This is a genomic window from Pseudomonas pudica, from assembly GCF_015680405.1.
Lineage (GTDB): Bacteria > Pseudomonadota > Gammaproteobacteria > Pseudomonadales > Pseudomonadaceae > Aquipseudomonas > Aquipseudomonas pudica.
The window spans coordinates 1-54,828 of record NZ_JADLJS010000028.1 but is presented as its reverse complement, the minus strand read 5'-3'; the positions used below and the strand labels follow the sequence as shown (position 1 = coordinate 54,828).

The following is a 54,828-nucleotide window of genomic DNA, read 5'->3' as shown; positions in this document are numbered from 1 at the left end:
CACGGCCCAGCAGGCTGGCCACCACGTACAGCGTCATGGTTGTGTCCCTAGCTGTTGCAAGGCCTGGCGGTGTGCGCTGCGCAGGACCACGCCGGGGCGGGCCTTGCGGATCAGCGCCTCGGCCTGGCGAGCATCGGTGCAGCGGCCCGTGAGCACCAGCCAGGCGGCCACGGCGCTGGCACTGCGCGAATAGCCCAGGGCGCAACAGACCAGCACCGGGCCTTGGGAGCGCAGGCGTTCGATGGCGATGGCGGCCTGGTGCAGCAATGGGCTTTCCGGGGCGATCAGGTCCAGGGTAGGAAAACATGCGTAGCCAATGGCGGCCGCGACCTGTGCAGGAGCGGCGCTGTTCTGAACATGACACGGTAGCTCAGCGCACAAATCGACCACCCCAGCGAACTGCGCGCCATGCCCTGGAACGCGCCCAAGGTACACGCCATCACACACTTCATCGGCCTGCGGGTGCCGCCAGGTCCACAACCGCGAGTTGACCCACGCCCCAATCAGGTACGGTGCCAGCAGCCAGCTGGCTGCATTCGACAAGCGCCCATCGGCGCCTTTCTGAAACCCGCCTGCGCCGAGCACGCCATAGTTCAGCGCCACCAAAGCCAGCGACACGGCCGGCCAGGTCAACCACAGCCAGGCGCCGCCCAGCGTAACGGCAGGCACTGCGCACAGCAGCCCACCCACTGTATAGAACAACGCCAACCGCCAGCGCTTGGCATCCCGCGCAAGGTGCACCTGCTGCCAGGGCAGTTGCCCCCGATATGGCCACAACCAGACGCAGACGAACCCCACCAATGCCCCTGTCGGCACATCGATGAAATGGTGCTGCCAGGTGGTCAGCACCGACAACCCGATCAGTGCCATCCAGCCGTGCATCAGCCAACGCCAGGGCTGGCGCTGCACGTGCCGGGCAAACATCGTCCATATGATCACCAGCAGGGCAATATGCAGCGAAGGCGCCTGGTTGAACGGCTTGTCGAAGCCCATCAGCACATCGAACATCCAGCCGAACACCCCGCCCAGTTCCGGCCGCTCGAAGGTGAAGCGCAGCGGCCAGAGCAGGAAGCAGCTGACGCTGATCAGCTGCGCGCAGAGCAGCGCCAGCGCGTGCCGGTCCATTTCCTGGCGCGTGCGCGGCAGCAGGAAGGACAAGCCGTAGAGCAGGTCGATCGACCAGTACGGGATGATCGTCCACGGCCACAGCGGCATGCGGCTTTCCCAGCCGAACACCAGGCTGCCGACATCGCTGCGCCCGGCCGTGTAGTTGTTCGCCAGCCCGTAGCTGAGGAAAAACAGCGGCCCCAGCAGCAGAAGCCAGAATACGCCCCGACGGATCAGCCCGGGTTCGCGTGATGGGCTCATTCAGCGCACCCGTTGTGCCAGGCTGACGCTGAAAATGCCCCATTCATCGATGCGCTGGGCCAGCTTGCGGAACCCCGCCGCTTGTACCAGCTGGTCCATTTCGGCCTGGCTGCGGCGGCGCATCACCCAGGCCTCGCCGCCGCGGTGGCTGGTGAGGGCGCGGGCGATCATTTCCAGTTGCGGGTGCCACGGCTGGCCGGTGTAGACCAGGTAACCGCCATCTTCCAGCGCATCGGCCAGGCCGGCCAGCGAGTTGCCTACCAACTGGTTGCTGGCGAACAGTTCGTACAGGCCGGAGACCACGGCCAGGGTCGGCGGTTGTTCCAAGGTGGCCAGGCTCTTGCGGTCGAAGGCATCGCCCTGGACGAAGCGGGCGATGTCGGCCAGGCCCTTTTCGGCAATCAGTGCGCTGCCTTGCTGCACGTTCAGGTCGCTGTAGTCGCGCAGCAGGATCGAGTCCGGCAGCTGTTCGAGTTCCTGCAGGGCCTCGAGGATGTAGCGGCCATGGCCGGCGGCGATATCGACGATGTGCACCGGCCGCTGCTGTTCGCGCAGGCGGGCGATGGCCAGGCGCAGCAGTTCCTCTACGTGCAGCTTGCGTTGGCGGATGCCGCGCCAGCCGATCGCGCCAAGGTAGTTCTGGTCGACCAGGCGGCCGAGCTTGCCTTTGCCGGTCGGCCGGTTGCGATACACGTAGTCCAGGGTACTGCCCGAATCGAAACCGGTATCGAAACCCAGCTTCACACCTTCGGACAGCCCCTTGCCCAGGCGCAGCCCGGCGCGGGTAGCGCGCCAGTAAAGGTCGCGGGGCGAGTTGCGCGGCAGCGGTGCGGCCAGGCTTTCGGCCTCGGCGCAGCTGGCGCCGGTCCTGTCGGCATCGAGCAGCGACGGCAGGGAGGCGGGGCTGGCGAAGCAATGTTCGACGAACCGCTCGATACGCCGCAAGGCATGGGCTCGATCACGCTCGCCAAGGGTGTCGTGGAAGAAGCCTGGCAGGATGTGCATTTCCTTGCGCGTACTGCCCAGGCGTTCGAAGAAGCGTTCCTGCGGCTGGCGTTCGACCACGAAGTCGGCACCGGACACCAACAGTTGGGTCGGCAGCTGGATGGCCTGGGCATCCGCCACCACCCGGTCGGCGGCTTCGTACAGGCCGAGCAGCATGGTTACCGAAATCGGCCGGCTGATCAGCGGGTCGGCCACATATGACATGACCCGTTCGGGGTCGTGGGTGAGCAGGCGAGGCTTTACGTAGCTGTTGACGAAGAAGTTGCCGCGCAGGCCCTTCAGCAGTTTCAGGCCGGGGCGGGCGAACGGCACGTACAGTTTGACCTTGAACGCTGGCGAGGCCAGCACCAGGCAGCGCACCTTCGGCGCGTAGTCGTGGGCCCAGGTGGCGACCAGCACGGCCCCGACGCTCTGCGCCAGCACCACCAGGTCCTGTTCGGCAATGCCGTGGTGGGCCTGGATGTGCTCGATGAAGGTCTGCACATCGCGCACGCTGGTGGCGAACCCCGGGCTGTCGCCGCGCGCGCCCGGCGACTGGCCGTGGCCCCGGGCATCCCAGGCGAAGAAATCGTAGCCCGGCATGTCCAGCTCATCGGCCAGGTGGGCCATGCGCCCGCCGTGTTCGTGGCCGCGGTGGAACATCACCACGGCCCGGCGTGGCTGGTATTGGTTACGGGTGGCAGGCCAGTGACGGTAGTGCAGCTCGACGCCGTCATGGGTGGAGAAGTGCAGTGCTTGCGCTTGGCGCATGGTCGACATCCTTTTACGACGGCAGTGGGCTCAGCGGGCTTCGGCCAGCCCCTGACGAACCCGGTTGTAGAGGGTATAGAGCGAGAGTGCGAGGATGACCAGCAACAAGCCGTTGATCCAGGCGCCGTTCAGCAGGCCAAAGGCGACACCGGTACCTAGCACGCCGAAGGCGAAGGCCCGGTCGCTCTTGCCCATTGGGCCGTCGTAACGCCGTGAGGCGCCGGCCAGCGGGCCCATGACACCGGCGTATTCGCTGAAAGTGGCGCTGAGCACCACGAGTACGACCAAGGTTGGCGACACACCGGCCAGCAGGGCGAAGGGCAGGTATAGCGCGGCATCGGCGATCACGTCGCACAGTTCGTTGAGGTACGCGCCGAGGGTAGATTGCTGGCCGAACTCCCGGGCGAGCATGCCGTCAACCGCGTTCAGTGCCATGCGCAGCAGCATCCAGACCGGCACCAGAATGAACAGCCAGGTGAGATGGGGCAGGGCAGCCAGCAGCAGGCCCAGCAGGATTGACAGCAGGGCGGCGGCAATGGTGACCTGGTTGGCGGTGACTCCGCGGTCATAGAGGCGCTGGACAGCAGGACGGAGCATGGCCTGGAAGCGCGGTTTGAGCTGGTAGATCGATGCCACTGGAAAGTCCTTTTCGGTGGTGCGATGGGAGGATTGTGTGCGAGCGGCCGAAAAAATGCACTTACTGTGTGGGAGCGGCGTTGTGCCGCTAATGGGCGGCGCAGCAGCCCCGGCAATTTCTGCTGCAACGCTGAAAATCTGGGGCCGCTTCGCGACCCTTTCGCGACGCAAGGCCGCTCCCACATCGACCGCATGGGCTTCAGATCATACGCAGTGCAGGCAACATACTGATCGTGTCAGTGGGTGAGGGTGGTCACCAACCCTGCGGCATACCCCGGCAATGCCGCAAAGTCGCGCGCGCATACCAGCAACTGGCGATTGGCCCATGGTTCCGTCAGGGCCACCCAGTGCAACGGCAACACCCCTTGCCAACGCTTCACTGCAGCCAGCGGCACAATCCCCACTCCGGCTCCGCCCGCAACCATGCGGATCACGCCATCGAACCCTTCGGCACGCACTCGAACCCGCATGCGCCGCCCCTCGCGCAGTGCCTGCTCTTCCAGGTACAACGCCAGTGCACTGCCAGCCCCCAGGCCGACATAGCCATGGGCCAGGCTATCGATGAAGCTCGGCGCGACCTCGTTGGCCAGCGGGTGGCGCTGCGGCGTTACCAGCACCAGCGGGTCTTCGCGAAACGGCCGGGTCTGCAGGTGCGCGCTGGGTGCGGCGGTCGAAACGATGCCCAGGTCTGCCATGCCCTGGGTAATCGACTGCACGATGCGCAGGCTCGGCAACTCCTGCACATCCACGCTGACCCCAGGGTTTGCAGCCAGGTAGCCGGCCAGCAGTTCCGGCAGGTACTCCGTGAGCGCCGCCGTGTTGCACAGCAGGCGCACCTGGCCCTGCTGCCCTTGCGCGTACTGGCTCAGGTCGAACTGCAGGCGTTCGACCTGCTGCGTTATCAGCCGGGCATGCTGTAGCAGTGCCTGGCCTGCCGCGGTTGGCTGCACGCCACGGCGGTTGCGTTCCAGCAAAGGGATGCCCAGCGATGCCTCCATGGCGCGGATGCGTGCACTGGCTGCTGCCAGCGACAGATGGCTGCGGCCAGCACCGGCGGTGATGTTGCCGCACTCCAGGGTGTGCTGGAAAAGCCTGAGGTCGATCAGGTCGAAATGCATGTGGCTCTGTCCTGGCAAGAGTCTGGCTGAGTATATGGCAGATTTTCAGCCCGGCCGGCGCACGCCATCATCGGCCCATGGATACCTTGCTCGCTTTTTACCAGAACATTGGCCCAGCGCTGTCGCTGCTGGTGATACTGACCTTCCTGCTGGCCGGTGCGGTGAAGGGGGTGATCGGCCTAGGCCTGCCGACCATCGCCATGGGCCTGCTGGGCCTGGCTATGTCACCGGCGCAGGCTGCGGCATTGCTGATCGTGCCTTCGACCCTCACGAACTTGTGGCAGCTGGCCAGTGGTGCGCACCTGCGGGGCTTGCTGGTGCGCCTGTGGCCAATGCTGGTGTTGATTTTCGTTGGCACCTTGCTGGGCAGCGCCTGGCTGGGGATCGACAGCGGCCCTTGGGCCGTGCATGCACTGGGCGCGGCCTTGGTGCTGTATGCGCTGTACGGGCTGGTCGGCCCGGGCTTGCGCCTGGCGCCGGGGCGGGAGCGTTGGCTGGGGCCGCTTTGCGGGCTGGTTACGGGCGTGATCACGGCTGCGACCGGGGTATTCGTGATACCGGCGGTGCCCTACCTGCAGAGCCTGGGGTTGAGCCGGGAACAGATGATCCAGGCCCTGGGCCTGTCGTTCACGGTTTCGACCCTGGCCTTGGCCGTTGGCCTGGCCGGGCAGGATGCCCTGGGTGGCCAGGCACTGGGTGCCTCGCTGCTGATGCTGGCGCCGGCCTTGCTCGGCATGCTGGCTGGCCAGTGGCTGCGTCAGCGCATCAGCGCGCTGCTGTTCAAGCGCTGCTTCTTCATCGGCCTTGCCGCACTCGGCGGCCATCTGCTGATCAGCGGTTAGCGCTTGATGCACTGAGCATGTCGATCATCTGGATGTCGAAATCGCGTTCCAGGTAGTCCATGCGTTTTTCGAAGAACTCGGTCATGTGCGGCAGGGCCGAATGCACATCCAGCGCGGCCTTGTCGGCCCAGACCTCGAAGAACACGAACAGGCTCGGGTCCTGCTTGTCGCGCAGCATGTGGTACTCGATGCAGCCCGGTTCCTGGCGGCTTGGCTCGACGTAGGCGCGGAACAGGGTTTCGAACGCTTCGGCCATTTCCGGGCGAGTCTTGGCTTTGAGGATGAAGGCGTACTGCTCACTCATGGGTCGCTACTCGTTGATGGGAGGTGACGCGATTCTAAAGCAAAAATGCATTGTTAATTCGTGACTTCAGGGCAATTGTATTTTGCCCATGCATTACTGTATCCCGCGCCCGCGAGCCTCTAATCTGCCGGCCTGAATTTTCCGCGAGGCCCGCATGAAGAAGATCCTTTTGCTCAACGGTGGTAAACAGTTCGCTCACTCTGACGGTCGCCTCAACGCGACCTTGCACGAAGCGGCCATCGCTCACCTGGACCGGGCCGGTTTCGATGTGCGCCAGACTTTCATCGACGGTGGTTACGACGCCCAGGAAGAGGTGGAGAAGTTCCTCTGGGCTGATGTGGTGATCTACCAGATGCCCGGCTGGTGGATGGGCGCGCCATGGACCGTGAAGAAGTACATCGATGAGGTATTCACCGCAGGCCACGGCAGCCTGTATGCCAACGACGGCCGTACCCGTGCGGACCACTCGCAAAAGTATGGCAGCGGTGGCCTGGTGCACGGCAAGCAGTACATGCTTTCGCTGACCTGGAATGCACCGCAGCAGGCATTCGACGACCCGAGCGATTTCTTCGAGGGCAAGGGGGTGGATGCGGTGTACTTCCCGTTCCACAAGGCCAACCAGTTCCTTGGCATGACCGGGCTGCCGACCTTTTTGGCGGTGGATGTGATGAAACGGCCGGATGTGCCGACTGCCTTGGCGGCCTATGAGGCGCACCTGGACAAGGTATTCGGCAAGGCACGGTAAGGTTCTACCTGTGCCGGCCTCTTCGCGGGTAAACCCGCTCCCACAGGTACTCCACAGTCTTTGAGAACCGTGCAGCACTTGTGGGAGCGGGTTCCCCCGCGAAGAGGCCCGTACAGGCACCGCTGGACTTGGCCTCGACAAGCGGCTATCTAATCCCTGCAGAGACCAACCACAGGCGCAGATGTGAAAACCCGATCCGAAGAACTCCAGGTATTCGTTGCCGTCATCGACAGCGGCTCGATTTCCGCCGCTGCCGAGCAGATAGGCCAGACCCCGTCCGCCGTCAGCCGTACCCTGTCGCGCCTTGAAGGCAAGCTGGGCACCACGCTGGTCAACCGCACCACCCGGCGCATGGACCTGACCGAGGAAGGCCGCTTCTTCCTCGAACGCGCGCGCCTGATCCTGGAGCAGATGGACGAGATGGAAGAGCGCCTGTCGATGAATCGCCAGACCCCTACCGGGCGCCTGCGCATCAACGCCGCTGCACCGTTCATGCTGCATGCCATCCTGCCGTGGATCGGCGAGTTTCGCCGCCAATACCCTGGCATCGAACTGGAACTCAATACCGACGACCTGATCATCGACCTGCTGGAGCAGAGCACCGATGTGGCGATCCGCATCGGCGAACTGGCCGACTCCAGCCTGCACGCGCGCAGCCTTGGGTGCAGCCCGGTACAGGTGCTGGCCAGCCCGGCCTACCTCGAGCAGCACGGGACGCCGCAGCGGGTCGAGGACCTGGCCAGCCACTGCCTGCTCGGCTTCAGCCAGCCCGAATCGCTCAACCAATGGCCACTGCGCCATGCCCAGGGTGACCGCTGGAGCATCCGCCCGGCGCTGATCGCCTCCAGTGGCGAGACCCTGCGCCAACTGGCGCTGGCCGGCGAGGGCATCGTCAGCCTGTCGCACTTCATGACCCACGAGGACATCCGCACCGGGCGCCTGCAAGTGCTGCTGAGCGAAGCCAACAACGGCTACCGCCAGCCGATCCATGCGGTGTACTACCGCAACACCCAGCTGGCGCTGCGTATCCAGTGCTTCCTAGATTTCATCCAGCGCAAGTTGGCAATGTACGCCAGCTGAGTTGCCTGAACGCGACAGATCCTGTCCACAGGCGGCGAAACTTCCTGCGGTTGATTGCACAGTCGAAGCGCTTCGGCCTTACTGACTGCTCAACAAAAACAACACCAAGGAAGTGTCATGCGTATTGCTCCGTTCCAGTACCTGGCTCTCGCAGCCGCGATCCTGAGCTGTTCCTCGGTTCATGCCGCCAACCTTGAGGGCGGTGCGGTGGCCGCGCCCGATCAATATGGTGCACAGGTGGCAGCCGACATCCTCAAGAAAGGCGGCAACGCGGTGGATGCTGCAGTGGCCACGGCTTTTACCCTGGCGGTGACTTATCCCGAGGCCGGCAACATCGGTGGTGGCGGGTTCATGACCCTGTTCGTCGACGGCAAGCCCTACTTCCTCGACTACCGCGAAGTCGCGCCCCAGGCCGCCACGCGCAACATGTACCTGGACGAAAAGGGTGAGGTCATCGAGAACCTCAGCCTGGTCGGGGCACGCGCTGCTGGCGTACCGGGCACGGTGATGGGGTTGTGGGAGGCGCACCAGAAGTTCGGCAAGCTGCCCTGGAGCGAGCTGCTGACCCCGGCCATCGGCTATGCGAAAAACGGCTTCAAGGTGGCGGCAAAGCAGTACCAATACCGCAACGATGCCCAAGGCATGTTCAAGACCGCGACCAATTTCAACGACTACTTCGGAAACATGAAGGTCGGCGAGCTGTTCAAGCAACCGGAAATGGCCCAGACCCTGGAACGTATCGCCGACAAGGGCGTGAGCGAGTTCTACCAGGGCAAGACCGCCGACCTGCTGGTGGCGCAGATGCAGGCCGACAAGGGCCTGATCACCAAGCAGGACCTCAAGGACTACAAGGCAGTATGGCGTGAGCCGATGGCCGTGAGCTGGCGTGGCAATGTGGTGTACACCGCGCCACCGCCAAGCTCCGGTGGTGTCGCCCTGGCACAGCTGCTGGGCATCAAGGAAAACCGCGCGGCGGACTTCAAGGGTGTGGCGCACAACTCGGCGCAGTACATACACCTGTTGGCCGAGATCGAGAAGCGCGTGTTCGCCGACCGCGCCGACTACCTTGGTGACCCAGGCTTCACCAAAGTGCCGGTGGATCAGCTGGTGGCCAAGGACTACCTGGCCAAGCGCGCCGCGCAGGTCAACCCGAAGGCCATTTCAGACACCGACAAGGTCAAGCCTGGCCTGGAACCGCACCAGACCACGCACTTCTCGATCGTAGACAAGCAGGGCAATGCGGTCAGCAACACCTACACCCTCAACCTCGACTACGGCAGTGGTGTGGTGGTGAAAGGCGCCGGCTTCCTGCTCAATGACGAGATGGACGATTTCAGCGCCAAGCCGGGGGCGGCGAACGCCTTTGGTGTGGTTGGCGGCGATGCCAATGCCATCGCCCCGGGCAAGCGCATGCTGTCGTCCATGAGCCCCAGCCTGATGACCCGCGATGGCAAGGTCGAGCTGGTCATCGGTACACCGGGTGGCTCGCGGATCTTCACCTCGATCTTCCAGGTGATGAACAACCTGTACGACTACGGCATGCCGCTGGACAAGGCAGTGGCGGCGCAGCGCGTGCACCATCAGTTGCTGCCCAAGGACACCATCTACTTCGACAGCTATGCGCCGCTGACCGGGCCGGTGGCCGATGAACTGAAGAAGATGGGCTATGTGCTGGAGGACCAGGGCTGGGAGATGGGGGATATCCAGGCGATCCGGGTTGATGGGACGAAGCTGGAGACCGCTTCGGATCCGCGTGGGCGTGGGGTAGGGATGATCGTCAAGTAATACCTGCCAGAATGCTGGGAGGGCTTTGCCCTCCTATCGCGACACGAGGCCGCTCCCACAAAGACCTGCGTACGCCGATCAATGTGGGAGCGGCCTTGTGTCGCGATGGGCCGCAAAGCGGCCCCGGATTCCAGGATCAGACGCGGAACTGGCTGACCAACGTCTGCAACTGCCCACCCAACCGCGCCAGCTCCACGCTGGACGCCGCCGTCTCGTCACTGGCCGCCGCCGTCTGCTCCGACACATCGCGCACATTCAGGATGCTGCGGCTGATCTCCTCCGCCACCGCACTCTGCTGCTCCGCTGCTGCGGCGATCTGCTGGTTCATCGACTGGATGCTCGACACCGTGCTGGTGATGCTCTCCAGCGAGGCCCCGGCCTTGCGCGCCAGCTCGACGCTGCTGTCGGTCAGGGTTCGGCTGCCGTGCATGGCCGTAGCCACTTGCTGGGTCCCATGTTGCAGGCTGGCGATCAGCTCTTCGATCTCTTCGGTGGATTTCTGTGTGCGCTGGGCCAGGCCGCGCACTTCATCGGCGACCACGGCAAAACCACGGCCGGCCTCGCCGGCACGCGCCGCCTCGATCGCTGCGTTCAGCGCCAGCAGGTTGGTCTGTTCGGCCACCGACTTGATCACGTCCATCACGCTGCCGATCTTCTGGCTTTCCTGCTGTAGCAGGTTCATGGCTTCGGTGGATCGGTGCATGTCTTCGGCCAGGCGCTCGATCTGGCCAATCGCTTCGCCCACCACGCGGTCGCCGGCACGGGCTTCGTCATCGGCGCCGGTGGCGGCATGCGAGGCCTGTTCGGCATTGCGTGCCACTTCCTGAACGGTAGCGGCCATTTCGTGCATGGCGGTGGCAACCTGGTCGGTCTCGACCTTCTGGCTGTTGGCGCCGGCGCTGGTCTGCTCGGTCACAGCCGACAATTCCTCGGCAGCGCTGGCGATCTGGGTGACGCCGTCGCGGATGCCGCTGATCAGCTCGCGCAAAGTGGTGCCCATGCGGGCGATGCCTTGTTGCAGTACGCCCAGTTCGTCGCGACGGGTGACACGCAGGTGCTGGGTGAGGTCGCCGCTGGCGATCTTCTCCACTGCCACCATGGTGTCGCGCAGCGGGCGGGTGATCTGCCGGGTGATCAGCACTGCCGCCAGCACGCCGACCAGCAGCGCCAGCAGCGTGGCGATGGCCTGCAGGCTGCGGGCCTGGGTGCTCTCGATGTCACGGCGCTGCAGCTGGATCTGGTACAGCGCGTCGCTGCGCTTGACGATGTCGGCACCCTGCACGGTCATTTCGGCGCGCGCAGTGGTGATGTTGGCGACCGCATCGCGGAACTGGCGCACGGCGTCACGGTAGGCCAGCACCGAGCCCTCGAACTGTTGCAGGCGTGTGTCTTCGGCCGGCAGCTGGCGCTTGAGGTTGTCGATTTCGGCCAGGGCGGTGTCCAGCTGGCGCAGGGCGGCCTGCTCGTTGGCGGCGCTGTTTTCGGCAATGTAGCCGCGTACATCGATGCGCACCTGCAGCAGTTGCTGGCGGGCCTTGCTGATCAACTGATACTGGGCCAGGCGCACGCTGTCGGCTTCGGGGCGCGCCATGACTTCCTGGCTGAGAGCGTCCATGGCCTGGTCGGCGCGGCTGGCCGAACCGTCCATGGCCGTGCGCGCGGTGCGGGTGGCGTCGTAGCCCTGGCGCATCTTGTTCAGCGACACCTTGTAGGCGCTGATGGTCTCGCCCAGTTCACCCAGCAGCTTGATGTTTTCCGGGCTCTTGAAGGTGCTGGCCAGGTAGGCCTGCTGTTTGCTGAAGGCGTCCAGCTTGGTCTGGGTGTTGGCGGCGGCGGCATCGTCGCCGTTGGCGATCATGTACTGCAGGCGGGCAATGCGCAGGTCGGTCAGGTCCTTGTTGAGCTGGCCGATATCGCCCATCCAGTTGCTGCGGTCGATCAGGCTGCCCAGGCTGGTCCAGCCGGTCAGGGCCAGCAGGCCGGTGAGGATCAGTACCAGGCCAAAGCCCAGGCCGAGTTTGAGGTTGACGCTGATGTTGGCGAACCAGCTGTTCATGCACGCTCTCCAGAAGTTGTTTTCGCTCGCTTGATCTTCGATCGCCAGGCGTTGTTGTTCTGGATGCCCGCTGATTCGTGCAGGGGTTATCGGCAGTGATGTAGGAAGCTGAAACGCTTTTTCAGCAGATTTGTAACTGGCTTGATTGAGGGCTGCCTTGCAGCCCTTCGCGGGCGACGCGGTGGATGGCACCGGCTTTGCCGGTGTTCGCGGCTAAAGCCGCTCCCACAGGGATCGCGTCGGTTTGCGAAGTTATTCAAAGGTTGCGTGCACTGAAGGTATCGCAGCGGTTCACCTCACCCTCGGCAAACCCTGTCTTGAACCAGCGCACCCGCTGCGCCGAGGTGCCATGGGTGAACGAGTCCGGTACCACGCGTCCGCGGCCCTGCTGCTGCAGGCGGTCATCGCCAATGGCATTGGCCGCGTTCAGCGCCTCTTCGACGTCACCCGGTTCCAGCCAGTTCAGGCGCTTCTGGGCCTGGTAGGCCCATACCCCGGCCAGGCAGTCGGCCTGCAGCTCCTGGCGCACCAGCAGGCCATTGTCACCTTCCATGCGCTGCCCACTGCGGCGCGCGGCATCGACTTTGGCCGACACGCCCAGCAGGGTCTGCACGTGATGGCCGATTTCGTGGGCGATCACGTAGGCCTGGGCAAAATCGCCGGCTGCGGCGAAGCGGGTTTCCATTTCGCGGAAGAAAGACATGTCCAGGTAGACCCGTTGGTCTGCCGGGCAGTAGAACGGCCCCACCGCCGCCGAGGCAAAGCCACAGGCCGAATTGACCTGGCCGCTGAACAGCACCAGCTTGGGGTCGCGGTACTGCTTGCCGCCCTCGGCGAACAGGGCTTTCCAGGTGTCTTCGGTATCGCCCAGGATCGAGGCGACGAACTCGGCCTGCTGGTCGTTGGCCGGCGGGGCTTTGCCGCCCGCGCTGCTGGGCGCCTGCTGTTGTTGCTGCTCCATCTGGCCGGCGAGCTGGCCAAGAATCTGCAGCGGGTCCTGGCCGGTGAGCCAGCCGATGCCGACAATCAGCAGCACCGCACCAAGCCCCAGCCCCTTGCCGCCGCCGAAACGCATGCCGCCGCCACCACCTTCGCCTCGGGCATCGACCACATTGTCGCTGCGTCGGCCTTTTCGCCAATCCATGAATGCTCTCCGGAGCGTGAAACAAGAAGACAAAGATTAGTCCACGACGGCGGCGAGTGTCAGGCCAAGATACTTATGCATAACCAAATGGTTATGTTTGGTGTGGCTGATTTCAATATTCATTGCGCGCGACCTGCCTGAAACTGCATGTGGGAGCGGGCTTGCCCGCGAAAGGGTGTCAAATCACCCCCCGCGCATTTCCATAATTCCAAGAGAGGAAACCGGCATGCCCGCCCAGGACAACAGCCGCTTCGTGATCCGTGATCGCAACTGGCACCCGAAAGCCCTTACGCCTGACTACAAGACTTCTATTGCCCGCTCGCCACGCCAGGCATTGGTCAGCATTCCGCAATCGATCAGCGAAACCACCGGCCCGGACTTTTCCCACCTGGGCTTCGGCGCCCATGACCATGACCTGCTGCTGAACTTCAACAACGGCGGCTTGCCGATCGGCGAGCGAATCATCGTCGCCGGCCGTGTCGTCGACCAGTACGGCAAGCCTGTGCCGAACACCCTGGTAGAAATGTGGCAGGCCAACGCCGGTGGCCGCTACCGTCACAAGAACGACCGCTACCTGGCGCCGCTGGACCCGAACTTCGGTGGCGTCGGCCGTTGCCTGACCGACCGTGATGGCTACTACAGCTTCCGCACCATCAAGCCGGGCCCGTACCCATGGCGCAACGGCCCGAACGATTGGCGTCCGGCGCACATCCACTTCGCCATCAGCGGCCCGTCGATCGCCACCAAGTTGATCACCCAGCTTTACTTCGAGGGTGACCCGCTGATCCCGATGTGCCCGATCGTCAAGTCGATCGCCAACCCGCAAGCCGTGCAGCAGTTGATCGCCAAGCTCGACATGAGCAACGCCAACCCGATGGACTGCCTGGCCTACCGCTTCGACATCGTGCTGCGCGGCCAGCGCAAGACCCACTTCGAAAACTGCTGAGGACCCCGCCATGCCAATCGAACTGCTGCCGGAAACCCCTTCGCAGACCGCCGGCCCCTACGTGCACATCGGCCTGGCCCTGGAAGCGGCCGGCAACCCGACCCGCGGCCAGGAAATCTGGAACCGCCTGGCCAAGCCGGACGCGCCCGGCGAGCATATTCTGCTGATCGGCCATGTGTATGACGGCAATGGCCACCTAGTGCGGGATTCGTTCCTGGAGCTCTGGCAAGCCGACGCCAACGGTGAGTACCAGGATGCCTACAACCTGGAAAACGCCTTCAACAGCTTTGGCCGCACGGCTACCACCTTTGACGCGGGTGAGTGGACGGCGCATACGGTGAAGCCAGGTGTGGTGAAAAACGCCGCCGGTGTGCCAATGGCGCCGCACATCAACATCAGCCTGTTTGCCCGGGGGATCAACATCCACCTGCACACGCGCCTGTATTTCGATGACGAGGCCGAGGCCAATGCCAAGTGCCCGGTGCTCAACCTGATCGAGCAGCCGCAGCGGCGCGAGACCCTGGTGGCCAAGCGTTGCGAGGTGGACGGGAAGACGGCGTATCGCTTCGATATCCGTATTCAGGGGGAAGGGGAGACGGTGTTCTTCGACTTCTGAGTCAAGCCTGGGGCCGCTTTGCGGCCCATCGCCGGCAAGCCAGCTCCCACAGGGACTGCACAGGCCTTGAGGGCAGCGCGGTCGGTGTGGGAGCTGGCTTGCCGGCGATGGGCTGCAAAGCAGCCCCGGCTGTCTGAAGGTCAGCGCCGAACCAGCAGAACCCCACTCTCCATATGGTGGGTATAGGGGAACTGGTCAAACAACGCACATCGTTCGATGCGGTGGGTGTCCTGCAACTGGGCAATGTTCGCCGCCAGTGTCTCCGGGTTGCACGAGATGTACAGGATCCGCTCGAAACGCCGGGTCAGCTCGCAGGTATCCGGGTCCATCCCCGCCCGCGGCGGGTCGACGAACACCGTACCGAACTCGTAGCTCTTCAGGTCGATGCCTTCCAGCCGGCGGAATGGCCGAACCTCATTCAGTGCCTGGGTCAGCTCTTCTGCCGACAGGCGCACCAGCCGCACGTTATCCACAGCGTTCTCGTCGAGGTTGCTCAGCGCGGCATTGACCGACGTCTTGCTGATCTCCGTGGCCAGCACCTGGCGCACGCGGGTGGCCAGCGGCAGGGTGAAGTTACCGTTGCCGCAGTACAGCTCCAGCAGGTCGTCGTCGCGCTCGCCGATGGCCTCGAAGGCCCAGCTCAGCATCTTCTGGTTCACCGCGCCGTTGGGCTGGGTGAACGCGCCTTCCGGCTGGCGGTAGCTGAACACACGACCAGCGACTTCGAGTCTTTCCACCGCGTAGTCACGGCCGATGACCAGGCGCTTGCCCTTGGAGCGGCCGATGATGCTCACGCCCAGCTCTTCGGCCAGCTGCCGTGCGGCCGTTTCCCAGGCCTCGTCCAGCGGGCGGTGGTAGCACAGGGTGACCATGGCATCGCCAGCCAAGGTGGTGAGGAACTCCACCTGGAACAGGCGGTTGCCCAGCTCTTCGCTGGCCTGCCAGGCCGCCTTCAGGCGCGGCATCAGTGCATTGATGCGCTGGCTGGCAATGGGGAAGTCGTCGATCAGGATCGCCTTGTGCTTCTCGCCCGGGGCGAACATGGCGTAGTGGCGCTGGCCATCCTCGCGCCACAGGCGGAATTCGGCGCGCAGGCGGTAATGCTCGCGCGGCGAGTCGAAAACAGCCGGCTCCGGCGCGCCGAACGGCGCCAGCAGCTCGCGCAGCCGGGCCACCTTGGCGTCCAGCTGGGTGGTGTAGGAGGAGGGGTCGAAAGCAGCACTCATGCGTTGAACCAGCCCAGCTTGATGACGAACAGGATGGAAAGGATCACCAAGGCCGGGTTCAGGTCGCGGTGGCGGCCGGAGATCAGCTTGACGGCGGTCCAGGAAATGAAGCCGAAGGCGATGCCGTTGGCGATCGAATAGGTCAGCGGCATGGCCAGGGCGGTCACTACCACCGGTGCGGCTTCGGTGACGTCGTCCCAGTTTATTTCTGCCAGGCCCGAGGCCATCAGCACCGCGACGAACAGCAGCGCCGGGGCGGTGGCGAAGGCCGGCACGCTACCGGCCAGCGGGGCGAAGAACAGCGCCAGCAGGAACAGCATGGCGACCACGATGGCGGTCAGGCCGGTACGGCCACCGGCGCTCACGCCCGCGGCGGATTCGATGTAGCTGGTGGTGGTCGAGGTGCCCAGCAGGGAGCCGGCCATGGCGGCGGTGCTGTCGGCGATCAGGGCGCGGCCCATCTTCGGCATGTGGCCGTCCTTGCCCATCAGCCCGGCGCGCTTGGCCACGCCGATCAGGGTGCCGGAGTTGTCGAACAGGTCGACGAACAGGAAGGCGAAGATCACGCTGACCAGGCCCACGTCCAGTGCGCCGGCGATGTCCAGTTGCAGGAAGGTCGGGGCCAGCGATGGCGGCATCGAGACCACGCCACCGAAAGGCGTCACGCCCATCAGGATCGAGGCGATGGTCACGGCGAGAATGCCGATCAGCACCGCGCCGCGCACTTTCAGCGACTCGAGGCCGACGATCAGGAAGAAGCCCAGGGTGGCGAGGATCGGTGCTGGCTGCTTGAGGTCGCCCAGGCCTACCAGGGTGGCTGGGTTGTCGACGACGATGCCTGCGTTATGCAGGGCGATCAGCGCCAGGAACAGGCCAATACCCGCGGCAATGGCCGAACGCAGCGGCAGCGGGATGCTGTTCACGATCCATTCGCGGATGCGGAAGATCGACAGCAGGAAGAACATCACCGCCGACAGGAACACCGCACCCAGTGCCACCTGCCAGGTGTGGCCCATGTGCAGGACCACGGTGTAGGTGAAGAACGCGTTCAGGCCCATACCCGGCGCCAGTGCGATCGGGTAGTTGGCGATCAGGCCCATGGTCACGGAGCCGATGGCCGCAGCCAGGCAGGTCGCGACGAAGATCGCGCCCTTGTCCATGCCGGTCTCGCCGAGGATGCTCGGGTTGACGAACAGGATGTAGGCCATGGCCAGGAAGGTGGTGACGCCCGCGAGAATCTCGGTGCGCACGTTGGTGTTGTGTGCTTTTAGTTGAAACAGCCTTTCCAGCATGCCCGCTCCCCGAGGCGCCCCCGGCGCCATGAATGTATCGACCCCATCAGCAAAGCACAGACCGTACCGGTTGCCGTGGTTTTGTGTGGGGCGGAAAAAAGCCGCGCATCATACCAGCATGCTTGGCGGGGGCCTATCGCCGTTGGGGAATGGTTTCTCTATAGCCTGTACCGGCCCTTTCGCGGGCTTGCCCGCTCCCACAGGGACACCGCAGGGCCTGAGGGCGGTGCGGTCCTTGTGGGAGCGGGCAAGCCCGCGAAAGGGCCGGCACAGGCGAGCGATCAACCGTTATGCAACCGGTCCCGCTTGGCCAGTGTGGGGAACAGTCTTATCCACACCCCCGTCACCACCAGAGTGCCCACTCCACCCAGCACCACCGCCGGCACCGTCCCAAACCAGTGCGCCGTCACCCCCGATTCGAACTCGCCGAGCTGGTTCGAAGCACCAATGAACAAGCCGTTAACCGCGCTCACCCGCCCGCGCATTTCATCCGGCGTCTCCAGCTGCACGAAGGCGCCGCGGATGACCATGCTGATCATGTCCGCTGCGCCCAGCACCACCAGCACCGCCAGCGAGAACCAGAACGAGGTCGACAGGCCAAAGGCGATGGTCGCCACGCCGAATACACCGACTGCCGTGAACATGGTCCGCCCCACGTTGCGCTCGAACGGGAAGCGCGCCAGCCACAGCGACATCAGCAACGCCCCCACCGCTGGCGCCGAGCGCAGCAGGCCGAGGCCCAGCGGGCCGGTCAGCAGGATGTCCTTGGCGAACACCGGCAGCAGCGCGGTGGCCCCGCCCAGCAGCACGGCGAACAGGTCCAGTGAGATGGCGCCGAGGATGTCGGGCCGGCTGCGAATGAAGCGGATGCCGGCCAGCAGCGATTCAATGCTGGCGCGCCCGCGCTGGGCCACCTGGCCGCGTGCCTGCAGGCTCAGGGTCAGCACGCAGGCGATGGCGTAAAGGGCCACGGTGGGGCCGTATACCCAGATGCTGCCGAAGGCATACAGGAAGCCGCCCACCGCCGGTGCCACGATGGTTGCCGACTGGGTGGCCGAGGCGGAAGCCGCCACCGCGCGTGGGAACAGCCCGGCCGGTACCACGTTGGGCAGCAGCGCCTGGGTTGCCGGCATTTCGAACGAACGTGTGGCACCGAGCAGGAAGGCGAGGGCGAAGATCAGCTCGCGGGTGACGTTGTCGGTGGCGCTGCCCAGCGCCAATGCCAGGGCAATCAGCCCCTGCAGGCTCTGGCACAGCGCAGCGACCTTGCGCCGGTCATAGCGGTCGGCGACATGCCCGGTGTGCAGCATGAACAGCACCCGTGGGGCGAACTCGACCAGGCCGACCAGGCCCAGGTCCAGCACGTTGCCGGTCAACTGGTAGAGGTGCCAGCCAATGGCCACGGTGAGCATCTGGAAGCCGCTGGCGGTGAACACACGGGCTAGCCAGAAGGCCAGGAAAGGGCGGTGGTGACGCAACAACTGCGGTGCGGAATCGGACATCGGAAACCAGGGGCCTCGGCGCAGTAGAGGGGGGCGCAGCGTATCATCTGTTTGTAACAAACAGTTACTGTTTGCCGGGGTCGGCACTTTTTCACGCGTCATGAAAGGGGGTGGGGCAACCGGTCACGCGGCAATCAACCACACGGCCCGGCGGGCCATTCAGGACTATGCTTCCTATCAATCGTTGATCTGGGTCAATCGTTCCAGATGTAACGATCGGGCCCTCGGGCCGAAATCCCTGCGATCGAACAGAACAATTCCAACGCGCCGCACTCGACTACCGTGGGGGCAGTGGGCGATTGGGCCAGCGGCCCGGACGCCGGATTATCTGAAGAGGAAGCACCATGTTCGGAATAGAGGCCCTAGAGCTCGCCCGAATGCAGTTTGCCTTTACCGTGTCGTTCCATATCCTGTTCCCGGCCATCACCATTGGCCTGGCGAGCTACCTGGCAGTCCTCGAAGGCCTCTGGCTGCGGACCAACAACCAGGTCTACCGTGACCTTTATCACTTCTGGTCGAAAATCTTCGCCGTCAACTTCGGCATGGGCGTGGTCTCCGGCCTGGTCATGGCCTACCAGTTCGGTACCAACTGGAGCCGCTTCTCCGACTTCGCCGGCGCCATTACCGGCCCGCTGCTCACCTACGAGGTGCTGACCGCGTTCTTCCTCGAGGCTGGCTTCCTGGGGGTCATGCTGTTTGGCTGGAACCGCGTCGGCCGTGGCCTGCACTTCTTCTCCACGGTGATGGTTGCGCTCGGCACCCTGGTCTCGACCTTCTGGATCCTCGCCTCCAACAGTTGGATGCAGACCCCGCAAGGTCACGAGATCATAGATGGCCGTGTGGTGCCGGTGGACTGGCTGGCGGTGGTATTCAACCCCTCGTTCCCCTACCGCCTGATGCACATGGCCACTGCCGCGTTCGTCGCCACCGCGTTCTTCGTCGGTGCCTCGGCGGCCTGGCACCTGCTGCGCGGGCGTGACAACCCGGCGGTGCGCAAGATGCTGTCGATGGCCATGTGGATGGCGCTGATCGTCGCCCCGATCCAGGCGGTGATCGGTGACTTCCATGGCCTCAATACCCTCAAGCACCAGCCGGTGAAAATCGCCGCGATCGAAGGCCACTGGGAGAATGTGCCCGGCGAGCCAACCCCGCTGATTCTGTTCGGTATCCCCGACATGCAGGCCGAAACCACTCGCTTCAAGCTCGAGATCCCGGCGCTCGGCAGCCTGATCCTGACCCACAGCCTGGACAAGCAGGTGCCAGCGATGAAGGAGTTCCCGCCCGAAGACCGGCCCAACTCGACCATCGTCTTCTGGTCGTTCCGGATCATGGTCGGGCTGGGCTTCCTGATGATCTTCGTCGGCCTGTGGAGCCTCTGGCTGCGCAAGCGCGGCACGCTCTACACCTCGCGGCCGTTCCTGCACCTGGCCTTGTGGATGGGGCCTTCCGGGCTGATCGCGCTGCTGGCCGGCTGGTTCACCACCGAAATCGGCCGTCAGCCCTGGGTGGTGTATGGCCTGATGCGCACCGCAGACGGTGTGTCCAACCACAGTTACGCCCAGCTCGGCTTCACCTTGGTGGCATTCGTGGTGGTGTACTTCGCACTGTTCGGCACCGGCCTTGGCTACATGATGCGCCTGGTGCGCAAAGGTCCGCAGACCGGTGAGGGTGACGAGCACAACCCTGGTGGCCCTGGCACCAAACGCACCCCGGCGCGGCCGCTGTCCGCCGCCGATGATGGCCACGAGGCCAACTCTGCCAGCCTGAGCAAGGGGAACTGAGCCATGGGTATCGACCTTCCGCTGATCTGGGCCGTGATCATCATCTTCGGCGTCATGATGTACGTGGTGATGGATGGTTTCGACCTGGGGATCGGCATGCTTTTCCCGTTCGTGAAGGGCGAGCATGACCGCGATGTGATGATGAACACCGTCGCCCCCGTATGGGACGGTAACGAAACCTGGCTTGTGCTGGGTGGTGCCGGGCTGTTCGGAGCGTTCCCGATGGCTTACTCGGTGGTGCTGGAGGCACTGTACCTGCCATTGATCCTCATGCTGATCGGCCTGATCTTCCGCGGCGTGGCTTTCGAGTTCCGCTTCAAGGCCAAGGCCGACAAGCGCCACATCTGGGACAAGGCGTTCATCTGGGGCTCTCTGGTCGCCACCTTCTTCCAGGGCGTGGCGCTGGGTGCCTTCCTCGAAGGCTTCAAGGTGGTCGACCGGCATTTTGCCGGTGGCACCCTTGACTGGCTGACCCCGTTCAGCCTGTTCTGCGGCCTGGGGCTGATCGTTGCCTACACCCTTTTGGGCTGCACCTGGCTGATCATGAAGACCGAAGGGTCGCTGCAGCAGAAGATGCACGACATCGCCCGGCCGCTGGCGCTGGTGCTGCTGGTGGTGATCGGCATCGTCAGCCTGTGGACACCGATTGCCTACCCGCAGATCGCCGAGCGCTGGTTCAGCATGCCTAACCTGGTCTGGTTCATGCCGGTGCCGATCCTGGTGCTGGTAACCTTCTACGGGTTGCTCAAGGCGGTGGCGCGCAATGCGCACTACACGCCGTTCCTGCTGACGTTGGTGCTGATCTTCCTCGGCTACAGCGGCCTGGGCATAAGCCTGTGGCCGAACATAATCCCGCCGTCGATCTCGATCTGGGATGCCGCGGCGCCACCGCAGAGCCAGGGCTTCATGCTGGTCGGCACACTGTTCATCCTGCCGTTCATCCTCATGTACACCTTCTGGAGCTACTACGTGTTCCGCGGCAAGGTGACCCATGAAGACGGCTATCACTAGGAGGGCCGCATGATGACCGGCAAGCATGGCTTGGACGAGAAGAAACCCCTGTGGCAGCGCCTGGGCTGGCTGCTGTTGATCTGGGCAATGAGCGTGGCGGCCCTCGGCGTGGCGGCCTACGTGATGCGCCTGTTCATGGGGGCAGCGGGGCTGACCACCCATTGAGGCAAGCCTGTTCTGGCCCTATCGCCGGCAAGCCAGCTCCCACAGGTACTGCACTGCCCTTGAATGCAGTGCAGTACCTGTGGGAGCTGGCTTGCCGGCGATAGGGCCGGTACAGGCTTACTTACGGGCTTTAAGGATGACGAACTTGGGCGTAGCCGCGACCTGCTCCACCCCCCGGAACAACCGCGCCAGCTTGCTGTGATAGCCCAGGTGCCGGTTACCCACGATATACAGCGCACCGCCTACCACCAACGCCTCACGCGCCTGCTGGAACATCCGCCAGGCGAGGAAGTCACCCACCACCTGCTGCTGGTGGAACGGCGGGTTGCACAGCACCACGTCCAGCGACTGCTTCTCCAACCCCGCCAACCCATCGGCTGCCTCGAACACTGCCGGGCGTTCGCCCAGCGCGGCCTGCCAGTTCTCGCGCGCCGATTGCACCGCCATGTACGACTCGTCGACCAGAGTGTACTGGGCATCCGGGTTGGCCAGGGCGCTGGCGATCGCCAATACCCCGTTGCCGCAGCCCAGGTCCGCCACCCGCGCGCGGCCCAGTTCGCGGGGCAGGTGCGGCAGGAATGCCCGCGTGCCGATATCCAACCCCTCACGGCAGAACACGTTGGCATGGTTGAGCAGCTCCAGCTCCAGCTCCAGCGCCGGCGCGTCGAGGCGGTAGCGGCTAGGGTAGGGCGAGCGGGCGACCGGCCGCTCGGCTACCGTCGCGGTCAGCAAGCGGGCCTTTTTCTGCGCCAGCGAGGCTTGCACCGGGCCGATGTACTTCTCCATAAGGTCACCGGCCGCCCTTGGCAGGTGCTTGATCATCGCCCCGGCAATCACCTGCGCACCGGGCGCCAGGTGGCCTTGCAGGCGAATCAGTTGTTCTTCGAGCAGGGCCAAGGTCTTGGGCACGCGCACCAGCACCCGGTCGAACGGGCCTTGCCAGTGTTCGCTGGCCGGCACGAACGGCACACTGTCAAATGGCAGGCCGTTGCGTGCCAGGTTCTTTTCCAGGGCCAGGTGCGCCAGGTGCGAATCGCCACTGCTGACTACCTGCAGCTTGCCCGCCAGGCTGGCGGCCAGGGCGCCGAAGCTGTCATTGAGCACCAGCACCCGGCACTCGGCCCGTGGGGCCTGTTCGTGCAGCTGCGCAAGCAGGTACTCGTCGGCGGCATCGAAAGCCTGCAGTGGGTCGTTGGCCTGTTCCGGCTGGCGGATCAGGTCGAGTTCGGCGTATGGGGTGGTCAACAGGGGCATGGCGTCTGGCTCGGGTACGAAACTGCCCGTTGCGGTTCGCCCCGGGCTTTGCCGGGCGATTCTACAGGGCTTTGCCCAAGGTCGCAGGTTTGACGGTCAGATCCAGCCACGCATGATGGCGATGGCGACGGCGCCAGCTTTGTTGGCGGCGTTGGTCTTGGTAATGACACTGCGGATGTGGAAGTTTATCGTGCTTTGCGACACTGACAGGATCTTGGCGCAATCGAGGGCGGTCTTGCCTGCGGCCGACCATCTCAGCACTTCCAGTTCCCGCTCACTCAACTTCGGCTGCGGCGGGCATAGTGCTGTGAGGTGATGTGCGCTGATCACCTCATGCAGGGTATGACAAAGCCACTGCACACTGCCGGCCTTTCTGTAGAGTTCGGCGATACTGATGGACTTTCTGGACCTGGCTACGCTTATCTGGCTTTCGTTGTGCTGCTGGTCGTGCAATGACTGCGTCCAGCCATGGCGCAAGCCGTTCTGACAGGCAGCTTTACGAAACTGCGGAGCCTCGCGGTACAGTTCATCGGTCCACAGCACCGGCATGGTCGAGCCGTGGCTCGCATTGGCGGCCGAATCCTGCTTGTAGAGGTCATCGCGCTGGTAGCGCTCGATCCATTCATGGGGGTAGTTGCTGTACAGGAACAGGTGGGGTGTTTGCGTAGCGATCTGGATGCGAATGTTCAGCCCCAGGTACTCCATGCCCAGATCCTGCGCCATATGCACGGCCATGCCGAACAACTTCTCTGGGCAGCGTTCGCCGGCGAACGCACGAAGATAGTCGGGTTTCCAGTGGCGCATCTGAAACACTCCCTTGAGCCCCAGGTCCAGTCCGTTTGGGTGCCCGGATGATTGTAGGAAAGGACCTACCAATTTGCTGAGATTTTTTTGTTATAGCGGTCAGGAACCGATGCGACTTCGGCAGGATCGCCGTGGATGAGGCCCTACAAAGCAGTGGTTTTTATCCGCGCCACTTTGCGCGACACTGTGCGCACGCCAAACCTGGAGCCCGATATGACCGCTAGCGCCGAAAAGTTCACCCGCCAGACCCTGCTCGATGTTCAGCCACTCACGCCGAACCTCTTCAGCCTGCGGGTTACGCGCGATGCAGGGTTCCGCTTCCGATCCGGCCAGTTTGCCCGCCTGGGCGTGACCAAGGCGGATGGCAGCGTGGTGTGGCGCGCCTATTCCATGGTCAGCGCGCCTCATGACGAGCACCTCGACTTTTTCTCCATCGTGGTGCCAGGCGGGGAGTTCACCAGCGAGCTGAGCCGACTGGGGGCAGGCGATACCCTGCTGATCGACCGCCAGGCCTTCGGCTTCCTCACCCTTGATCGCTTCGTTGGTGGTCGCGACCTTTGGTTGCTGGCGACCGGTACTGGCATCGCGCCGTTCATGTCGATCCTGCAGGACTTCGAGGCCTGGGAGCGTTTCGACAACATCAAGCTGGTGTATTCGGTGCGCGAAGCGAAAGAGCTGGCCTATGTGGATGAGATCGCCGGGCTGGAGCAGCGCGATTACCTGGCCGAATTCGCTGGCAAGTTGCAGTTCATTCCGGTAGTGACCCGGGAGCAACACCCGGGGGCGTTGAACCAGCGTATCACCACGCTGATCGAGAACGGCGAGCTGGAAAAGGCGGCGGGTCTGGAATTGTCGCCGGAGCATTCGCGGGTGATGCTGTGTGGCAATCCGGAGATGATTGACGAAACACGCAAGGTGCTGAAAGCGCGGGACCTGCAGTTAAGCCTGAGCAAGCGGCCTGGGCAGGTGGCGGTGGAAAACTACTGGTAAGGCCATTGTGGCCGATGTGAGAGCGGGCGAACCCGCTCCCGCAGCGTTTCCTGCATGACCTCAAGGCAAGCGGTTCTGGTTCTGCGCCTTGAGCAAGTCGCGGATCTCGGTCAGCAAGGTCTCTTCTGCAGTCGGCACAGGCGGGGCAGTCGGCGCAACGGCCTCTTCACGCTTGAGCCGGTTGATCGCCTTCACCCCCATGAAGATGGCAAAGGCCACGATCAGGAAGTCGATCACGGTCTGAATGAACTTGCCATACGCCAGCACCACCGCCGGAACGTCACCTTCGGCAGCCTTCAGGGTAATTGCCAGATCGCTGAAGTCCACGCCACCGATCAACAGGCCCAGTGGCGGCATGATTACGTCACCGACGAAAGACGAGACGATCTTGCCGAAGGCCGCGCCGATGATGATACCAACCGCCATGTCGACGACATTGCCTTTGACCGCGAAGGCCTTGAACTCACTGATCATGCCCATGTTTAGTTCCTTGTAACAAAAGGTAAGGTCTACGCATTGTAAGCCACTTAAACGCTTCATGCGTTGTGCTCAGGGTTTCTGACTACCGTTAGAACGAATAGTTTGTCGCATCCCGAGGCGCTCAAGGCACGTCCGGCTCGGCTATCATGGCGGTTTTTTCCAGGAGACCTCACCCCATGGCCAAAGCCAAGCGCTTGTATGGCTGCACCGAATGCGGTGCGACCTTTCCCAAATGGGCCGGGCAATGTGGCGAATGCGGGGCCTGGAACACCCTGGTCGAGACCATGATCGAAAGCGGCGGTGCCGCTGCGCCCAGTAGTGGCCGTGCCGGCTGGACCGGGCAGCAGGCGCAGATCAAGACCCTGGCCGAAGTCAGCGTCGAGGAAATCCCGCGTTTCACCACCAGCAGCACCGAACTGGACCGCGTGCTGGGCGGTGGACTGGTGGATGGCTCGGTGGTGTTGATTGGTGGTGACCCCGGTATCGGCAAGTCGACCATCCTGTTGCAGACCTTGTGCAACATTGCCACGGGCATGCCGGCGCTGTATGTCACCGGCGAGGAGTCGCAGCAGCAGGTGGCCATGCGCTCCCGGCGCCTGGGCCTGCCCCAGGACCAGCTCAAGGTGATGACCGAAACCTGCATCGAGACCATCATCGCCACGGCCCGTGTCGAGAAGCCCCGGGTCATGGTGATCGACTCGATCCAGACCATTTTCACCGAGCAACTGCAATCGGCACCCGGCGGCGTGGCCCAGGTGCGCGAAAGCACTGCGTTGTTGGTGCGCTACGCCAAGCAGAGCGGCACGGCGATCTTCCTGGTCGGCCACGTGACCAAGGAAGGCTCGCTGGCCGGCCCGCGGGTACTCGAGCACATGGTCGACACCGTACTGTATTTCGAAGGCGAGTCCGATGGCCGCCTGCGCCTGCTGCGGGCGGTGAAGAACCGCTTTGGCGCGGTCAACGAGCTGGGTGTGTTCGGCATGACCGACCGTGGCCTGAAGGAGGTGTCCAACCCCTCGGCGATCTTCCTCAACCGCACCCAGGAGGAAGTACCGGGCAGCGTGGTGATGGCGACCTGGGAGGGCACCCGGCCGATGCTGGTGGAGGTGCAGGCGCTGGTCGACGACAGCCACCTGGCCAACCCGCGCCGCGTGACCCTGGGCCTGGACCAGAACCGCCTGGCCATGTTGCTTGCAGTGCTGCACCGTCACGGCGGTATTCCCACCCATGACCAGGACGTGTTCCTCAACGTGGTGGGCGGGGTGAAGGTGCTGGAAACCGCCTCGGACCTGGCGCTGCTTGCGGCGGTGATGTCCAGCCTGCGCAACCGGCCCCTTGCCCATGGCCTGCTGGTGTTTGGCGAGATCGGCCTGTCCGGCGAGGTGCGGCCGGTGCCCAGTGGCCAGGAGCGTTTGAAGGAAGCCGCCAAGCATGGTTTCAAGCGGGCCATCGTGCCCAAGGGCAATGCGCCGAAAGAGCCGCCGGCGGGGTTGCAGGTGATTGCCGTTACCCGGCTGGAGCAGGCCCTGGACGCGCTGTTCGAATAATTCGTGGTCTGCACCGGCCTCTTCGCGGGTGAACCCGTTCCCACAGGTACCGCATCAGCTTCAGGATTGCGCAAACCCTGTGGGAGCGGGTTTACCCGCGAAAGGGCCGGCACAGGCAAAACGAAAAAGGGGCCGACGATGCGCATCGGCCCCCCACCTCACCGCTCAGTCAACAGTCAATGCTCGGCAACCGCACTGCGCCTGACCGTTTCATTGCCATGCTCGTCCATTTCCAGCATCGGCACTTCATTACCCTCGGCATCGAACAGCTTGCCATCCTTGAAGTAGTCGCCATCACGCAGCGCTGAAATGTCCGAGTACTGGATGGTGCGCTCGTACGCGGCGGCAAACACCGACTGCTGGTCCGAGTTGCCGGCGGTGAAGTGGTTGAAGATCAGGTTCAGCAGAATGGCCATGATCGCCGCCGAGCTGATGCCCGAGTGGAAGATGGTCTCGAACCAGTTCGGGAAGTGGTGGTAGAAGGTCGGTGCGGCAATCGGGATCATGCCGAAGCCCAGCGAGGCGGCGACGATGATCAGGTTGACGTTGTTCTTGTAGCTGACCTTGGACAGGGTGCGGATACCGCTGGCCGCCACGGTGCCGAACAGCACGATGCCCGCGCCACCCAGTACCGGAGTCGGGACCGCGGCAATCACCCGGCCCATGATCGGCAGCAGGCCGAGCACCACCAGGATCACGCCACCGGTGGCCACCACGTAGCGGCTCTTGACCCCGGTCACGGCTACCAGGCCGACGTTCTGGGCGAACGCGCTCTGGGTGAACGAGCCGAAGACCGGCGCCAGGATGCTCGATGCCATGTCGGCGCGCAGGCCGTTGCCAAGGCGCTTGGAGTCGACCTTGGTGTCGATGATCTCACCCACGGCGAGGATGTCGGCCGAGGTCTCCACCAGGGTCACCATGATCACGATGCACATCGACAGGATCGCGGCGATGTGGAATTCCGGCATGCCGAAATGGAACGGCGTGGGGAAGGCGAACATTGGGCCTTCAGTGACCTTGCTGAAGTCAGCCATGCCCAGCGCCCAGGCGATCAGCGTGCCGACCACCATGGCCAGCAGGATCGACAGGCGCGAGATCGCCGCGCTGCCCAGTTTGCTCAGCAGCAGCACGATGGCGAAGGTCAGGGCCGCCAGGCCGATGTTGGCCACGCTGCCGAATTCCGGCGAGGCGCTGTTGCCACCCATCACCCAGCGAGCGGCCACGGGCATCAGGGTCAGGCCGATGGTGGTGATGACGATGCCGGTGACCAGCGGCGGGAAGAACTTGGTAATGCGCGAGAACACCGGGGTGATCAGAAAGCCGATCAGCGACGCTGCCATGACCGCCCCGAGCACGCCCGGCAGGCCGCCGCCGCCCTCGCTGCTGAGGATCGCACCCATGGTTGCCACGCCGGCGAACGAAACGCCCTGCACCAGCGGCAACTGGCAGCCGAAGAACGGCAGGCCGAGGGTCTGCAGCAGGGTGGCCAGGCCACCGGCAAACAACGAAGCGGCGATCAGCATGCCGATTTCGGCACCGTTCAGGCCCGCGGCCTGCCCCAGGATCAGGGGTACCGCGACGATCCCCCCGTACATGGTCAGCACATGCTGCAGACCATAGGCCAGGTTGGCACCAAGGCCGAGGTTTTCATCCTCGGGGCGCTTGGCGGGAGACGTGCTAGGGGACGTAGTCATGGAGCAGGCTCTCTGTTTATTGTTGTGGTGCTACTGTAGACACTTCCTACAAATGATTGCCACAAGAATTGTATACAATATTTTGATCGGAGCGCGCACAAGAGCGCCCGCAAGGTGTGCGAGAACCCAATGCAGAAGGCGTACCAACTTGTCAGATGCTGTGCTAGAGGGGTGTGTACAAAACGCTGCTACCCAGGCTTAAAGCTGTCTGGGTAGACAGGAAACACAAGGCGGGGAGGCCATTAGCTAGCTAAGAGATTTCATTATTCGATGAGTTCGCGCAGCTCACGCATCATTTCGGTGCTGTCGGCCACGTTCAATTCCACAAGACGGTGCAGATGGGTCATCGACTCGACGTCGATGTACAGGCAGATGAAGCCCAGGCGGTCCGTCTCCTCATGACGCAGTTCAACCTGCATCTGTACCCGTGCATCGGGGGCCAGGTGAATGATGGCATCGAAATCCTGGGTCAGGTCGGCATCCCAATTTGCCGGGCGTTCGATCAGCAAACCTTTGAGTGAAAGGTCCAGCAGCTTGGCAGGCCAGCGTTGCACGCCCTGGCGCAGCTCGGTGGGGGCGTCGAAGTCGATGCGCTGGAAACGGCGGCGTTCGTCGTGATCGCTCATGGGGTAGATCCTCGCGTAGGTCCTCAGGTGTCATCCTGACTATAGTTAGAGTGGTATGTACATCAGGTACCGCAATCTGGCCGCAGAGGCTCTAGACCAAAGCAAGTGTGGCAATGCGCGATGACTCGCCCTAGACTCGATGGGCGGTCTTTTCCAATCCACCAGCTGGAAGCAAACCATGAACAACAATAATAGCCTGCTACGCCACATTCCGTGGCTGGCGCTGGCAGTCATAGGAGCCTGTGCGCTGGGTGTGGTTGCCCTGCGTCGCGGCGAGGCGATCAATGCCTTGTGGATCGTGGTCGCGGCAGTGGCCATCTACCTGGTCGCCTATCGCTACTACAGCCTGTTCATCGCCACCAAGGTGATGCAGCTCGACCCACGCCGTGCCACCCCGGCGGTGCTCAACAACGACGGCCTGGACTACGTCCCGACCAACAAACACATCCTCTTCGGCCACCACTTCGCCGCCATCGCTGGCGCAGGGCCCCTGGTCGGCCCGGTGCTCGCCGCGCAGATGGGCTACCTGCCCGGCACGCTGTGGCTGATCGCCGGCGTGGTGCTGGCTGGCGCGGTGCAGGACTTCATGGTCCTGTTCCTGTCCACCCGCCGCAACGGCCGTTCGCTGGGCGACATGGTACGTGAGGAAATGGGCCGCATTCCGGGCACCATCGCCCTGTTCGGCTGCTTCCTGATCATGATCATCATCCTCGCGGTGCTGGCACTGATCGTGGTCAAGGCCCTGGCCGAAAGCCCGTGGGGCATGTTCACGGTGATGGCGACCATCCCGATCGCGATGTTCATGGGCATCTACATGCGCTACATCCGCCCGGGCCATATCGGTGAGATCTCGGTCATCGGCGTGGTGCTGCTGCTGGCTTCGATCTGGCTGGGGGGCCAGATTGCCGCGGACCCGACCTGGGGCCCGGCGTTCACCTTCACCGGCGTGCAGATCACCTGGATGCTTGTGGGTTATGGCTTCGTCGCCGCGGTACTGCCGGTATGGCTGGTACTTGCGCCACGTGACTATCTTTCGACCTTCCTCAAGATCGGCACCATCGTCGGCCTGGCCATCGGTATCCTGATCATCGCGCCCGAGTTGAAGATGCCGGCGCTGACCCAGTTCACCGACGGCACCGGCCCTGTGTGGAAAGGCACCCTGTTCCCGTTCCTGTTCATCACCATTGCCTGTGGCGCGGTATCCGGCTTCCACGCGCTGATTTCCTCGGGGACCACGCCAAAGCTGCTGGACAACGAAACCAACGCCCGCTACATCGGCTACGGCGGCATGCTGATGGAATCGTTCGTTGCCATCATGGCCATGGTCGCCGCCTCGGTGATCGAGCCAGGCGTGTACTTCGCCATGAACAGCCCGGCCGCGGTGGTCGGTGCCGATGTGGCGTCGGTTGCGCAAACGGTGAGCAGCTGGGGCTTCCTGATCACCCCTGAGCAGCTCGAGGCCACCGCCCGCGACATTGGCGAGCACACCGTGCTGGCCCGTGCTGGTGGTGCGCCGACACTCGCCGTGGGTATCGCGCAGATCCTGCACCAGGTGCTGCCAGGTGAAAATACCATGGCCTTCTGGTACCACTTCGCGATCCTGTTCGAGGCGCTGTTCATCCTCACCGCAGTGGACGCCGGCACCCGTGCCGGGCGCTTCATGCTGCAGGACCTGCTGGGCAGCTTCGTACCGGCGCTCAAGCGCACCGAGTCGTGGACTGCCAACCTGATCGGTACTGCCGGCTGCGTGGCCCTGTGGGGCTACCTGCTGTACCAGGGCGTGATCGACCCGCTGGGTGGCATCAACACCCTGTGGCCGCTGTTCGGCATCTCCAACCAGATGCTGGCCGGTATCGCCCTGATGCTCGGCACCGTGGTGCTGATCAAGATGAAGCGCCAGCGCTACGTCTGGGTCACCCTGCTACCGGCCGTGTGGCTGCTGATCTGCACCACCACCGCAGGCCTGATCAAGCTGTTCGACCCGAACCCGGCAGTCGGCTTCCTGGCCCTGGCCAAGAAGTACAGCACCGCACTGGACGCCGGCCAGGTACTGGCCCCGGCCAAGGACATCGGGCAGATGCAGCACGTGATCTTCAACGCCTACACCAACGCCGGCCTGACTGTGCTGTTCCTGGTGGTGGTGTTCAGCGTGCTGTTCTTCGCTGTAAAGGTCGGCTTCGCCGCCCTCGGCCGCAAGGAGCGCACCGACAAGGAAACCCCGTTCCAGGCCCTGCCTGACGCTTGAGAGGACTGCTGCGATGTTCAACGACCTGGGTCGACTGGGTAAATACCTGGGGCAGGCAGCCCGCCTGATGGTCGGCATGCCCGACTACGACAACTACGTCGAGCACATGCAGACCAAGCACCCGGACAAGCCGGTCATGACGTACGAGGAGTTCTTCCGCGAACGCCAGGAAGCGCGTTATGGCGGCAAGTCCGGGCCCAAGTGCTGTTGAGCCACAAGCGTTAACCTGTCCCGGCCTCATCGCCGGCAAGCCAGCTCCCACAGGTACTCCACAGGCCTCAAGGTCTGTGCGGTATCTGTGGGAGCTGGCTTGCCGGCGATGAGGCCAGTGTTTTTTCCGCACAGGAGATGTTCTGCGTGCAGACGCCTATTCCCGTAACCGTACTCACTGGCTTCCTCGGTGCCGGCAAGACCACCTTGCTCAAGCACATGCTCAAGGCCGAGCACGGCCTGAAGATCGCCGTGATCGAAAACGAATTCAGCGAGGCCGGCATCGACAGCCAGCTGCTGGGCGACGAGCCAGTGCAGGTGATGACTTTGGCCAATGGCTGCGTGTGCTGCAGCATCCATGGCGACCTGACCCGCGCCTTGTACCTGCTGCTCGAACGCCTGGATGCCGGCGAGATCGCCTTCGACCGCCTGGTAATCGAATGCACCGGCCTGGCCGACCCGGCGCCGGTGGCCCAAACCTTCTTCATCGACGAGGAACTGCGTGAGCGCTATATCCTCGACGGCATCATCACCCTGGTCGATACCGCCCACGCCGAACTGCACCTGACCCAGACCATCGCCCAGGCCCAGGTCGGCTTTGCCGATCGCCTGCTGCTGAGCAAGACCGACCTGGTCGAGCCCGCTGCGGTGGAGGCCTTGCGCGAGCGCCTGGCCCGCATCAATGGGCGGGCTGCGATCCGCGTGGTCGAGCATGGTCGCATCGACCTGGCCGAGCTGCTGGATGTACGTGGTTTCAACCTAAACCCCGACCTGGGCGCGAACTTGAAGCCAGCACTACGCCCGCTGCTCAAGCCCGCTACCCCGGATCGGATCTCCACCTTGGTGCTGCGCACGGAAAGCGCGCTGGACATAGACCGGCTCAGCGACTTCATGAACGAACTGCTGGAAACCCACGGCAAGCAACTGCTGCGCTACAAGGGCGTACTGAATATTGCCGGTGAATCGCGCAAGCTGGTGTTCCAGGGCGTGCTCAAACTCTATGGCTTCGACTGGGACGCCGAGTGGGCCGAGGGTGAAACCCGCGAGAGCGTGATGGTGTTCATCGCCGACGAACTGCCCGAGGCTACGATTCGGGCTGGGTTCGAGGCGCTGGCTGCGAGCTGAACTGACGCGGCGTCTGGGCCTGGAACCACTGCGGCCAAGAACTACGGTGGCGTGTCTCGAGCTCGATGCACGGGATCAGGCGCTCGGTCAGCAGCTCCGTCTGCCGCATCGCCTTGGCGGTGCGGTACTTGACGCTGTGGATGCATTCGCGGTCGCCGAACTCGCAGCGGTTGAGCGCGGTGCCGCCGCAGGGGCCGTTGGCCAGGCCCTTGGGGCAGGTTTCCGGGCAGATGTACAGGGTGTCTTCCAGGCGGCAGCGGCCGCAGGTGTCGCAGCCTACCAGCGGGCGTTTCACCGCGTGTTCCACCTTGTGCAGCACCTGCGCGCCAAGCCGGGTAGCCCACATCGGCTGGCGCACCGCCCAGCCAAACGCCTTGCTCAGGCCATTGCGACGGCTGAACAGCAGCGAGTGCATGCCATGCATCAGGTGATAGCGCGCTTTCTCCTTGAACGAGGCATCGACCCGTGACTCGCCCTGGCGCCAGCTAGCCTGCGGCGGATGGAAGCTGACTGCCGGCAGGCCGGGCATCTGCCAGCTGGCCTGCCAGGCCGGCGCCCATTGTTCCAGCGTGTGGATTTGCGCCTGCCAGTGCTCGATGCGTGCCTCCAGGGCCAGCAGTTGCTTGAGTTCGTGAACCCCCGACAGATGCACGCCGGCGTAGCCCATCAGTTTCACGCCGATGATCTGCAAGGCCAGGCGGTCGACGCTGCGCGCCAAGGCAAAGGCCTTGGACTTCGCCGCTTCCGCTTCCAGCATGTCGCGCATGGACGGCGTGACGGTCACGCCGGCCACATGCTCGAGCATCGTCGCACGCCCGTGGGTGAGGCTCATCAGGCAGGCCAGCATCGGCCTGGGCGCGGCCTGGCGGCTCATCCAGTGCATCGCTTCCTGGTGTTTGCCTGCATCGAAACCCAGTTGCAGGGTGAGGAAATCGGCGCCTGCCGCCAGTTTTTTCTCGGCCTTGAAGTATTGGGCGCCGCCTTCTTCCTCGCAGTACTTGAACGGGTTGAGCGCCGCGCCAAGCAGCCAGTGCGGGCAGGCCTGGCGGGCGATCTGCAGGGCTGCGACCGATTCCAGGTAGCGTACCGGGCGCTGGCCGGGCTGGTGGCCCGGCAGGCGGTCGCCGGTGAGCAGCAACAGTTGGTCGAGGCCGGCGGCATCCATGCGTTGCAGTTGGGCGAGCAGGTGGTGGCGTTCGCGGTCCTTGCCAGAGAAGTGCGGCAGGGCGGGTACCGGGTTGCTGAACGAGGCGAGGGCGTCCAGTGGCGACATGTCCAGCGGGCTACCGACGCGGTCGCCGATGGCCACGGTCATCGGCCAGCCGCACAGGTGCGCACGGGCCAGGATCGCCTCCATGGCGGCGAAGCGTTCTGCGGAGGGCTTGGGAACGAACTCCATGACGCAGACGAAGGTGTTTTCGCGCAGCGCGGTTTTCAGCAGGCTCATGGGGCCGGGTACCTGGTTTGGTCAGGGTGGCATTTTGCGGCAGAAGGCGAGGGAGGTCATGTCCGGATGCGCAGGCTGGTGCTCTGAATGAGACATCCGGGTTTGCCTGTGCCGGCCTCTTCGCGGGCTCGCCCGCTCCCACAGGTAATGCATGAACCTTGAAGCATGTGGGAACCCTGTGGGAGCGGGCATGCCCGCGAAGGGGCCAATACAGACAGAACAATTTCACGAACATGAGGAAACCTTGAGTTCATCTCAAATTTAATGAGTTTGTCTCAAGATGCCAGCGCCCGGAAAATCCCCTCATTCATTTATGCATGCTGAGGGACAAGACATGGCACTGGCACATAACTTGGGCTTTCCACGTATCGGCCGCGACCGCGAGCTGAAAAAGGCCCAGGAAGCCTTCTGGAAGGGTGAACTCGACGAAGTCGGCCTGCGCGCCGTCGGTCGCGAGCTGCGTGCCCGCCACTGGCAGGTGCAGAAAGACGCCGGCATCGAACTGCTGCCGGTCGGCGACTTCGCCTGGTACGACCAGGTGCTCACCCACTCGCTGACCTTCGGCGTGATCCCGCAGCGTTTCCGCAGCCACGACGCTGCCAGGCCAACCCTGCAAACCCTGTTCGCCATGGCCCGTGGCGCCGTGGGTGACAGCTGCTGCGGCGGCGCGCACGCCCAGGAAATGACCAAGTGGTTCGATACCAACTACCACTACCTGGTCCCAGAATTCACCGCCGACCAGCAGTTCGCCCTGAGCTGGGAGCAACTGTTCGAAGAAGTGGCAGAAGCCCAGGCCCTGGGCCACGCGGTCAAACCGGTGGTGATCGGCCCGCTGACCTACCTGTGGCTGGGCAAGGCCAAGGGTGGCGATTTCGACAAGCTGGAGCTGCTCGACCGCCTGCTGCCTCTGTATGACCAGATTCTCAACCGCCTGGCTGCCCAGGGCGTGGAATGGGTGCAGATCGATGAGCCGATCCTGGCCCTGGACCTGCCTCAGGACTGGAAGAATGCCTACGAGCGCGTCTACAACATCCTTCAGCGGGCGCCACTGAAGAAGCTGATCGCCACCTACTTCGGCGGCCTGGAAGACAACCTGGGCCTGGCCGCCAACCTGCCGGTCGATGGCCTGCACATCGACCTGATACGTGCGCCCGAGCAGTACCCGACCATCCTCGACCGCCTGCCGGCCTACAAGGTGCTGTCGCTGGGCCTGGTCAATGGCCGCAACGTCTGGCGCTGCGACCTGGAAAAGGCGTTGGAGGTACTGCGCCATGCCCATGAGCGACTGGGGGAGCGGCTGTGGGTGGCGCCATCCTGCTCGCTGCTGCACAGCCCGGTGGACCTGGACCGTGAAGACCAGCTCGATGCCGAACTGCACAGCTGGCTGGCCTTCGCCGTGCAGAAATGCCAGGAAGTGGCGCTGCTGGCCAAGGCCATCAACGCCCCGCAAGCCGACGACGTGGCCGCCGCACTGGCCCAAAGCCAGGCCGTGCAGGCCAGCCGCGCCGCTTCGCCGCGTATTCACAAACCAGCCGTGCAGGCCCGCCTGGCGGCCATCAAGCCCGCTGACAGCCAGCGTCAGTCGGCGTTTGCCCAACGTATCGTCAAGCAACGTGCGGGGCTCGACCTGCCGGCGTTCCCGACCACCACTATCGGTTCGTTCCCGCAGACCTCGGCGATTCGCCTGGCACGCCAGGCTTACAGGCAGGGCAAACTGACCGAGGCCGATTACGTCGACGCCATGCACAGCGAGATCCGCCATGCGGTGAAAATCCAGGAGGACCTGGGCCTGGATGTGCTGGTGCACGGCGAGGCCGAGCGCAACGACATGGTCGAGTACTTCGCCGAGCAGATCGATGGCTATGTTTTCACCCGCTTCGGCTGGGTGCAGAGCTATGGTTCGCGCTGCGTGAAGCCTGCGGTGATCGTTGGTGACCTGAGCCGGCCGAAGGCCATGACCGTGGAATGGATCAAGTACGCCCAGGGCCTGACCAGCAAGGTGATGAAGGGCATGCTGACCGGCCCGGTGACCATGCTGATGTGGTCGTTCCCGCGTGAGGACGTGAGCCGCGAAGTGCAGGCGCGCCAGTTGGCGCTGGCGATCCGCGACGAAGTGGTCGACCTTGAAGCGGCGGGTATCAGGATCGTGCAGATCGACGAAGCGGCTTTCCGTGAAGGCCTGCCGCTGCGCCACGGCGCCTGGGCCCATTACCTGGAGTGGGCCACCGAGGCCTTCCGCCTGTGTGCCTCGGGGGTGCGTGACGAAACCCAGATCCACACCCACATGTGCTACAGCGAGTTCAACGACGTGATCGAGTCGATCGCGGCAATGGATGCCGACGTGATCACCATCGAGACCTCGCGGTCGGACATGGAGCTGCTGGCGGCGTTCGAGCGGTTCGCCTACCCCAACGAGATCGGCCCGGGTGTGTATGACATTCACTCGCCACGGGTGCCGACCCGTGAGGAAATGGTCGAGCTGCTGCGCAAGGCTGCCCGGCGTATCCCGGCCGAGCGCCTGTGGGTCAACCCAGATTGCGGGCTGAAGACCCGTGGCTGGCCGGAGACCGAGGCAGCGTTGGTGAACATGGTCGCAGCTGCCCGTGAGCTGCGTACCACTGCCTGATTCTTCGCTGGCTGTACCGGCCTCTTCGCGGGTAAACGCGCTCCCACAGGGGCTCCATTGGATTCAGCTTCAGTGGGGTCCCTGTGGGAGCGGGTTTACCCGCGAAAGGGCCAGGCCTGTTCAATTCAATCTGTGATCAACGCTCGATTGCCAGGGCCACGCCTTGCCCGCCACCAATGCACAGAGTTGCCAGGCCCTTCCTGGCGTCCCGCTTGATCATCTCGTGCAGCAGGGTCACCAGCACCCGGCACCCGGACGCACCAATCGGGTGGCCAAGGGCAATCGCCCCGCCATTCACGTTGACTCGCGTGGCATCCCATTCCAGCGCCTTGCCCACGGCCAGGGCCTGCGCGGCAAAGGCTTCGTTGGCTTCGATCAGGTCCAGCTCGGCCAGTTGCCAGCCGGCCTTGTCCAGGCAGCGCTGGGTGGCCGAAACCGGGCCAATGCCCATGATCGCCGGGTCCACGCCGGCACTGGCATAAGCCGCGATCCTGGCCAGCACCGGCAGGCCCAGGGCCTTGGCCTTGGCGGCGCTCATCAGCAGCACGGCGGCGGCGCCATCATTCAGGCTCGAGGCGTTGCCGGCGGTGACGCTGCCATCCTTCTTGAACGCCGGGCGCAGTTTGCCCAGGGATTCGGCGGTGGTATCCGGGCGTGGCTGCTCGTCCCGCGCGAACACCTTGGGTTCTCCCTTTTTCTGCGGCAGCACGATCGGGGTGATTTCGTCATCGAAGCGGCCAGCCTCGATCGCCGCTACCGCCTTGCGCTGCGATTCGGCGGCAAAGGCATCCTGCTGCTCACGGCTGAGGCCGTACTGGTCCACCAGGTTTTCGGCAGTGATACCCATGTGGTAGTCGTTGAAGGCATCCCACAGGCCGTCGGTGATCATGCTGTCGATCAACTGGCCATGGCCCATGCGCTGGCCGGTGCGGGCCGACGGCATCACGTAGGGGGCAAGGCTCATGTTCTCCTGGCCGCCGGCGATGACTACCTCGGCGTCACCGCAGCGGATGGCCTGAGCGGCCAGGTGCAGCGCCTTCAGGCCCGAGCCGCAAACCTTGTTCAGGGTCATTGCCGGTACGCTGAAGGGCAGGCCGGCCTTGATCGCGGCCTGGCGTGCCGGGTTCTGCCCGGCACCGGCGGTAAGCACCTGGCCGAGGATGACTTCGTCGACCTGCGCCGGGGCCAGCCCGGTCTGCTCCAGCAGGCGCTTGATCACGGCGGCACCCAGGTCTACCGCAGGCACAGTGGCCAAGGCGCCCTGGAAGCTGCCGATGGCGGTACGGGTTGCGGCGACGATGACGACGTCGTTCATGTTGTTGTTCTCCGTGCGATGGGCGTAATGCCTCAAGCATCGATGGCTTTGGCTCATTTGTTAAGTTTGTTTTTCTTTGCGATTGATGTGCAAAGCAAATGAATGAGCGCAAAGCGGCCTGCAGAACTATGCTTAGGGATGCGCTTTTACACTCATCTGAATGGAGTTCATGTCCCATGCGTACATTGATCGCCATGACCCTCCTGATTGGCAGCAGCACTGTGTTTGCCGCCACCGAATGCACCACCGCTGATAAAAGCACCTGGCAGGACCAGGCAAAATTCCAGGCGCAGCTCAAGGAACAGGGCTACAAGATCAACAAGTTCAAGGTCACCGAGGGTAACTGCTACGAGATCTACGGCTTCGACAAGGATGGCAAGAAGGTCGAGATCTACCATGACCCAGTGACGGGCAAGGCAGTCAAGACCGAGTACCACGATTGAACAGCGAAGGCACGGTACAGCTGTGGGACCCCCTGCTGCGGCTGTGCCATTGGTCTATTGCCGTGGTGTTCTTCGCCAACTACTTCTTCAACGAAGAAGGTGAAGACTGGCACCAGTGGCTGGGTTACTACGCACTGGCCGTTGTGGTGGTGCGTGTGATCTGGGGCTTTGTCGGGCCACGCAGCGCGCGTTGGGCCGACTTCTGGCCAACCCCGGCAAGCCTGATCGGGCATGCCCGGGCTCTGCTGCATGGGGAGCTTGACCATCACATGGGGCATTCGCCGATTGGCGCCCTGGTGATGGTGCTGATGCTGACCTGCATCGCCGGCCTGGGCCTTACCGGGTGGGCGTCGCAGGAGGTGGACGCGCTGTTTGGTGTCGACTGGCCGATGGACCTGCACAGCTGGCTGGCCAACGCGCTGCTGGCACTGGTTTGCGTGCATGTGCTGGCGGCCATCTACGAGAGCGTGCGCATGCGGGAAAACCTGCCTTGGTCGATGATCACGGGGCGCCGTCGGCACCGCGATTGACTGTGGCGGCCTCTTCGCAGGCTTGCCCGCTCCCACAGGAACTGCACAAATCTTGAGTCTTGTGGAGTGCCTGTGGGAGCGGGCAAGCCCGCGAAGAGGCCAGCACAGGCAGCATCTGCTACACCGCCGGGCACTGATGGGTCACACAGTGAATCCCCCCGCCCCCCGCAGCTATGGCATCGATATCCAGCTGCACGATATCCCGCCCCGGATACAACGCCGCCAGCAGCCCCCGCGCTTTCTCGTCCGCCGCCCCATCGCCAAACTGTGGCGCAATGATCGCGCCATTGATCACGAAGTAGTTGATGTACCCAGCGGCAAAGTCATCATTGCCTTTGCTGAACCTGTTGTTCCGCCCGTGCAGCGGCGGCGACACGACGTGCACCTGCAAACTGCGGCCCTCGGCATCGGTGGCCCGCTTGAGGATCTCCAGGTGCTTGCGCGTCACGGCGTAGTCATATGAGGCCGTGTCGTTATCCAGGTTGGCAATCACCACCCCTGGCCTGACGAAGCGGGCATAGAAGTCCACGTGCCCGTCGGTGATGTCCTGGCCGGCGATGCCCGGTAGCCAGATGATCTTGCTCAGCCCCAGGCGCTCCTTGAGCTCCGCCTCGATCTCGGCCTTGCTCCAGCCCTTGTTGCGGTTGGCGTTGACCCAGCTGCTCTCGGTCATGATGCCCGTGCCGTGGCCGTCCACCTCTATGGCGCCGCCTTCACCAACCAGAGCGCTGCGCTGGTAGCGGGCACCGGCCAGCGTGGTTACGCGCCTGGCCAGTTGGGCATCGTTGCTGTGACGTTGCTTGTTGCCCCAGCCATTGAAGTTGAAGTCCACCGCCGCCAGGGCTCCGTCATCATCGACGACGAAGTTGGCGCCGATGTCGCGCATCCAGATGTCGTCCAGCTCGCACTCGACGAAACTTGTGCGCTGGCTGGCACAGTGCTGCTCGGCCAGCTCGCGCTCGCTGGGCCGGCAGAACACCGTCACTGGCTGATAGCGCGCGATGGCCTGGGCGATGCGACCGAGGGCGGCCTGCACATCGGCGGTGAAGTCCTCCCAGATCGCATCCTGGGCGCCGAAGGCGATGAATGCGCGTTGCTGCGGCTCGCCTTCGTCCGGCATGAACCAGCGCCCCGGTTCTTCGGCGCGGGCCAGGCCCAGCGGCAGGCCGAGGCTGGCACCGAGGCCGGCGGCCAGCGAAAGTTGCAGGAAGGTTCTACGGCTTGGCATGGCTCAATCCTGTGCAGTCTTGAAGCGGGTCCACACGCGCATGCGTACACGCATGTCGGCCTGTGGGATATCGCGGCCCGGGATCAGCCGGGCATAGGTGGCTTGGTTGAGGTAGATATCGGGGTTGTCGCGCATGCGCGGGTCCACTGCCTGGCGTGCCTTGGCGCTGGCGGTAGGGTAACCGGTGAAGTTGCTGATGGCCGCCATGTTCGCCGGGCGCATGACGAAGTTGATGAAACGATAGGCGTATTCCGGGTGCTTGGCATCGGCTGGGATGGCCATGGTATCCATCCACACCGTGGTGCCTTGGCGCGGCACGCGGTACTGGAAGTCGAGATGCTTGCCCGCGGCGTCGGCGGTACGCTGCGCCTGGATCACGTCGCCACTGTAGCCCAGTGACAGGCACAGGTTCTCGTTGACCAGTTCGGTCACTGGTTGCGACTGGAACTTGCGCACGTACGGGCGAATCGCCTTGAGCAGTTCGCTGGCTGCGGCCAAGTCTTCGCGCTTGGCACTGCGTGGCTCGCGGCCCAGGTAGTTGAGGACCACTGCCAGCACTTCGTCGGGTGAATCGATGACTGAAATACCGCAGTCGGCGAATTTGGCGGCCAGCTCCGGCTTGAACAGCAGGTCGAGGTTGTCCAGCTGTGCATCGGGCATGCGCTGGCGGACTTTGTCGGCATTCACCGTCAGGCCGATGGTGCCCCAGGTGTAGGGCACGGTCGCCTGGCTGGCCTTGGGGTACCGGGCGTGCAGCTGACGCAGCCCGGGCTCGATGTCGTCCAGGGCCTCCAGGCGGCTGTGGTCCAGTGGCTGCAGGCTGCCGGCGCGCATCAGGCGCTCGGCGACGGTATCACCGGGGAAGACCAGGTCGTAGCCACTGCGCCCGGACATCAGCTTGGCCTCGAGCACTTCGCTGCCATCCATCACGTCGTAGATCACCTGGATGCCGGTTTCGGCCGTGAACTGCTTGAGGGTGTCCTCGGCAAAATAGTCGGCCCAGTTGTACAGGCGCAGCACGGGCTGCTCGGCCTGAGCCTGGCAGGCGCAGACGGCCAGCGCCAAGGCGGCCAGAACGTGGCGTTTCATGCTCATGCCCTCAGGGTGTGTGGGTGGGTGCCGTCCAGGGTCAGCAGCGGTGCGTACATCTCCGGGCGGCGATCGCGGTAGATGCCCCAGCTCAGGCGGTCTTCCCGCATGCCGGCCAGATCCAGGTCGTGCAGCCAGATGCCACTGCTGTCGCGGTCGGCTTCGGCGAGCATGGCGCCCTTGTGGTCGCAGATGAACGACGAGCCATAGAAGCGCATGGCCAACGATGCGTCGCTGGCGGCGACTTCTTCGCCCACGCGATTGGCCGCCACCACCGGCAACAGGTTGGCGGCGGCGTGGCCGCGCATGGCCACCTGCCAGTGGTCGCGCGAGTCCAGTTCGGCACAGCCGGGCTCGGAGCCGATGGCGGTGGGGAACAGCAGCACTTCGGCACCCATCAGTGCCAGGCAGCGGGCGGTCTCGGGGAACCACTGGTCCCAGCAGATGCCGATGCCCAGGCGGCCGAAGGCGGTGTCCCAGACCTTGAAGCCGGTATCGCCGGGGCTGAAGTATTCCTTCTCCTGGTAGCCGATGGCGTTGGGGATGTGGGTCTTGCGGTAGACGCCAAGCAGGCGGCCATCGGCATCGGCCACGGTCAACGAGTTGAAGAAGGCATTGCCGGCGCGCTCGTACCAGCTCAGCGGCAGCACCACGCCCAGCTCACCGGCCAGTGCGGCGAAGCGCTGCAGGATAGGGCTGGCAGGGTAGGGCTGGGCGAGTGCCTGGTGCTGGTGGTCCTGTTCGATGCAGAAATACGGGGTGGCGAACAGCTCCTGCAGTAGGATCACCTGGGCCCCCTTGGCGGCAGCCTGGCGAACCAGTTGTTCGGCGCGGTCGAGGTTGCCAGGCAGGTCCCAGCTGCACGGCATCTGGGTGGTGGCGATGCGCAGCAGGCTCATGGCTGCACCTCGGGTTGTTGCTGGGTGATGCAATGGATGCCGCCACCGCCATGGGCGATGTGGTCGATGCGCACCGGTACGATCTCCCGGCCCGGGAAGGCGTTGGCCAGTTGCGCGGCGGCTTCCAAGTCGGCGGCGATGCCATAGGCCGGCATGATGATCGCGCCGTTGGCGATGTAGAAGTTGGTGTACGAGGCGCAGAATACCTCGGCGTCCTGGTCGATGGCGGCGCTGGCTTCATACAGGTCGAGCAGCTCGAAGTGCCGGCCTTGCGCGTCGGTGGCCAGTTCCAGGGCGCGGCGGTTTTCCCGCACGACTTCGGCGTACACCGAATGCTGGTCATGGGTGGCGTCGACCAGCAGCACGCCAGGGCGGGCGAAGGCGCATACACCGTCGACGTGGCCGTCGGTCATGTCGCCGGTGATGTATTGTGGGTCGCCCGGTAGCCAGATGGTCTTGCGGATGCCCAGGTAGCGAGCGAAGCAGGCCTCGAGCTCGGCCTTGCTCACGCCAGGGTTGCGGTTGGGGTTGAGCAGCACCGACTCGGTGGTGATCAGGGTGCCTTCGCCGTCCACATGAATCGCCCCGCCTTCGTTGCACAGCGCGGTGCTGAAGCCATCCAGGCCCAGGTGGTCGAGGATGCGCCGGCCGAGGCTGCGGTCCTGGCCGTGTTGCGACTTGCCCCCCCAGGCGTTGAAGCGCCAGCTCAGGCCGGCCAGGCCATGTTGAGGGTGGCAGACGAAGCTTGGGCCGCTGTCCCGGCACCAGCTGTCGTCCACGTCCATTTCGACCAGTTCGATATTGGCGCCGCAGAGGGCACGTGCGCTCTGCAAGGCCGACGGGTCGACCACCATCTTCACCGGCTCGAAACGGGCGATGGCCGCCGCGACCCGAGCGTAGTCCTGCTGTACGTCGGCCAGGCGCACGTGCCAGCCGCTTTCCCACAGGGCCTGGTTGTGTGGCCAGACTATCCAGGTGGCAGCGTGGCGGGCCCATTCGGCGGGCATGCGCCAGCCGCTGTCGAGGGACAGGTGCATAGTGAACTCCGATCAATTAAGGATTTTTATCAACGAAGCCCGCCGTCGCGGGTGTTGGTGTCCATGCTATGGCTAGGATTGGCCTGCGACAAACGATAGATTTAGCGCACATCTGATCAGTAGGGCTTATCAATCATGCTCAAACACTGGCCACCCCTGAATGCCCTGCGCGGCTTCGAAGCCGCTGCGCGGCTGGGCAGCTTCCACAAGGCCGCCGAAGCGCTGAACCTGACCCAGTCGGCCATCAGCCAGCAGATTCGCAGCCTGGAAACCTACCTGGAGCAGCCGCTGTTCCACCGCAGTGGCCGCAGCGTGAGCCTGACCGACGCCGGGCATGACCTGCTCAGCACCACGCAGTCGCTGCTGCAGCACCTGGCGGTGGGCATTCGCCGGCTCGACCAGTACCGCAAGCCCAACCAACTGGTGGTCAACACCAGCCCGGCCTTTGCCAGGCACTGGCTGCTGCCGCGGCTGGCCGACTTTCACCAGCGCTGCCCGGATGTCGACTTGTGGCTGTTCACCAGTTTCGAGGTGCCGGACATGGCGACCGAGACCATCGACCTGGCCATCCGCGACGACCTCAGTGCCCAGGCCGAGTGCAGCTTCAACGTGCTGCACCAGGACCAGCTGTACCCGGCCTGCCACCCGGCGTTGCTGCAAACGCCGATGTTGCGGCGCACCACCTTGCATGGCGAGCGCGAGATGGACTGGAGCCACTGGCAGCTGGAGGGTGGCGAGGATGTGGGGCAGCAGGGCAAGGGGCTGAACTTTTCCGACCCCGGGCTGCTGCTGGATGCGGCGAGCGAGGGGTTGGGGGTGGCCCTGGTCAGCCAGTTGCTGGCGCGGCGGGCGGTGGAGGAGGGGCGCTTGCAGGCTTTGTCGGCGCAGCGCGTGCGTGGGCCGGCGTGGGCGTGCCTGGTGCATCGGGATAGCCAGGATGATCCGCTGGCCCGGCAGTTCCTGGAATGGCTGAAAGGGGCTCTCTTGTCAGATTGATGTTGTCTGCACTGGCTCTATCGCCGGCAAGCCAGCTCCCACAGGTCCCTCACAGGGCTCAAGTTTTGCGCCGTCTTTGTGGGAGCTGGCTTGCCGGCGATAGGGCCGGTACAGGTAATCCACCGTTTTGCATCCCCAAGATCACCCCGTAATATGTGTCGGATAACCTGCGGGGGTAGTCTCACCCTCTGATCAACCGGAATCGCCCATGGCGGCGCTTCCCCCGGCATAAACCTGACGAGGTACAGACATTGGCCATCATTCATCCTAAGGTCCGCGGTTTCATCTGCACCACGACTCACCCGAAGGGCTGCGAGCTCAACGTCCGTGACCAGATCGAAGCCACCCGCAAGCTGGGCGTGCGCGAGGATGGCCCGAAGAAGGTCCTGGTCATCGGTGCTTCCAGTGGCTACGGCCTGGCAGCCCGCATCACCGCGGCGTTCGGCTTCAAGGCCGACACACTGGGCGTGTTCTTCGAAAAGCCAGGCACCGAGACCAAGGCCGGCACCGCTGGCTGGTACAACGCTGCAGCCTTCGACAAGTTCGCCAAGGCCGAGGGCCTGTACAGCAAGTCGATCAATGGTGACGCTTTCTCCGATGAAGCCCGTGCCAAGGTCATCGAGCTGATCAAGAACGAAATGGGCGGCAAGGTCGACCTGGTCATCTACTCGCTGGCCTCGCCGGTGCGCAAGCTGCCGCAGACCGGTGAACTGGTGCGTTCGGCCCTGAAGCCGATCGGCCAGCCGTACAAGTCGACCGCCATCGATACCAACAAGGACACCATCATCGAGGCCAGCATCGAGCCGGCTACCGAGCAGGAAATCGCCGACACCGTCACCGTCATGGGGGGCCAGGACTGGCAGCTGTGGATCGACGCCCTGGCTGGCGCCAACGTGCTGGCCGAAGGCGCCCGCACCGTGGCCTTCAGCTACATCGGCAGCGACATCACCTGGCCGATCTACTGGCACGGTGCACTGGGCCAGGCCAAGCAGGACCTGGACGAAACCGCCCTGCGCCTGGACAAGAAACTGGCCGGTGAAGTCAAGGGCGGCGCCAACGTGGCGGTGCTGAAGTCGGTGGTTACCCAGGCCAGCTCGGCCATCCCGGTGATGCCGCTGTACCTGTCCATGGTGTTCAAGATCATGCAGGAGAAGGGTGTTCACGAAGGCACCCAGGACCAGCTGGACCGCATGTACCGCGACCGCATGTACCGTGCCGACGGCGCGCCGGCCGAGGTCGACGAGAAGGGCCGCCTGCGCCTGGACGACTGGGAACTGCGTGATGACGTGCAGGGCGCCTGCAAGGCGCTGTGGCCACAGGTGACCACCGAGAACCTGTTCGAGCTGACCGACTATGCCGGCTACAAGAAGCAGTTCCTCAACCTGTTCGGCTTTGAACGCGCTGACGTCAACTACGACGAAGACGTGGCTACCGATGTGAAGTTCGACTGCGTCGAGCTGTAATCGCTGTCGGCCTGTACCGGCCCTTTCGCGGGTAAACCCGCTCCCACAGGGATCTCACCACGCCTGAAGGCAGTGGGGAACCTGTGGGAGCGGGCAAGCCTGCGAAGAGGCCGGTACAGCCCAGGAATTTTTTGCTAGCTTTGGCGCACAACGACAGGGAATGTGCCATGAGCAGCCTCACCCAGCCCGCCACTGCCTTTCGCCACACCGCAGCCGACGGTTACAACCTCGGCGGCTTTCGCTGGCGCCACGCCCGACCTGACCCCCAGCGCCCGCTGGTGATCATCAATGCTGCCACCTCGGTACGCTGCCGCTACTACTCGCGTTTCGCCGACTACCTGTTCGCCCAAGGGTGCGATGTACTGACCTACGACTACCGTGGCATCGGCGAATCCCGCCCAGCCTCGCTGCGTGGCTTCCAGGCATCCTGGAGCGACTGGGGCCGGCTGGATTTCGAAGCCATGCTGGTGTATGCCGCAGAACATTTCCCCGGCCAGCCGGTGGATGTGGTGGGGCATAGTTTTGGCGGCTGCGCAGTGGGGTTGGCACCGTCGGCGAGCAAGGTACGCCGGGTGGTGATGGTTGGCGCGCAATTCGCCTACTGGCGCGATTACGCGGCTGACCAGCGCTGGCAATTGTTTGGCAAGTGGCATGTGATAATGCCGCTGCTCACCCGGGTGTTCGGTTATTTCCCCGGCAAGCGCCTGGGTTGGCTGGAGGACACGCCATCCGGCGTGGTGCATGACTGGGCCACTCGTACCCCGCGCTATGAGCACCGACCCAGCGGGCGTGCACTGGAGGCACTACCGTTCGCCCAGGTGCGGGCGGCGACGTTGGCCATCAGCCTGACCGATGACCCCTTTGGTACCGTGGCGGCGACCGAGCGTTTGCTGGGTTATCTGCAGGGCGCCGAGCGCCAGCACCTGCGCATTGCGCCTGTGGATATCTCGGTCGATGAAATTGGCCATTTCGCGTTCTTCCATGACCGCTTTCGCGAAAGTTTGTGGCCGGTGGCCTTGCAGTGGTTGCAGCAGGGTGGGTTGGCGGGTGAGGTCCCAGGAAGGATCATGGGTTGATGCTGTCTGCACCGGCCTCATCGCCGGCACGCCAGCTCCCACAGGGGGATGATCAGTTTGAAGGCAGCGGGGCACCTGTGGGAGCTGGCTTGCCGGCGAAAGGGCCGCGGAGCGGCCCCAAAATCTCAAGCCTTGCGCGCAAGCGGCAGCTCGGCAAACTTGACACCCGCCAGCCCATGCTTGATCAGCGCGCGGATATTGCCATGGTCGCTGCCCTCGGGCGTGGCCACCACGTCACGGTAGTGCTCGCCAAAGGCCAACAGCGCTTCCTGGTCGCTCAGCCCTTCCAGCAGCGCCAGGCCCAGGGTCTTGCACGAACCTTCGTTCTGCCCGGCCGCATTCGCCACGCCGCCATTGTCGAAGGCCTGTGGCTGGTAGCTGTAGTTGTCGGCAATGAACGCCAGGGTGTCGGCAAATACGTGTTGGCCGCTGGCCAGGCTGGCGCGCAGGGTGTTCAGGTCAGTCACGGGGTTTTCCTTTTTCGAACGCCGCTTGTTGGCCGGCGCTGGCTTCTTTCTGGTATTGGGCTTTCCACTCGGCGTAGGGCATGCCGTACACCGCTTCGCGGGCGTCATCCAGGCTCAGGTCGAGCTGGCGCTCGTCAGCCGCGGCCTTGTACCACTTGGACAGGCAGTTGCGGCAGAAGCCGGACAGGTTCATCAGGTCGATGTTCTGCACGTCGGTGCGCTTCTGCAGGTGTTCGACCAGGCGCCGGAACGCGGCGGCCTCGAGTTCGAGCTGTTGCTGTGGGGTCATGGGCTTCTCTCAGGTCATGCGGTTCTTCAGGTGGCGGCCACCGTTGATGACCACCTGGCTGCCGGTGCTGTACTGGCTGGCGAGCAGGTACTTGACCGTCTCGATCAGCGGGCCGGCGCCGGGTTCGAACTCCAGCAGGGCCTTTTTCAGCGTCTGCTGGCGGTAGGTTTCGTCACCCCCTTCCTTGAGGATAAGCAGCCCCGGCAGGATACCGTTCACATGCACCTTGGGCGCATATTTTTCGGCGAACGACAGCACCATGTTCTGCAACGCGGCCTTGGTCGCGGCGTAGCCGATGTGGCTTTTGCTGCCGCGTGAAGAGGTTTCGTCGCAAATGTGGATGATGTCGGCCTTTTCCACCTTGGCCAGCAGGTCGCCCAGGGCCAGGTTGAGGTGGTAGGGCGCTTCGACGTGCAGGCGGAACATGGTCTCGAGGTTGTCGAGGCCATCGTCGAGCCACAGCGAGGCGTTGTGGATGATCGCGCGCAAGCCGTCGTAATGGTTGTGCAGATAGTCGATCAGGGCCTGGCGGTCGGTCGCCTGGCACAGGTCGGCCTGGAACTGCACGATATTCGGGTGGGCCGCCTGTGGCTGGACGCTGCGGCTGGCACTGACCACCGTATGGCCGGCCTGTGCCAGTTCAAGGGCCAGGGCCAGCCCGACGCGCTGGCTGGCTCCGGTAACGAGAATGGGGCTGTTCATGTTCGGGGCGGTCAACTTGTCTGTCCTTTGGTTGCCGCCCAGCATACCCGAACTGTCTACCGCTTGTATGGCCTGGTCTCAGCGGCTGCGCAGGGCGCCAGCAGGGGCCGGTGATGCATGCAACCAGCCGGCCAGCAGGCGGGTGGAAAGGGGGATGAACAGGTAGACCATCACCGGCGTCAGGCCCAGGGTGCTGAGCAGTACACGGGGCACCAGTTCCAGCGCTGCCAGCCAGTGGCCGAACACCAGGTTGAACACCAATGAGACCGGGAAGAATGCCAGCCATATGGCCACGGCTTGCTTCCAGCGCGGGGGTTTTTGCACCATGTTGGTGCCGAACCAGTGGTCGATGCCGCTAACGCGCGCTTCTTTGGGGCGTTCGAACAGGCCGGTGCCACGCTGCAACCAGGCCCGGCGCGAGGCGGAATGCTCCCAGGCATGCAGGGTTGGCTCGTCGCTGAAACGGAAGATTATCTGGAATTCGTCGCTGTCGCGGGGCGGCGCGAGGATGCCCGAGCCAAGGTAGCCGGGGAAGTCGGTGGCCAGCTGTTCGCCTTCATGCAGCCAGGCCAGCAGGTCCTGGTAGCGGCCATGGGCGGCGCGGCGCGACACCATCAGGGTGACGGGTGGGGTAGACATCGTGTATCTCCTGGCAACGGGGCTGGCGGGTAGCCGGCCCCTTTGGCTGTGCGGCCCGGGGTGGTGGGCGACGCAGGCGTGCATGCAAGAATCGGGCGCGGATTATCGCTCATGCATGATCTTCGGCAACTGTCAGCCGGCAAACGGTTGCGGCCCAGCGTTTGGTATTGCCGTAGTAGACTAGTGTTCAACTTGGGAACACAGGGTACCCCCGTGCAGATGAACGAACAGGGACTGAATCCGTTAATCGATGCGGGCCTGGCGCAGCAGGACCTGTTTCCAATCCGTGAGGTTTCCCGCCTGACTGGCGTCAATGCCGTGACCTTGCGCGCCTGGGAGCGCCGCCATGGCCTGATCCAGCCAACCCGCACCGACAGTGGCCACCGCTTGTATTCCCAAGCCGACATCGATGACATCCGTCGCATCCTTGGCTGGCTGGAGCGCGGCGTGGCGGTAAGCAAGGTTGCCAGCATCCTCGCGCGTGATCATGCCGTTGCCGGGCAGGCAGGTGGCGCGACGGGCGCCTGGGCGCGCTGGCAGCAGCAAATTCGCCAGGCGCTGCAACGTTTTGACCTGTCCGGCCTGGACCGCCTGTTCGATGAGGTGTTTGCCGCCTGCACCCTGGACCAGGTATTCAGTGAAGTGTTCATGCCGGTGTGGCATGACCTGGCGGCCGGGCAGGGCGGCTACGGGCAGACCAGCGAGTGGCTGTTTTTCGATCAGTTCCTGCGTGGCAGGGTGTCCGCCCGCTTGCAACTTGCCCGTGCACCGCGCAGCCGCATGGTGCTGTTGGCGCCATTGCCGGGGCAGTGCCACGAGTTGGATTTGCTGGTGACCAGCCTGACCTTGGGCAGCGATGAAGTTGGCGTGACGCCACTGGCGAGCGGGCAGCCGCTGGCAGAACTGGCACTGGTCTGCGAGCGCCTGAAACCGGATGCCATGGTGCTGTTCTCCCATCAGTCGCCCACGTCGGAACTCACCCGGCGCCTGACGCGCCTGGTGGCAGGGCTGGAATGCCCTTTATTACTGGCTGGTGAAGCGGCGGAACTGGCACAGGACAGCCTGGCTGGCAGCCCGATCGCCTGCCTGGGGGCGCAAAGTAGCGTGATGCGCCAGCGTTTGCGGCAGTTTCTGGCCGGTCAGCTAGATACCTGAGTGTGAAGCTCGGGGTGGGCCCGGCGGTGGGCCTGGAGGATGTAGTCGCGCAGGCGTTCGATCTCTTCGGCCGGGCTTTGGCTGAGGTCGTAGGCGGCCAGGTCCGGGCCGATGCGCCGGCCAAGCACGCCATGAAGTTCGATGGGTGGGATGCCGCCAGGGGCGAAGCGCAGGTCGAAGCGGGCTGGTGCCGCTGGCAGGCCACGAACTTCCAGCAATGTACCCTTGAACGAAATATCGCGAACCCACAGGCCACTTTCCTGCCCATGGGCATCGAGCAGTGCGCTCGGTTGCTCCATCGACAGGCGCCAGGGGCGCAGCATTGGGCCGTCCTCGTAGATTTCCGGTGAGCCCAGTTGCAGGTGCAGGGCATGGAACTCGTCTTCCACCAGTTGCAGCGGGAAGCTGATCTGCTGGTTGTTGAACTGGGCCTGCAGGGTTACCTGCTCGTTGGCCACCAAGCGGGTGAGCAAGCTCTGGATGCGTCGGTCGCCATTGACCAGCAGGCTCGACATGGGGTCGGCCAGGTTCAACTGTGGCGAATGCTGCATGTTCTGTATGAAATCCAGCTCGTCCTGGGTCAGGAGCGCTTCTGCTTGCATGATCGAACTCGATAGCGATTTCTTCAACGGGATTGACCGTGCGTGGCGAACTTGGTTCAGGTGCGTTCGTCGGGTTTCGGACGAACGCGCAGTTGCGCCAGTTCCCGCTCCAGTTCGACCTGGCGAGTAACGTCTTTCTGGATACCGATGAAGTAGGTGCGCTGTTCGGTGTCGTGCCTTACCGGGGTGATCGACAGTTCGTTCCAGAAAGAGCTGCCATCCTTGCGGTAGTTGCGCAGCACTTCGCGGCACGGGCGGCCTTCGGCCAGGGCCTTGCGGATGCGGGCGCGGCCAAGCTGGTCGCGGTCGTCGGCCTGCAGGAAGCGGCAATCCTGGTAGAGGATTTCGTCACGGCTGTAGCCGGTCAGGCGTTCGAAGGCCGCGTTCACGTAGATGAGGATGGTGTCGTCGCCTTCTTGTTCGGCGACCACGATGCCGTCATTGGACGCATCGACCATGGATTGCAATAGTTGCGCGTTGATCATGTTCGGGCCATTGAGCAAACAAGGGTGCGAAGCAGGGCTGAGGATGGTGGCTTTGGTAGAGGCGGCCTTTTGCCAGCGCCGGATGCTAGTATCCTACGTTTTCACTCAGTTTCGGAATCCTCTCCCCGATGAAAGTCGCCATTATTTCCGGATCGGTCTATGGCACCGCCGAAGAAGTCGCCCGTCACGCTGAATCGCTGCTCAAGGCTGAGGGCCTGGAGGCCTGGCATGCGGCCCGCGCCACCTTGCAGGACCTTGAAGGTTTTGGCCCTGACGCCTTGCTGGCCGTGACCTCGACCACTGGCATGGGCGAATTGCCGGACAACCTCATGCCGTTGTACAGCAGCATTCGCGATACCCTGCCTGCGGCCTGGCGTGGCCTGCCGGGTGCAGTGATTGCGCTGGGTGACAGCAGTTATGGCGATACCTATTGCGGTGGTGGCGAGCAGATGCGCGAACTGTTTGCCGAACTGGGCGTGCGCGAAGTGCAGCCGATGTTGCGCCTGGATGCCAGCGAGACGGTGACTCCGGAGGCGGATGCAGAGCCTTGGTTGGCTGAGTTGGCGAGTACACTTAAAGCCTGACGGGTATTTTTCGCCTGTACCGGCCGCTTCGCGGGTGAACCCGCTCCCACAGCTACTGCACAGATTTCAGAGGCTGTGGTGTTCCTGTGGGAGCGGGTTTACCCGCGAAGAGGCCGGCAAGGGCAACTCATCCCGGCCACTCGCTCACCAACGCCAACCACGCCTGCGCCGCCCGCGACAGATACGCCCCGCGCCGCCAGATGAACGCGATATCCCAACGCAAATCCCCCGGCGAGCGCAGCGGCAAGCGCACCACACCGGGGCGCTCCAGCGCTTTCGCCACCACACGGGGCAGCAGCACCACGCCCTGGCCCGCCGCCGCCAGCGCCGCGAGGAAGTCCGCCTGGCCACTGCGCCCGCCTTCCTTGGGGGTAAAGCCCTGCTGCTGGCACGCCTTCAGCAATCGGTCATTGAGCACGAAGCTGCGCTGGTAAAGCAGGAACGGCGTATCCGCCAGCTGTTGCAGGTCCACCCCGGCCTGGCCCGCCAGCGCGTGGCCTGCAGGCAACAGGGCATCCAGTGGTTCGTTGCAGAACGGCTGGTAGTCGAACGCCTCGTCACTGGGCGTCAGGCTTCCACCCAGTTCCAGTTCGCCATTCTTGACTGCCTGTTCGATGCTGCGGCTTCCGCCTTCGAGCAACTGGACCGCGATGTTCGGGTGACGCCGCCGATACTCGGCGAACAAGCCAGCGAACAGCGCGTCGCTACCCAGCATCGGCAAGCCCAGGCGCAGTTCACCGCGGCCCATCTGGCTGAGGTCGTCCAGTTCGTTGAGCAGCGCCTGACGTTGGCGCAGCAAGGCTTCGCCACGCTCCAGCACGATGCGCCCGGCAGCGGTCAGGTGCAGCTGCGAGGCCTGGCGCTCCAGCAGCGGCTGGCCCACATCTTGCTCGAGCTGGGCCACCTGTTTGCTCACCGCCGACTGGCTGATGTGCAGGGTCTGCGCCGCTTGGGTAAAGCCGCCGCGGTGGACCACTTCGATAAAGCTGCGCAATTGTTTGAATTCCATTGATCGCAATTCCATTCTGGAATGGCGTTCAGTCTAACAATTCGCTTCTGGCCTAGGCAGTCAAATCTTAAAATGAGGGCCTGTCGAGGACTCCCCCATGAAACCCGCGTTGTTGAAAAAATCCCTGCGCCTGCTCGCCGAGCTGGCGATCCTCTGTGCCCTGTTCCTGCTCGGTGGCCAGCTTGCCACTTGGCTGGGCTGGCCGATTCCCGGCGGGGTGATGGGCCTGGCATTGCTGCTGTTGCTGTTTGCCTCGGGTGTGCTCAAGCCCGCCATGCTGCAACTGGGCGCCGGCTGGCTGATGGCCGAGATGCTGCTGTTCTTCATCCCGGCGCTGATGAGCCTGCTCGATTACGGCGCCCTGATCCTTGACGAGGGCTGGCGCATCCTGCTGGTGATCGCCGTGAGCACCCTGATGGTAATGGTGGTGACAGCTTTGACCGTGGAACTGGTGTGCCGCTGGAGGTTGCGCCATGAGCCTTGAGCCCATGCCGCTGTTCTGGCTGGCCCTGACCTTGCTGGCTTATCTGGGCAGCCGCTGGCTGTACCGGCGTAGCGGGCGCTACCTGCTTTCGCCGCTGATCCTGGTGCCGGTACTGTTGCTGGCGGTAGCAGTGCCGCTGCACACCGCTTATGCCGAATACGCCCGCAACACTCACTGGCTGATGAGTGTGCTTGGCCCGGTGACCGTGGCTTTTGCGGTGCCGATCTGGCAGCAACGGGCCATGCTGGCGCGCCACTGGCCGGCACTGATGGTAGGCATGGTCGCCGGCAGCAGCGCTTCGATCGCCAGCTCCTGGGGGTTGGCTCATATGTTGGCGCTGGACAGCGCGACCACCCTGTCGCTGGTGCCGCGTTCGATCACCACGCCCTTTGCCATGCCTTTGGCCCATGACCTGGGTGGCGTACCGGAGCTCACGGCGGTGTTCGTGATGTTCACCGGCGTGCTGGGCGCCATGTTCGGCGGCGTGCTGCTGCGCTGGTTGCCGCTGCGCACGCCGCTGGCGCGGGGCGCGCTGTTCGGTGTCGGCGCCCATGGTGCCGGTGTCAGCCGGGCGCAGGAGGTAGGCCGCGAGGAAGGCTCGGTGGCCGGCCTGGTCATGGTCCTGACCGGGTTGTTGAACCTGTTCGCGGCACCGCTGCTGGCCATGCTGCTCTGACCGTTCGTGCCACTGACTCGCCAAGTCATCAAGCTGGCTGGCAACGCAAGTTCCAGCCCATGGGCTGCTGGCTAGACTCTGCCTCGACATAGAGAGCACATGTAAGTGCCGAGGTGACATGCAATGACCGCAGCCTTGCTCTATTCCACCAACACCACCTCACCGGGACCGTTCTGATGCCCATGGCCGAAATTCCATTGTGCGTCTGGCGTACCCGGGGACAGAGTTTCAGCTTCCGGGGCCAGAGCATCCGCTACTGGACCGCAGGGCAAGGAGAGCCCCTGCTTCTGTTGCACGGCTTCCCCACTGCCAGCTGGGATTGGCGCTACCTGTGGGGGCCATTGGCCCAGCGCTTCCGGTTGATCGCCTGCGACATGCTGGGGTTTGGTGATTCGGCCAAACCGGTCGATCACCTGTACAGCCTGATGGAGCAGGCCGACCTGCAGCAGGCCTTGCTCGCCGAGCTGAAGGTCGACCAGCCCGTGCATCTGCTGGCCCATGACTACGGCGGCAGTGTGGCGCAGGAACTGCTGGCGCGGCATCATGAACAGCGCGCCAACATCGCCAGCTGCGTGTTCCTCAACAGTGGGTTGTTCCCCGAAAGCTGCCGCATGCTGCTGATCCAGAAGTTGCTGCTCAGCCGTCTGGGCTGGCTGGTAGGGCGTTCGTTCGGGCGTGACGACCTGGTGCGCAGCGTGATCCAGGTCTACGGCTCTTGCACCCAACCCAGTGAAAGCGTGCTGGATGACTTCTGGAGTTTGATCGCCGCCAACCGTGGCACGCGCATCCTGCACAAACTGGTGGGGTACATGCCGGAGCGCAGGTTGCACCGCGAACGCTGGGTTGGCGCGATGCAGCACGAAGGCGTGCCGCTGCGCTTCATCAATGGCGTGGTCGACCCGCTGTCCGGCGCGCACATGGTGGAGCGCTACCGGCAACTGGTGCCGGAGCCGGACACCGTGCAGTTGCAGGGCATCGGCCATTACCCGCATACCGAAGCGCCGGTGCAGGTGCTGCGCCATTATCTGGCCTTTCGTGAACAACCGCTGAGCTGTTTCCAGAAGAAAGTGGCGTGGTCCTGACAGGGCCCCATCGCCGGCAAGCCGGCTCCCACAGGTACAGCGCAGGCCTGGAGGCCGGCGCGGTTGGTGTGGGAGCAACTGTCTTGCTCAATTTCTAAAAGCTGGCGTGATCCCTGTGGGAGCGGGCTTGCCCGCGAACACGGGCGAAGCCCGTGCCA

Annotated in this window: 54 protein-coding genes and 1 pseudogene (1 of these 55 only partly in view); 25 read left to right on the top strand and 30 right to left on the bottom strand. The window is 64.0% G+C overall.

The annotated features are described in order from the left end of the window. The 5 genes from IRZ77_RS18585 to IRZ77_RS18565 all read right to left on the bottom strand — a co-directional run. On the bottom strand, positions 1-37 hold the beginning of the coding sequence (locus IRZ77_RS18585) for a hypothetical protein (RefSeq protein WP_196174087.1). 395 nt of this gene lie to the left of the window's left edge; only the first 37 of its 432 coding nucleotides appear in the window; its start codon is at positions 35-37; its stop codon lies off the left edge, out of view. Continuing rightward, on the bottom strand, positions 34-1,368 hold the full coding sequence (locus IRZ77_RS18580; protein ID WP_196174085.1) for a phosphatase PAP2/dual specificity phosphatase family protein: 1,335 nt from the start codon (positions 1,366-1,368) through the stop codon (positions 34-36). Before IRZ77_RS18580 ends, IRZ77_RS18585 begins: the two co-directional genes overlap by 4 nt. Continuing rightward, positions 1,369-3,123, bottom strand: coding sequence for a bifunctional alpha/beta hydrolase/class I SAM-dependent methyltransferase (locus IRZ77_RS18575; RefSeq protein ID WP_153670483.1), 1,755 nt, complete (start codon positions 3,121-3,123; stop codon positions 1,369-1,371). A gap of 30 nt (positions 3,124-3,153) precedes the next feature. Beyond that, positions 3,154-3,759: a CDP-alcohol phosphatidyltransferase family protein gene (locus IRZ77_RS18570; RefSeq protein WP_108479969.1), complete on the bottom strand. Its 606-nt coding sequence runs from the start codon at positions 3,757-3,759 to the stop codon at positions 3,154-3,156. Between the two features lie 236 nt (positions 3,760-3,995). Then, positions 3,996-4,877 (bottom strand): LysR substrate-binding domain-containing protein, encoded by an 882-nt coding sequence (locus IRZ77_RS18565; protein WP_108479968.1) that lies wholly within the window; start codon positions 4,875-4,877, stop codon positions 3,996-3,998. Between the two features lie 77 nt (positions 4,878-4,954). Between IRZ77_RS18565 and IRZ77_RS18560 the strand changes: the two genes are divergently transcribed. After that, positions 4,955-5,719: a sulfite exporter TauE/SafE family protein gene (locus IRZ77_RS18560; protein WP_085602319.1), complete on the top strand. Its 765-nt coding sequence runs from the start codon at positions 4,955-4,957 to the stop codon at positions 5,717-5,719. Here the strand turns inward: IRZ77_RS18560 and IRZ77_RS18555 are convergent. Then, entirely contained in the window at positions 5,709-6,023 is a 315-nt protein-coding gene (locus tag IRZ77_RS18555) for a putative quinol monooxygenase (RefSeq protein ID WP_085602320.1), read from the bottom strand. The two genes, IRZ77_RS18560 and IRZ77_RS18555, sit on opposite strands and share 11 nt — an antisense overlap. 154 nt (positions 6,024-6,177) lie before the next feature. Between IRZ77_RS18555 and IRZ77_RS18550 the strand changes: the two genes are divergently transcribed. The 3 genes from IRZ77_RS18550 (at position 6,178) to ggt (ending at position 9,633) form a co-directional block, all read left to right on the top strand. Next, positions 6,178-6,768: an NAD(P)H-dependent oxidoreductase gene (locus IRZ77_RS18550; protein ID WP_046616367.1), complete on the top strand. Its 591-nt coding sequence runs from the start codon at positions 6,178-6,180 to the stop codon at positions 6,766-6,768. Positions 6,769-6,951: 183 nt separating this feature from the next. Then, positions 6,952-7,848, top strand: a complete 897-nt coding sequence (locus IRZ77_RS18545; protein WP_046616366.1) for a LysR substrate-binding domain-containing protein — start codon at positions 6,952-6,954, stop codon at positions 7,846-7,848. A gap of 117 nt (positions 7,849-7,965) precedes the next feature. After that, positions 7,966-9,633 carry a gamma-glutamyltransferase gene (gene ggt, locus IRZ77_RS18540; RefSeq protein ID WP_046616365.1) on the top strand — a complete coding sequence of 556 codons (1,668 nt, stop codon included), beginning with the start codon at positions 7,966-7,968 and terminating at the stop codon, positions 9,631-9,633. A gap of 136 nt (positions 9,634-9,769) precedes the next feature. Here the strand turns inward: ggt and IRZ77_RS27350 are convergent, their stop codons facing one another. The 3 genes and pseudogenes from IRZ77_RS27350 to ypfJ form a co-directional block, all read right to left on the bottom strand. After that, a complete protein-coding gene (locus IRZ77_RS27350; RefSeq protein ID WP_408003946.1) occupies positions 9,770-10,633 on the bottom strand; it encodes a methyl-accepting chemotaxis protein in 864 nt (287 codons plus the stop codon). Then, positions 10,625-11,554 (bottom strand): annotated as a pseudogene (locus IRZ77_RS27345) (methyl-accepting chemotaxis protein); the annotation flags it as partial. The pseudogene IRZ77_RS27345 and the gene IRZ77_RS27350, both read right to left, overlap by 9 nt. A 391-nt stretch (positions 11,555-11,945) precedes the next feature. After that, on the bottom strand, positions 11,946-12,833 hold the full coding sequence (gene ypfJ, locus IRZ77_RS18530) for a KPN_02809 family neutral zinc metallopeptidase (RefSeq protein ID WP_015271806.1): 888 nt from the start codon (positions 12,831-12,833) through the stop codon (positions 11,946-11,948). Between the two features lie 226 nt (positions 12,834-13,059). On the opposite strand from ypfJ, the gene pcaH reads away from it, so the two are divergent. Both pcaH and pcaG read left to right on the top strand, forming a co-directional pair. Then, positions 13,060-13,779, top strand: coding sequence for a protocatechuate 3,4-dioxygenase subunit beta (gene pcaH / locus IRZ77_RS18525; RefSeq protein ID WP_003251597.1), 720 nt, complete (start codon positions 13,060-13,062; stop codon positions 13,777-13,779). A gap of 10 nt (positions 13,780-13,789) precedes the next feature. Further along, positions 13,790-14,395, top strand: coding sequence for a protocatechuate 3,4-dioxygenase subunit alpha (pcaG, locus tag IRZ77_RS18520; protein WP_108479966.1), 606 nt, complete (start codon positions 13,790-13,792; stop codon positions 14,393-14,395). A 140-nt stretch (positions 14,396-14,535) separates the two neighbouring features. Here pcaG and trmA read toward each other — a convergent pair whose 3' ends face one another. The 3 genes from trmA to IRZ77_RS18505 all read right to left on the bottom strand — a co-directional run bounded on the left by trmA (position 14,536) and on the right by IRZ77_RS18505 (position 18,415). After that, positions 14,536-15,621: a tRNA (uridine(54)-C5)-methyltransferase TrmA gene (trmA, locus tag IRZ77_RS18515; RefSeq protein ID WP_046616362.1), complete on the bottom strand. Its 1,086-nt coding sequence runs from the start codon at positions 15,619-15,621 to the stop codon at positions 14,536-14,538. Beyond that, positions 15,618-16,913 carry an NCS2 family permease gene (locus tag IRZ77_RS18510; protein ID WP_046616361.1) on the bottom strand — a complete coding sequence of 432 codons (1,296 nt, stop codon included), beginning with the start codon at positions 16,911-16,913 and terminating at the stop codon, positions 15,618-15,620. Before IRZ77_RS18510 ends, trmA begins: the two co-directional genes overlap by 4 nt. 281 nt (positions 16,914-17,194) lie before the next feature. Then, a complete protein-coding gene (locus tag IRZ77_RS18505) occupies positions 17,195-18,415 on the bottom strand; it encodes an MFS transporter (protein WP_046616360.1) in 1,221 nt (406 codons plus the stop codon). 344 nt (positions 18,416-18,759) lie between these two features. Here IRZ77_RS18505 and IRZ77_RS18500 point away from each other — a divergent pair, with 344 nt between their 5' ends. Genes IRZ77_RS18500 through IRZ77_RS18490 form a run of 3 tightly spaced genes read left to right on the top strand, consistent with a single transcriptional unit; the run spans position 18,760 to position 21,372 of the window. Next, positions 18,760-20,196 carry a cytochrome ubiquinol oxidase subunit I gene (locus IRZ77_RS18500; protein ID WP_046616359.1) on the top strand — a complete coding sequence of 479 codons (1,437 nt, stop codon included), beginning with the start codon at positions 18,760-18,762 and terminating at the stop codon, positions 20,194-20,196. Between the two features lie 3 nt (positions 20,197-20,199). Continuing rightward, positions 20,200-21,207 (top strand): cytochrome d ubiquinol oxidase subunit II, encoded by a 1,008-nt coding sequence (cydB, locus tag IRZ77_RS18495; protein WP_046616358.1) that lies wholly within the window; start codon positions 20,200-20,202, stop codon positions 21,205-21,207. 9 nt (positions 21,208-21,216) lie between these two features. Beyond that, positions 21,217-21,372 (top strand): DUF2474 domain-containing protein, encoded by a 156-nt coding sequence (locus IRZ77_RS18490; protein WP_008094148.1) that lies wholly within the window; start codon positions 21,217-21,219, stop codon positions 21,370-21,372. A gap of 117 nt (positions 21,373-21,489) precedes the next feature. On the opposite strand, the gene IRZ77_RS18485 is transcribed toward IRZ77_RS18490, so the two are convergent. Further along, positions 21,490-22,626, bottom strand: a complete 1,137-nt coding sequence (locus IRZ77_RS18485; RefSeq protein ID WP_196174083.1) for a methyltransferase — start codon at positions 22,624-22,626, stop codon at positions 21,490-21,492. A gap of 96 nt (positions 22,627-22,722) precedes the next feature. Next, positions 22,723-23,430, bottom strand: a complete 708-nt coding sequence (locus tag IRZ77_RS18480) for an autoinducer binding domain-containing protein (RefSeq protein ID WP_046616356.1) — start codon at positions 23,428-23,430, stop codon at positions 22,723-22,725. 213 nt (positions 23,431-23,643) lie between these two features. On the opposite strand from IRZ77_RS18480, the gene IRZ77_RS18475 reads away from it, so the two are divergent. Beyond that, a complete protein-coding gene (locus IRZ77_RS18475) occupies positions 23,644-24,420 on the top strand; it encodes a ferredoxin--NADP reductase (RefSeq protein WP_046616355.1) in 777 nt (258 codons plus the stop codon). Positions 24,421-24,480: 60 nt separating this feature from the next. Here the strand turns inward: IRZ77_RS18475 and mscL are convergent, their stop codons facing one another. Further along, positions 24,481-24,900: a large-conductance mechanosensitive channel protein MscL gene (gene mscL / locus IRZ77_RS18470; RefSeq protein ID WP_085601151.1), complete on the bottom strand. Its 420-nt coding sequence runs from the start codon at positions 24,898-24,900 to the stop codon at positions 24,481-24,483. A gap of 176 nt (positions 24,901-25,076) precedes the next feature. Between mscL and radA the strand changes: the two genes are divergently transcribed. Continuing rightward, positions 25,077-26,447 carry a DNA repair protein RadA gene (radA, locus tag IRZ77_RS18465; RefSeq protein WP_046616353.1) on the top strand — a complete coding sequence of 457 codons (1,371 nt, stop codon included), beginning with the start codon at positions 25,077-25,079 and terminating at the stop codon, positions 26,445-26,447. 176 nt (positions 26,448-26,623) lie between these two features. Here radA and IRZ77_RS18460 read toward each other — a convergent pair whose 3' ends face one another. Both IRZ77_RS18460 and IRZ77_RS18455 read right to left on the bottom strand, forming a co-directional pair. Continuing rightward, positions 26,624-28,141 (bottom strand): nucleobase:cation symporter-2 family protein, encoded by a 1,518-nt coding sequence (locus IRZ77_RS18460; protein WP_046616352.1) that lies wholly within the window; start codon positions 28,139-28,141, stop codon positions 26,624-26,626. A 263-nt stretch (positions 28,142-28,404) separates the two neighbouring features. Next, complete coding sequence (locus tag IRZ77_RS18455) at positions 28,405-28,767, bottom strand: PilZ domain-containing protein (protein WP_046616351.1); 363 nt, start codon at positions 28,765-28,767, stop codon at positions 28,405-28,407. A 178-nt stretch (positions 28,768-28,945) separates the two neighbouring features. Here IRZ77_RS18455 and IRZ77_RS18450 point away from each other — a divergent pair, with 178 nt between their 5' ends. The 3 genes from IRZ77_RS18450 to yjiA all read left to right on the top strand — a co-directional run bounded on the left by IRZ77_RS18450 (position 28,946) and on the right by yjiA (position 32,347). Beyond that, positions 28,946-31,012, top strand: coding sequence for a carbon starvation CstA family protein (locus tag IRZ77_RS18450; RefSeq protein WP_024087740.1), 2,067 nt, complete (start codon positions 28,946-28,948; stop codon positions 31,010-31,012). A gap of 13 nt (positions 31,013-31,025) precedes the next feature. Further along, complete coding sequence (locus IRZ77_RS18445) at positions 31,026-31,223, top strand: YbdD/YjiX family protein (RefSeq protein ID WP_013974210.1); 198 nt, start codon at positions 31,026-31,028, stop codon at positions 31,221-31,223. Positions 31,224-31,369: 146 nt separating this feature from the next. After that, positions 31,370-32,347, top strand: a complete 978-nt coding sequence (gene yjiA, locus IRZ77_RS18440; protein ID WP_108479963.1) for a GTPase — start codon at positions 31,370-31,372, stop codon at positions 32,345-32,347. Here the strand turns inward: yjiA and IRZ77_RS18435 are convergent. Continuing rightward, complete coding sequence (locus IRZ77_RS18435; protein WP_108479962.1) at positions 32,307-33,794, bottom strand: methylenetetrahydrofolate reductase C-terminal domain-containing protein; 1,488 nt, start codon at positions 33,792-33,794, stop codon at positions 32,307-32,309. The genes yjiA and IRZ77_RS18435 overlap by 41 nt on opposite strands. A gap of 334 nt (positions 33,795-34,128) precedes the next feature. Here IRZ77_RS18435 and metE point away from each other — a divergent pair, with 334 nt between their 5' ends. Continuing rightward, a complete protein-coding gene (metE, locus tag IRZ77_RS18430; RefSeq protein ID WP_196174081.1) occupies positions 34,129-36,420 on the top strand; it encodes a 5-methyltetrahydropteroyltriglutamate--homocysteine S-methyltransferase in 2,292 nt (763 codons plus the stop codon). A gap of 136 nt (positions 36,421-36,556) precedes the next feature. On the opposite strand, the gene IRZ77_RS18425 is transcribed toward metE, so the two are convergent. Beyond that, a complete protein-coding gene (locus tag IRZ77_RS18425) occupies positions 36,557-37,735 on the bottom strand; it encodes an acetyl-CoA C-acetyltransferase (RefSeq protein ID WP_046616348.1) in 1,179 nt (392 codons plus the stop codon). Between the two features lie 176 nt (positions 37,736-37,911). Here IRZ77_RS18425 and IRZ77_RS18420 point away from each other — a divergent pair, with 176 nt between their 5' ends. Both IRZ77_RS18420 and IRZ77_RS18415 read left to right on the top strand, forming a co-directional pair. Continuing rightward, positions 37,912-38,178: a PepSY domain-containing protein gene (locus IRZ77_RS18420; RefSeq protein WP_108479960.1), complete on the top strand. Its 267-nt coding sequence runs from the start codon at positions 37,912-37,914 to the stop codon at positions 38,176-38,178. Next, positions 38,175-38,708: a cytochrome b/b6 domain-containing protein gene (locus IRZ77_RS18415; protein WP_085601156.1), complete on the top strand. Its 534-nt coding sequence runs from the start codon at positions 38,175-38,177 to the stop codon at positions 38,706-38,708. Before IRZ77_RS18420 ends, IRZ77_RS18415 begins: the two co-directional genes overlap by 4 nt. Positions 38,709-38,826: 118 nt before the next feature. Here IRZ77_RS18415 and IRZ77_RS18410 read toward each other — a convergent pair whose 3' ends face one another. Genes IRZ77_RS18410 through IRZ77_RS18395 form a run of 4 tightly spaced genes read right to left on the bottom strand, consistent with a single transcriptional unit; the run spans position 38,827 to position 42,961 of the window. Further along, the gene (locus IRZ77_RS18410; RefSeq protein WP_153670490.1) at positions 38,827-39,936 is read right to left on the bottom strand and encodes an agmatine deiminase family protein; all 1,110 of its coding nucleotides are present in this window, start codon (positions 39,934-39,936) and stop codon (positions 38,827-38,829) included. A gap of 3 nt (positions 39,937-39,939) precedes the next feature. Further along, positions 39,940-41,025 (bottom strand): extracellular solute-binding protein, encoded by a 1,086-nt coding sequence (locus IRZ77_RS18405; protein ID WP_196174079.1) that lies wholly within the window; start codon positions 41,023-41,025, stop codon positions 39,940-39,942. Positions 41,026-41,027: 2 nt separating this feature from the next. Continuing rightward, entirely contained in the window at positions 41,028-41,924 is an 897-nt protein-coding gene (aguB, locus tag IRZ77_RS18400; protein WP_025340629.1) for an N-carbamoylputrescine amidase, read from the bottom strand. After that, the gene (locus IRZ77_RS18395; RefSeq protein ID WP_196174077.1) at positions 41,921-42,961 is read right to left on the bottom strand and encodes an agmatine deiminase family protein; all 1,041 of its coding nucleotides are present in this window, start codon (positions 42,959-42,961) and stop codon (positions 41,921-41,923) included. The genes aguB and IRZ77_RS18395 overlap by 4 nt, the downstream gene beginning before the upstream one ends. Before the next feature lie 135 nt (positions 42,962-43,096). On the opposite strand from IRZ77_RS18395, the gene IRZ77_RS18390 reads away from it, so the two are divergent. From IRZ77_RS18390 to IRZ77_RS18380, 3 genes are all read left to right on the top strand, one after another. Next, positions 43,097-43,957 (top strand): LysR substrate-binding domain-containing protein, encoded by an 861-nt coding sequence (locus IRZ77_RS18390; RefSeq protein WP_085601161.1) that lies wholly within the window; start codon positions 43,097-43,099, stop codon positions 43,955-43,957. A gap of 251 nt (positions 43,958-44,208) precedes the next feature. Then, a complete protein-coding gene (gene fabV, locus IRZ77_RS18385) occupies positions 44,209-45,420 on the top strand; it encodes an enoyl-ACP reductase FabV (protein ID WP_046616345.1) in 1,212 nt (403 codons plus the stop codon). Between the two features lie 167 nt (positions 45,421-45,587). Then, on the top strand, positions 45,588-46,496 hold the full coding sequence (locus tag IRZ77_RS18380; RefSeq protein WP_196174075.1) for an alpha/beta hydrolase family protein: 909 nt from the start codon (positions 45,588-45,590) through the stop codon (positions 46,494-46,496). Positions 46,497-46,621: 125 nt separating this feature from the next. On the opposite strand, the gene IRZ77_RS18375 is transcribed toward IRZ77_RS18380, so the two are convergent. The 4 genes from IRZ77_RS18375 to IRZ77_RS18360 are packed head-to-tail and all read right to left on the bottom strand — an operon-like array spanning position 46,622 to position 48,593. Then, positions 46,622-46,963, bottom strand: a complete 342-nt coding sequence (locus IRZ77_RS18375) for a HopJ type III effector protein (protein WP_003260709.1) — start codon at positions 46,961-46,963, stop codon at positions 46,622-46,624. Further along, entirely contained in the window at positions 46,956-47,252 is a 297-nt protein-coding gene (locus IRZ77_RS18370) for a DUF1244 domain-containing protein (RefSeq protein WP_153670493.1), read from the bottom strand. Before IRZ77_RS18370 ends, IRZ77_RS18375 begins: the two co-directional genes overlap by 8 nt. Before the next feature lie 9 nt (positions 47,253-47,261). Beyond that, positions 47,262-47,999, bottom strand: coding sequence for a dihydromonapterin reductase (gene folM, locus IRZ77_RS18365; RefSeq protein ID WP_085601164.1), 738 nt, complete (start codon positions 47,997-47,999; stop codon positions 47,262-47,264). A 33-nt stretch (positions 48,000-48,032) separates the two neighbouring features. Then, the gene (locus tag IRZ77_RS18360; RefSeq protein ID WP_196174073.1) at positions 48,033-48,593 is read right to left on the bottom strand and encodes an antibiotic biosynthesis monooxygenase; all 561 of its coding nucleotides are present in this window, start codon (positions 48,591-48,593) and stop codon (positions 48,033-48,035) included. A 219-nt stretch (positions 48,594-48,812) separates the two neighbouring features. Here IRZ77_RS18360 and IRZ77_RS18355 point away from each other — a divergent pair, with 219 nt between their 5' ends. After that, entirely contained in the window at positions 48,813-49,748 is a 936-nt protein-coding gene (locus IRZ77_RS18355) for a MerR family transcriptional regulator (RefSeq protein ID WP_196174070.1), read from the top strand. Here the strand turns inward: IRZ77_RS18355 and IRZ77_RS18350 are convergent. Continuing rightward, on the bottom strand, positions 49,733-50,350 hold the full coding sequence (locus IRZ77_RS18350; RefSeq protein ID WP_046616340.1) for a hypothetical protein: 618 nt from the start codon (positions 50,348-50,350) through the stop codon (positions 49,733-49,735). The genes IRZ77_RS18355 and IRZ77_RS18350 overlap by 16 nt on opposite strands. A 56-nt stretch (positions 50,351-50,406) precedes the next feature. After that, positions 50,407-50,835 carry a PAS domain S-box protein gene (locus IRZ77_RS18345; protein WP_046616339.1) on the bottom strand — a complete coding sequence of 143 codons (429 nt, stop codon included), beginning with the start codon at positions 50,833-50,835 and terminating at the stop codon, positions 50,407-50,409. A gap of 128 nt (positions 50,836-50,963) precedes the next feature. On the opposite strand from IRZ77_RS18345, the gene IRZ77_RS18340 reads away from it, so the two are divergent. Continuing rightward, the gene (locus IRZ77_RS18340) at positions 50,964-51,419 is read left to right on the top strand and encodes a flavodoxin (RefSeq protein ID WP_046616338.1); all 456 of its coding nucleotides are present in this window, start codon (positions 50,964-50,966) and stop codon (positions 51,417-51,419) included. Positions 51,420-51,546: 127 nt separating this feature from the next. Here IRZ77_RS18340 and IRZ77_RS18335 read toward each other — a convergent pair whose 3' ends face one another. Beyond that, entirely contained in the window at positions 51,547-52,428 is an 882-nt protein-coding gene (locus IRZ77_RS18335; RefSeq protein ID WP_196174068.1) for a LysR family transcriptional regulator, read from the bottom strand. A gap of 97 nt (positions 52,429-52,525) precedes the next feature. Here IRZ77_RS18335 and IRZ77_RS18330 point away from each other — a divergent pair, with 97 nt between their 5' ends. The 3 genes from IRZ77_RS18330 to IRZ77_RS18320 all read left to right on the top strand — a co-directional run bounded on the left by IRZ77_RS18330 (position 52,526) and on the right by IRZ77_RS18320 (position 54,670). Continuing rightward, positions 52,526-52,912 carry a CidA/LrgA family protein gene (locus IRZ77_RS18330; RefSeq protein WP_196174066.1) on the top strand — a complete coding sequence of 129 codons (387 nt, stop codon included), beginning with the start codon at positions 52,526-52,528 and terminating at the stop codon, positions 52,910-52,912. Continuing rightward, positions 52,902-53,588, top strand: coding sequence for an LrgB family protein (locus IRZ77_RS18325; protein WP_046616335.1), 687 nt, complete (start codon positions 52,902-52,904; stop codon positions 53,586-53,588). Before IRZ77_RS18330 ends, IRZ77_RS18325 begins: the two co-directional genes overlap by 11 nt. 176 nt (positions 53,589-53,764) lie before the next feature. Then, positions 53,765-54,670, top strand: a complete 906-nt coding sequence (locus IRZ77_RS18320; RefSeq protein WP_046616334.1) for an alpha/beta fold hydrolase — start codon at positions 53,765-53,767, stop codon at positions 54,668-54,670. The last annotated feature ends 158 nt before the right edge of the window (positions 54,671-54,828 follow it).

Bases quoted from the DNA above. Each gene is read 5' to 3' on its own strand.
- IRZ77_RS18580 (WP_196174085.1), bottom strand. From the start codon at position 1,368: ATGAGCCCATCACGCGAACCCGGGCTGATCCGTCGGGGCGTATTCTGG.
- IRZ77_RS18575 (WP_153670483.1), bottom strand. From the start codon at position 3,123: ATGCGCCAAGCGCAAGCACTGCACTTCTCCACCCATGACGGCGTCGAG.
- IRZ77_RS18565 (WP_108479968.1), bottom strand. From the start codon at position 4,877: ATGCATTTCGACCTGATCGACCTCAGGCTTTTCCAGCACACCCTGGAG.
- IRZ77_RS18560 (WP_085602319.1), top strand. From the start codon at position 4,955: ATGGATACCTTGCTCGCTTTTTACCAGAACATTGGCCCAGCGCTGTCG.
- IRZ77_RS18555 (WP_085602320.1), bottom strand. From the start codon at position 6,023: ATGAGTGAGCAGTACGCCTTCATCCTCAAAGCCAAGACTCGCCCGGAA.
- IRZ77_RS18550 (WP_046616367.1), top strand. From the start codon at position 6,178: ATGAAGAAGATCCTTTTGCTCAACGGTGGTAAACAGTTCGCTCACTCT.
- ggt (WP_046616365.1), top strand. From the start codon at position 7,966: ATGCGTATTGCTCCGTTCCAGTACCTGGCTCTCGCAGCCGCGATCCTG.
- IRZ77_RS27350 (WP_408003946.1), bottom strand. From the start codon at position 10,633: ATGGGCACCACTTTGCGCGAGCTGATCAGCGGCATCCGCGACGGCGTC.
- ypfJ (WP_015271806.1), bottom strand. From the start codon at position 12,833: ATGGATTGGCGAAAAGGCCGACGCAGCGACAATGTGGTCGATGCCCGA.
- pcaH (WP_003251597.1), top strand. From the start codon at position 13,060: ATGCCCGCCCAGGACAACAGCCGCTTCGTGATCCGTGATCGCAACTGG.
- pcaG (WP_108479966.1), top strand. From the start codon at position 13,790: ATGCCAATCGAACTGCTGCCGGAAACCCCTTCGCAGACCGCCGGCCCC.
- trmA (WP_046616362.1), bottom strand. From the start codon at position 15,621: ATGAGTGCTGCTTTCGACCCCTCCTCCTACACCACCCAGCTGGACGCC.
- IRZ77_RS18510 (WP_046616361.1), bottom strand. From the start codon at position 16,913: ATGCTGGAAAGGCTGTTTCAACTAAAAGCACACAACACCAACGTGCGC.
- IRZ77_RS18505 (WP_046616360.1), bottom strand. From the start codon at position 18,415: ATGTCCGATTCCGCACCGCAGTTGTTGCGTCACCACCGCCCTTTCCTG.
- IRZ77_RS18500 (WP_046616359.1), top strand. From the start codon at position 18,760: ATGTTCGGAATAGAGGCCCTAGAGCTCGCCCGAATGCAGTTTGCCTTT.
- cydB (WP_046616358.1), top strand. From the start codon at position 20,200: ATGGGTATCGACCTTCCGCTGATCTGGGCCGTGATCATCATCTTCGGC.
- IRZ77_RS18490 (WP_008094148.1), top strand. From the start codon at position 21,217: ATGATGACCGGCAAGCATGGCTTGGACGAGAAGAAACCCCTGTGGCAG.
- IRZ77_RS18485 (WP_196174083.1), bottom strand. From the start codon at position 22,626: ATGCCCCTGTTGACCACCCCATACGCCGAACTCGACCTGATCCGCCAG.
- IRZ77_RS18480 (WP_046616356.1), bottom strand. From the start codon at position 23,430: ATGCGCCACTGGAAACCCGACTATCTTCGTGCGTTCGCCGGCGAACGC.
- IRZ77_RS18475 (WP_046616355.1), top strand. From the start codon at position 23,644: ATGACCGCTAGCGCCGAAAAGTTCACCCGCCAGACCCTGCTCGATGTT.
- mscL (WP_085601151.1), bottom strand. From the start codon at position 24,900: ATGGGCATGATCAGTGAGTTCAAGGCCTTCGCGGTCAAAGGCAATGTC.
- radA (WP_046616353.1), top strand. From the start codon at position 25,077: ATGGCCAAAGCCAAGCGCTTGTATGGCTGCACCGAATGCGGTGCGACC.
- IRZ77_RS18460 (WP_046616352.1), bottom strand. From the start codon at position 28,141: ATGACTACGTCCCCTAGCACGTCTCCCGCCAAGCGCCCCGAGGATGAA.
- IRZ77_RS18455 (WP_046616351.1), bottom strand. From the start codon at position 28,767: ATGAGCGATCACGACGAACGCCGCCGTTTCCAGCGCATCGACTTCGAC.
- IRZ77_RS18450 (WP_024087740.1), top strand. From the start codon at position 28,946: ATGAACAACAATAATAGCCTGCTACGCCACATTCCGTGGCTGGCGCTG.
- IRZ77_RS18445 (WP_013974210.1), top strand. From the start codon at position 31,026: ATGTTCAACGACCTGGGTCGACTGGGTAAATACCTGGGGCAGGCAGCC.
- IRZ77_RS18435 (WP_108479962.1), bottom strand. From the start codon at position 33,794: ATGAGCCTGCTGAAAACCGCGCTGCGCGAAAACACCTTCGTCTGCGTC.
- metE (WP_196174081.1), top strand. From the start codon at position 34,129: ATGGCACTGGCACATAACTTGGGCTTTCCACGTATCGGCCGCGACCGC.
- IRZ77_RS18425 (WP_046616348.1), bottom strand. From the start codon at position 37,735: ATGAACGACGTCGTCATCGTCGCCGCAACCCGTACCGCCATCGGCAGC.
- IRZ77_RS18420 (WP_108479960.1), top strand. From the start codon at position 37,912: ATGCGTACATTGATCGCCATGACCCTCCTGATTGGCAGCAGCACTGTG.
- IRZ77_RS18410 (WP_153670490.1), bottom strand. From the start codon at position 39,936: ATGCCAAGCCGTAGAACCTTCCTGCAACTTTCGCTGGCCGCCGGCCTC.
- IRZ77_RS18405 (WP_196174079.1), bottom strand. From the start codon at position 41,025: ATGAAACGCCACGTTCTGGCCGCCTTGGCGCTGGCCGTCTGCGCCTGC.
- aguB (WP_025340629.1), bottom strand. From the start codon at position 41,924: ATGAGCCTGCTGCGCATCGCCACCACCCAGATGCCGTGCAGCTGGGAC.
- IRZ77_RS18395 (WP_196174077.1), bottom strand. From the start codon at position 42,961: ATGCACCTGTCCCTCGACAGCGGCTGGCGCATGCCCGCCGAATGGGCC.
- IRZ77_RS18390 (WP_085601161.1), top strand. From the start codon at position 43,097: ATGCTCAAACACTGGCCACCCCTGAATGCCCTGCGCGGCTTCGAAGCC.
- IRZ77_RS18380 (WP_196174075.1), top strand. From the start codon at position 45,588: ATGAGCAGCCTCACCCAGCCCGCCACTGCCTTTCGCCACACCGCAGCC.
- IRZ77_RS18370 (WP_153670493.1), bottom strand. From the start codon at position 47,252: ATGACCCCACAGCAACAGCTCGAACTCGAGGCCGCCGCGTTCCGGCGC.
- folM (WP_085601164.1), bottom strand. From the start codon at position 47,999: ATGCTGGGCGGCAACCAAAGGACAGACAAGTTGACCGCCCCGAACATG.
- IRZ77_RS18360 (WP_196174073.1), bottom strand. From the start codon at position 48,593: ATGTCTACCCCACCCGTCACCCTGATGGTGTCGCGCCGCGCCGCCCAT.
- IRZ77_RS18355 (WP_196174070.1), top strand. From the start codon at position 48,813: ATGAACGAACAGGGACTGAATCCGTTAATCGATGCGGGCCTGGCGCAG.
- IRZ77_RS18350 (WP_046616340.1), bottom strand. From the start codon at position 50,350: ATGCAAGCAGAAGCGCTCCTGACCCAGGACGAGCTGGATTTCATACAG.
- IRZ77_RS18345 (WP_046616339.1), bottom strand. From the start codon at position 50,835: ATGATCAACGCGCAACTATTGCAATCCATGGTCGATGCGTCCAATGAC.
- IRZ77_RS18340 (WP_046616338.1), top strand. From the start codon at position 50,964: ATGAAAGTCGCCATTATTTCCGGATCGGTCTATGGCACCGCCGAAGAA.
- IRZ77_RS18335 (WP_196174068.1), bottom strand. From the start codon at position 52,428: ATGGAATTCAAACAATTGCGCAGCTTTATCGAAGTGGTCCACCGCGGC.
- IRZ77_RS18330 (WP_196174066.1), top strand. From the start codon at position 52,526: ATGAAACCCGCGTTGTTGAAAAAATCCCTGCGCCTGCTCGCCGAGCTG.
- IRZ77_RS18325 (WP_046616335.1), top strand. From the start codon at position 52,902: ATGAGCCTTGAGCCCATGCCGCTGTTCTGGCTGGCCCTGACCTTGCTG.
- IRZ77_RS18320 (WP_046616334.1), top strand. From the start codon at position 53,765: ATGCCCATGGCCGAAATTCCATTGTGCGTCTGGCGTACCCGGGGACAG.